Origin of the sequence: Pseudomonas bubulae (genome assembly GCF_900618535.1) — a bacterium.
Classification (GTDB): domain Bacteria; phylum Pseudomonadota; class Gammaproteobacteria; order Pseudomonadales; family Pseudomonadaceae; genus Aquipseudomonas; species Aquipseudomonas bubulae.
In genome coordinates this window covers 1-57,671 of record NZ_UYJA01000001.1, presented here as the reverse complement: position 1 = coordinate 57,671, position 57,671 = coordinate 1, and the positions used below count along the sequence as shown (strand labels likewise).

Sequence of the window (57,671 nt, the reverse complement as noted above, 5' to 3'; positions counted from 1 at the left end):
AGCCTGACACGCAAATGCGGCCTGCTAACGGTCGCGCTGTTGATAATGGGAGCGGTGATGGCAAGCGACAAGACACTCCTCAATGCCGTCAGCGACGGCGAACTGGACAGGGTCCAGCAACTGATCAGTGAAGGCACGGACCTCAACGTACAGGCGCTGGATGGCAGCAGCGCGCTGCTGCTGGCAACCCGATCGAACCAGATCGAAATCGCCCGGGCCTTGATCCAGGCTGGGGCCGACGTCAACCAGAAGAACCTGATGCGTGACAGCCCCTATCTGTTGGCAGGCGCCAGTGGGCGTAACGAAATCCTGCAAATGACCCTGGCCCACGGTGCCGATCTGCAGAGTACCAACCGCTATGGCGGCACCGCCCTGATCCCGGCATGCGAGCGCGGACATGTTGAAACGGTACGCCTGCTGATCGCAGCAGGGGTTGATCTGAACCATGTCAATCGCCTGGGCTGGACCTGCCTGATGGAAGCCATCGTGCTCTCCGACGGCGGCCCGGCGCATCAGCAGATCATCACCCAGCTGATCAATGCCGGTGCCGACCTGAACCTGCCGGACAGCGACGGCCACACCCCCCTGCAACAAGCGCAGCAGCGCGGCCAGGGCGTGACCGCACAATTGCTGCGTGATGCCGGCGCGCACTGAATCACACCCTGGAGTTGTTATGCATAGCGATGAGTTTTACCTGCAACGCGCCGTGGCCCTGGCCGCCAACAACGTTGCCGGCGGTGGCCGGCCTTTTGCTGCGCTACTGGTCAAAGACGACCAGGTGATCGTTGAGGCCGTCAACACCCTCCATATCAGCCAGGATCCGACTGCACACGCAGAACTCTTGGCCATACGGGCTGCCAGCCAGCAACTGGGCCCGCGCCTGGAGGGTTGCGTGATCTATGCCAGTGGCCAGCCTTGCCCCATGTGCCTGAGTGCCATGCACCTGTGTGGCGTAACCCGAGTGGTGTATGCCGCCAGCAACCCGCAGGGGGAACCCTTCGGGCTGTCTACGGCAGCGATTTATCAGCAACTGGCGCTGCCGTTGAGCGAACAGACACTGGCGATACAACACATACCCCAACCGGCCATGGTCGAGATCTACAGTGACTGGAAAGCCTGCCATGAGCCTGGATAAACACCCTGCGCGGGTGTTCGCCAATTGGGCATTGCTGGTGGTGCTGGGGCTTAACCTGCGTCCGCTGCTCAGCTCCATCAGCCCGCTGTTGCTTGAGATACGTCATGACACGGGCATGAGTTTCCAGAGCAGTGCCTGGCTGACCAGCCTGCCAGTGATCTGCATGGGTCTGGTGGCCTTGCTCGGCGTACGCCTGCAGGCAGGCCTGGGTGAGCGCCGTGGCGTGGCCCTGGGCTTGTCGATGATCCTGGGCGCCTGCCTGTGGCGCTTGTCTGCCGATCGGGCAGAAACCCTGATGGCCACGGCCTTGTTGGGCGGTGCCGGGGTTGCGCTGATCCAGGTGCTGGTTCCGGCGCTGATCAAGCGCCAGTTTGCGCAGCGGGTTGCGCTGGCTTTAGGGGTGTACTCCGCCTCCCTTATGGCCGGCGGCGGCCTGGCTGCACTCGTCAGCCCGCTGGTGGCCGGCCATTTTGGCCATTGGCAGGCCGGACTGGGGATTTGGCTTGCGCCTGCTCTGGTCGCACTGGTGCTGTGGGGCTTATTGCCCTTTGCCAGCGCTGCCCGAACGGCGGGCGAGCCAGCCATGCGCCCGTGGCGCAACCGGCGCGCGTGGTTACTGGCGCTGTACTTCGGCCTCGTCAACTGTGGCTATATGAGCATGGTGGCGTGGTTGCCCGCCTACTATTTGCAGATGGGCTGGAGTGCAGCACAAAGCGGCTCGCTTCTGGCGTTCATGACCATTTTTCAGGTACTGGCTGCGCTGGTGATGCCTGCGCTGGCCCACCGCAGCACGGACAGGCGCCCGCTCTTGGCGGTCAGCCTGGGAGCGCAGGCACTGGGCTATAGCGGACTGGTCATGTGGCCGCTGGAATCGCCGTATGTGTGGGTGGCCTTGATTGGTTTTGGCCTGGGTGCCTGTTTCGCCCTGAGCCTGATCCTGACCCTGGACCATTGCCGCAAACCCAGCGAAGCCGCTCAGCTTGCAGGGTTCGTGCAAGGCGCGGGATTTCTTGTCAATGCGGTTTCGCCATGGCTGACGGGTTGGCTTCGCGAACTCACGGGGAGTTTTGTTACTGCCTGGTGGGTTCTGGTTGTGGCGGTTGTTGCAATGCTGCTACTGACGCGGATTTTCAGCCCGCAGAGTAATATACGCTGTGGCGGAATCATTCAAGCAGCTGCCTGAAATGCAATCAAAACGAGGATCTGTCGTCACAATAGTTTTTGCTGGATTTCAATTACAGACTGGATAGCATTTTCCGTCCATCCTCGTTTACCCATTTGACCGGCAATTTTTTGACTCGATTGCTATAGATATTCCTTTTGCACCCTCTTAACTATAACTATTTTAAGTTTTTCAACTGCCTGATTCAACAGAAACATAAATTCTTCAAGCTCAAAACTCCAAGTCCCGTCTTTAGCAGACGGTTATATTTCTATCTCAACTGATCTTCCAGGCTCGTGGGATACTTCAGCTAGTTGATCAGCGTCCATCCAGATTTCGAATACTAAATTTTCTCGATCTGGAGGGCTGCTCATCAAAGAGGATAGATGTGTCATGGCTTCGGTGGTTCCAGCAGACCAATAAATCCCCCACTAGCATCGTAGCGAAGCCCCCTTCCGTCGGGAGCAACTACATCTATAGCTTTCCCAAACCTCCCGGAGTCTTTGTAGGTTACGGTCGACGCGGGATTACTCAGAATATCATCAGCTATTTTTTGACCTTGAGCATTGATTTCGGAAGGACTGCCTTTGACGCTAGCAAGGATACATGCCTCTTTGCCCCCATCAACTCACAGAGATAAGGCTCAGCCCCTCACTGATCACTATTTCCTCTGGGATCTCATCATAGATAAAAAGCTCATCTCCTAAGTTTAAAATGGATAGGCAAAAACCGTTATCAAACGAAAGAGCAACGCCCACCACTATGTCTTCTGCTAAGGACTGCACAAGTGATGCTGACACCAACCTCCTTCCTACAACATCGGAGAAATAAAGCTCACCAGAGATACAAAAAATATCTTGCCTACCGTATTCACCTAAATCGCAGTTTGAAATCGGACTCAAAGAAAAACAGAGAGACGCACCATCAGGCCCTCCATAGAGCTTCCCAAATTCAGACTGTTCGAATAGAAGGCCAACCTCTTGAGGGGCAGAATCCCTCTCGGAACAGAAAACATGGAATAGAGCATTTACTGACAGTAATTTCTTCCCGAGCACTGTTAACAGCCAGGTAATCATAAGCTCAGGAGAGTTCATTACCTGACGCCCTCCTTCAATGCACTCTGTACAGATGGATTCAGAGCTACCCCATCCTTCAGTATAGTAACGAACGTTCCATCAGGCTTGGTAACAACCACATCATTACCCTTAACTCTGAAAAACACATCACCTCGTGCGCCATTTACACCTTGCCCAGCAAAAGTCCCGGGGATTACCTTTTCAGGATTACCTCCAACGTCATAAATTTTATCGAGTACCATTTTACGATCTCTTGGGCTAGCCGCGTTGCCGCCAAAATCCTCAACGTGCTTACCGGGTTTTGCACCAACTAAACTATTAGTTTATGCAGTGAAATTTTACTATCTGAAAATTTAACCACACCTTTTGTAACTGACAGACACTCATCAGACTCAGTCACGCTAAGACCGCAGCCTCCGAAACCCAAATAAACGCCAACACGGACTTCGCCTACATCACTTATCCTATACTCATATACCGGCAATAATTTCAACCCCGGGTATTTATCGACCCCACTTAGTGACTTGATTGGATACGCAAACTCATCATTTATCTCAGACAGCTTCAGCAATTCCAGATCTGAATCCAGCTTTAAAAAACTTTGACACTCCCTCGCTAACTGTTAATGAGACCCAGCCTGAATCACACAACTTAAAAAATATCAAGAACTCACAAAACAGATCACCAACCATAAAAAATGAGCGGACTCTGACATCGTGCAACACCTCATTGATCAGCACCGTCTTTATGCCCTCCACACCAAGCATGCTTTGTTAGCGCTCTAGCAGCTTTAGTCAAGCCTTCTTTGTTGATAGGTTCACCCGTCGTAGCGATCAGTACGTTACTAGTGCGTCCACCGAAATTCTGGAGAGCAATTGCCGATCCTTTTGCACCAAAAAAATCTTATAGCATTAAGTATTACCTAAATAAACGGCCCCGTCCGAGAACTCCATCAGCCAAGGCTCAGTTGATAACGAACAAAATGCATTCAAGATGCGGCCATCAGACAATTTGAAAAATGGATCGATTGGCTGAGAATCAATAAGCCAACCCACCTCAATAATAGACAAACCTAAAAGATCAGAAACATGGTCAAGGGCGTCGTCATCCCAACAACCGAAAAGCAGTTCCCGCCCCTTAGAAACGCGCCACGCACTCTCAGTCCGAAAGCTCCAGTCCGCCGAAAAAAGCATCAAAGTATCGCCATCCCAAAATACTCTTTCAATTTTAATAGGCAACAAAAGAGCCACGGCTTGCAACAATTCACTCATCTTTTAGTCCACTTGCTCAATATGCGTACGCTTTCTAATCCACTGCTTCCGCTCAGCCTTCGATAAACCTTGCGGGGGCTGCGGCGGATTTCCAGTAGTAGGGTCAACAGGTCCGCCATTAGCGTTCTCGAATGACGCGCGCCGAGGACTCCGACCATCCGCCTGCATCACCCGAACTCGCGAACCATCAGGCAAGATGTATTGAGTTCCGACCACATTTCCGCTGGTCGGAGAAACTACTGGTTTTGTTGGGTACCCTGCTGTTTCAAAATTAGCAATCATCTTAGACTGACTTTTAGGAAGATTCACTCCAGAGATATGACTAATTGACCCCACATTTGCTTTTGCACCAACACCCGCAGCAGCCTTACCAGCCGCCAATTTGGCAAGAACCGCCTCAACAACAACCTTGGCGCACTTACCTGCCGGCATCAACAGCATAGCAGCATCAAACTCGGGCGCTATGGTTGTAATCCCTTTGCCTGCCAAATCTGACAAACGCTGGGTAGCCGATTTTATAGCTGACTCAGTACTGGACAACGCACCCATTTCTTTCGAATGCGCGCTGGTTTGCTCCTGGCCGTATTGCCGCCATTGCTCATACACCACGCCTTGACCATGCAAGACTGACGCATTGAACAGGGTTGAGTCATTGAACTGATTTTCGGTTGCTCTGAACGCGAAGACTTTCTCGCCATTGGCAACAACTTGGCTTCCATCGCCCCACTTCAGAGGGATTTTCTCTGCCGCCAGTTGCCCAATAATCCCTTTGGCAATATTCAGGTCATCGATAAAATTTCGGGACTGCGGATCATTGCCTGTGGATTGCGCAACCAAACCGCTCAAACGGGCTTCATCAGCAGCATCCAGGGCGCCACCCGCAGCAATCATCAACAAATCCAGCCAAAGGGCACTGGATCTTGGCGCTCCCAGGGTTTTGTAAAGCTCTTCGGCCTTTTTCTCCAGAACCGGAATTTCTTGTTGCTTATGCAGCTGCCTATTGAAGGCTTCCACACCAAACCCTGCCCCACCTGCCACCACAGCCTCGCCGGGCCCACTTCCAGCCCCCGCAGAGGCTCCAACGCCTGTCGCAATCAATGCAGCTATAGCATCTTGTTCCTGACGAGACAGCCCACTGTCTTTCAGCGCCTGACCCACCGATGGCATCAACGCCGCAGAGGCTCCAGCTCCCAGAGCACCCGCCTGCGCATTGCCGCTGGACAAACCTATTGCCGCACCCGCCAACGCATGCAGCAAGACACGAGCTGCACCGCCTTCATCCCAGGCTGCCTTTACTGCACTGTCCGTAGATTTATCTCTTTGCGCGGTAGCGAAATCACCGATTTTTTTAAAAATCTCACTGGATGATACGTTCGCAACAACACTCACAGCCGTACTGCCCGTTGCCCCTCCCAGGCCCGCCGCGATCAGGCCCGATGCAATATTGGCCATCAGCCGTTTATCGCCCCCGACCTGCCAGCTCCTGGCGTCATCCAGCGCAAGCGCAGCCGCTTGTTGTTGCTCTGGGGTAGTTGCCTCATTGGCCTGTTTGGTTGCCGCATCAGCCTTGGCTTTGGCCACGCTATTAATTACGCTGCTGGACAGCTGCGCCGAGCTTTGAATCAGGTCGATGCGTGCTTGCATGGCCTTTTCATCAGGCCGATCCAGATGCTGATTGGCGTTCACGGTGTCGCGGTTCAACCCCACCAGGTCATTGCCGCCATCGGCGTTGCGCACGGTGATGGTGCCTTCACTGATGGCGCTTTGGGTTTTACTCTTCTCAGAGTCCTTGAGAAACACCGGCAGCGTGCCGCCAGCGACCGAGCGGGCATCCACCCCGCCCCCTGCCAAGGCCCCGGAATAGCTCAAACTCCCGGCCTGACTTGTTATGGCGCTTTTATTTTTGATGTCACTGACCAACAGGCGATCAGTGCTGAGATGGTTTTTGTCAGCCGGCGCATCGCTGGCAATCACGGCGCCTAGAAGCGCGGTGGTTTTTCCGACGTTGATGTCGTAACCACCTGTGCCCGCAGACAGGCCCGTCTGATCGGTCACAGCCTGATAATCGCTGTTCATTTTGCTGCCAGCGATATTGGCCGAAGCGGATACCGGAGCGCCCACACAAAACGGGGGCACACAAATACTGCCGCCCACGCCAGCGCTGGTTTGCCTGTTCTTCTGGCGGGCTTCATCCTGACGTGAAGCCATGCTCAGATTGCCACTGATATCAGCCTTGATGGCATCCGCCCGCACTTGAGCACCGGCCAACGCAGTGTCCTGGCCGCTTTTGAGCACCAGCAGTCCAGTGTCTAACGTGCTGTTGACCTGGCTGACTTCCCGCCCTTTACCCATGCCCTTGGCCAGTTGTGCGCCAAGGTCGAGGGTGAAACCCGTTTGTTCACCCACATTGAAGCTGACACCCATACTGGTTTTGTCGTTTTTACTTTGGTTGTCCCAGCTTTTCCGGTCTTGGGCGCTTTCCAGGGTGATGTCATGCTCTGCCCGCAACAGGGTGTCTCTAGCCTTGAGGCTGCTGCCAATGACATGAATATCGCCCTGGGTGTCGGGGGCATTGCCTGTTGCCACAATGGCCAGATTGCCGCCACTGTTGAGGGTGGATTGCCTGGCTGTTTCAGCGTTGTACTCACTGCTGCTTTTCTTGTTAGTGGAGCCCAGTTCGGTACCGATTTTTATCAGCGCGCCACCGCTATTGGCTGGCTTACCTTCTGACACATTCGCGGCACTGGCATCCATATTGCCTGCGGCGTTGTAAGCAGACAGCAACGCCTGCGCGCCCTTGACTGCCTTGAGACGGCTGTCGTCAGCCTGCTGCGAAGCCCGCACGTCGTTACGAATGCTGGTGACCGTATCGACCACCATGCCACCCACTACCCGCCCCACGCCCATACTCCTGGAGCTGTCTCGAGTGGTCTGGTACGCGGTTTCAGTACCCGCGGCGATGGTGACATTGGAACCGCTCAGGCCCATGTCCTGGGTACTGACCAAGTCACTGGCTATCACCTTCAACTCACGACCCGCAGTCAGGATCACGTGACCGACGCTGGAGCCCAGGGTGCTGCCCTGCAAGGTGCTCTCCTGTGCAGTGCCGTTGTGCTTTTGGCCACTGTTGGAAAGATGCAGGTTGCCGCTAATATCGTCCAACCCAAGGTTGTTCCCGGTCAGCACACCTGTGAGGTCGCGCTTTTTCTCCTTGCGCATCTCAGTTCGCGAAAACGTGTTGATTGCAGCATCAACAGTCAGGTCACGCCCGGCTTGAACAGTAAGGTCATCGGTGCTGACCAGCGCCGAACCCGTGACTTTTACGTCTCGCCTGGCAGCCACATTGACCGTGTCACCCGAGACAGTGCTTCCTACAGCTGTCGTGCTGGCTTCACTGACCTGACGCTTGGCCTTGCTCGAGTTCAGGCCACCCCAACTGCTTTTACTTTGACTGTTCTCGTGGCGCACACTGCTGGAATCACTGGCGGCGAGGATCTGAATATTGTTGCCCGCAAGCAGCTTGGCAGCACCTTGCTTTGCATTGACCGCACTGACTTGCAAGAGCAGGTCATCACCCGCCACCAAGGTGCTGTTACCCCCCGAGGTGACCAGACTGCCAACGTTAGTGAGGGTGTCGGTTTCGTTCAGGCGGAAGGATTTTCCGGACGAGCTTTTTTTGCTCTTGCTATAGAAGCTGTAATCCAGTTCCTCTGCGGACTTGAGCTCAAGGCTTGCGCCAGCCACCAGGTATGCTTCACCGCCCGCCTCCACCCGACTGCCAATTACCGCCATATCCTGCCCGGCACTCAGCGTCACATCGCCACCGGCCTTGACCACGCTCGAGACCTGGCTGACGCGATCGTCCCGGGTTTTGACTTTATTGGTGTTGAGCGCGCTGTGCTGCTCGTTTGCAGCCGAGGCCAGGGTCAGGTCGCCCGATGCGGCCATGGCCAGGTCGCGGGTGGCTGCAATCTGGCTGGCGATAGCGCTGATATCCCGCCCGGCAACAATCTGGAAGTCGCGACCCGCTTCAATGACAGAGCCATATTGGGTCACGCTCTCGCCACGCGACAGTGTGCCGGCAACCTGGCTGTTGCGTTGTTCTGTGGCAATAAGGTTGACGTCACGACCTGCCTTGATGGTGGTGTCTGCGCCGCTTTTGATTACGCTACCAACACTGTGGACGTCGCGGCCCGCGTGCAGAGACAGGTTGTTCGCCGCTTCAATGCGAGCGGCGCTGTCCATGAAGTCGGTGCGTTCGCTGCGATAGCCGTTGCTGCTGTTATGACGGATAACGGTGCGCTCATTGAGTAGATCACCCTTGCTGGCCGTTAGGCTGATATCGCGCCCGGCAAGGATGCCGCCCGCCTTGTTGCTCAGGTTATTGCCCGTCAGCAGGTCGAGGCGGTTGCCGGCGTCGATCAGGCCGCTGTTGATCAGGTGGTTACCTGCGTTGGCTGACAGGTTTTCTGTGGCCCGCAAGGTGCCGACGTTTTTGAGGTCTTGACCTGTGATCAGGTTGACGTTGTTTCCGGCAATCAATGCGCCATTAGGGGCCAGGCGTTTGTTCGCCTGGGCCATGTACAACACCGGAACCAGCACTTGCTGGTTGTTGATCGTGGTGCTTTCCAACCAGACGATATCGTGGGTCAGGGCCGCTATCTGTTCGCTTGTCAGGGTGATACCCACCGAGAGGTTGAGCGCCTGCTTGCTGGCGACAGCATTGTCCATCAGGTATTTAAACGTCGCCGCATCGCTGGTTCGGCCGTCGATAAAACGCTGGCCAGTACGGGCGGTGAGGGCTTGCTGAATCAGGCGCTGTTCATAAAAGCCGTCACCCAGGCGCTTCTGGCTTTGGTCCGGGTCGTAACCCAACTTCGCCAGCAGGTAGTCCGAGCCCATAAATTGTTTGAGGTGGGTCAGAGCCGGGTTGGTTTCGATCAGGTATTTGTGCGGGCTGGTTACAACGTTTGTGTCAGGCAAGCCCTGAACACGGTTGATGGTCAGGCCGTCAATCGCTGTTGCAGAACCTGCTGCACCTGAGAGGTCGACCGGTAGGGAGGGAGAGTGAACGGCCGACACAGTGCTGCTGCCCTGCCCGCTCAGGCGAAACAGGCCGTTCTGGCCCTCAGGCAAGCTGAAGCCGGGCAGCTCTACCGGGTTCACTTGTTGCTGGGCCACATCCGCTGGCAATTGGGCGTTGATGTGGATCGGTGTGGAGTAGCCACTTCCCGCGCCCGTGTCGGTTGGCGTACGGCCGGCAGCGACATAACCGTAGTACGGCCGGATCACGCTGTTGTTAAGGCTTTGCCCGGCACTGAGGTTGACGTCGCCCCCGGCTTGGATCACAGCGTCATGGGCCTGCCCGTCGATGTTTTGGGTGCGGGTGGTGTGCGATAGCTTGCCACCGCCCAGCAGGCCAATAAAGTAACTCAGGTCAGACTCAACGGTGGCCGAGGGTGTGGGGCTGTTTTTGGCATTGAAATTGGCAGCCGCCGGGATGGCCGCAAAAATCTGTGTGACATAGTTCCAGTACGTGCGGGTGGTGGTGATCTCCTGCCCTTGCACGCCCAGGTTGTTAAGGGTCTCTGCGGTGGCCGTCACGTTGCCTGTGGCGGCAATGGTGCTGCTGTGGTTATTGAGCGTCCCGGCGTGGATCTGGAGGTCCGCGCCACTGCCCAAGAGCGAAGCCGCTGTGCTTCGGGTAACGTTCAGGCGATCGGTTTCATCGATTTGCCACAGGCCGTTTCGCCGCCCTTTACGACGAAAGTCACACCCGGCACCAGGTATCAAGTTGCAATCGAGCTCAGTGATGGTCACCGAGCTTTTTTCCTGGGCCGTGTATTCCAGCACATCCCGCACGTTATTCACGGTCATGGCGCGGATGCTCAGGTTCTGCGCGCTTTCCACCGTGCCGGAGCGGTTGTCCAGCAAATCGGCCTGGTTGTGATCTGTATCTTTGGCGATCAGCACATCGCCCAGGCCATAGACCGTCGCATAGGCATTGGTGAAGGTGGTGGTCAGCAGCTGCATGTCACCGCCGCTGAAAATCAGACCATCGCGATTGAGTGCTGTGTCGGCAGTGAGCATAAGGTTCGCGCCAGCCCCCAGTGTGCCGGTGTTGGACACCTCATTGGCAATGAGGTTGAGGTCGGTCGCAGACGTCATCCGCCCGGCGTTGTTCAACTGTCCTGCCACTGTGACCCGGGTGCCGTCACCACCGACCAGGGTGGCGGTTTCGCTGAAGTGCAGTTGCGCGGCGCGCAGATCCAGGGATCCGAGGCTGCTCAGCCGACCACTGGCCGAATAAGTACCCTCCAGGTTGATACTCAGAGTGCCGTCACTGGCGAGCAAACCGTTGTTGGACCAGTTCCCGCCTGCGCCAACAAAACTGTTGGATGCCAGTAACTGGCCGCCCGCAACTTGATTGAGGCTGTTGACGTTGACTGTCAGGCGCGCGGCCTGAATCACGCTGCTGTTGGTCCAGCTGTCCTGGTTGAGGGTCAGGCCACCTCGACTCTCCAGACTGCCGCCAACGTTGTCGAGGATCGACGGATCAATGGCGAAAGTGCCGCTGCCGGAATGCAGTACCTTGCCACCCGCGTTCTGGAAGCTGCCCGCGAGTAACGTCAACTCAGTATTGGCGCTTTCCAGGGTGCCGTTGCGGTTGTCCAGCAGCCCGCCAATCTGGAACAAGGTATCGCCGCTGGTACCCAGCGTACGCAACTGCCCCGTCCGGTTATCCACGCTGGCGGCGCTGACACTCAGGGTTCCTGTGCTTTCGATAAGGCCTTTATGGTTATTCAGGGCGTTGCTCAGATCGAGGCTGACGTGCTCTGCTGCCACACGCCCACCTGTTTCGCCGCTGTTGTCGAAGGCGTTGCCGGTTATTGTCAGCAGACGCTTGACGTAGAGATTGCCGTCGCGATTGTCAAAAGCGTCGGTGGTCACGAGGGCATCGCCCACTTGCGCTGAGATTTTCCCGCCGACGTTATCGATACTGCCCGCGATCAGATTCAGACGCAGGCCCTGGATGATCCCTGCCACACCGTTGCGCAGTACACCGACTACGCGAGCATTGAGGGCTTGCTTGAGGCTGCCAAGCTCACCACCACGGTTATCCAGGTTGGCGGCCTTGATCGCCAAATCACCGTTTTGGGCAATCAGTTTGCCACCCTGATTGTCGATATTTTCAGTAATGTCCAGTTCTAAGCCGGTCTTGCCTTGCACCTTGCCCTTGGCGTTGTCCAGGCGGCTAGCGGTAAGTTTGAGCTCGCCGTCCTGGCTGTAGATCAGGCCGTCATTGCTGTTTTGCACCAGGCCACTGACGCTAATGTCCAACTTGCCATCTGCCGCGACTGTGCCGCGATTGCGGTTGTCCAGGCCAGCGGTCATCAGGCTCAGCACGCTTCTGCTGACCAGCTCACCGCCCTGGTTGTCGATCTGCGCCGCCCGCTGGATCAATAGCGGGCCACCGCTGGACAGCTTGCCGCGGGTGTTGGTCAAGGTGCCAGGCAGGTCGAGGGTTGTGGCGGCGGCACCTTTGATACTGCCAGCACTGTTGTCGAGATCACGCGCACTCAGATAGAGAGCCGCACCACTGTCAATCACCCCGCCCTCGGCGTTGTTCAGCCAACCACTGACATCAAGGCTTTGGGCGCCAGCACTGGTTATATTGCCCTGACCGCTGTTGTCCAGGTTGGCCGCTGTGACGGTCAGGTTTTTTTGGCTGACCAGAATACCTGTACCGCTATTGAGAAGGCTGGAGCTGAGATGGGCATCAAGGTTGCCGTAAAGGCTGGACAGTTTGCCGCTGTTGCGATTGTCGAGCGTTGTACCGGTGGCATTCAAACCCTGCCAGCCGGAGATCAGCCCGCCCTGATTGAGCAGGTTGTCACCATTGATGACCAACAGGTTGTTGCTGATCAGCTTGCCGCCCGTATTATCAAGGTTGCGGACACTCAGGCTAAGGGTTTGCGTAGTGGAAATCTCGCCGCCACGGTTGTTCAGGTCACGCAGGTGCTTGAGGGTCAAAGGGCCTGCTGTGGTGATCAGGCCGCCCATATTGTTGAGATCGCCTGTGGCAGTACCCAAGTCGAGCGTGATGGCCTTGCCCTGCAGCGAACCCTTTTCGTTGTTCAACCCACCACTGCTGATAGCAAGTTGGCCTGCGCTGGAAATGCTGCCCAGGTGGTTGGACAACTCAGTCGCAGAGAGGCTTAACCCGCCGTCACTGCTGATCAGGCCCAAGGTGTTTGCCACGCCGGCACTAAGCTCAAGACGGCTGTGTTTTTCGCTGGTAAGCCTGCCGCCCGTGTTGTCCAGGCGAAAACCCGTCAACGACAAACCAGCCTGGCTCGACACTTCGCCTTCACGGTTATCGATATCGGCCACATCAAGCGTCAGCCCTTGAGCGCCGCCGACCAGGCCTTTATGACGGTTGTCCAGGATATTACTGCTCAGTTGGACGGCACCTTGGCCGATCAGTTGACCTTGCTGGTTGTTTAGATCCTGCACTTGAACCTTGAGGTTCTGCTTGCCGGAAATCCGGCCGCTGCTGTTATCGAGGCGGGTTGCAGTTACGCTTGCGTTGCCGTCGGCTATCACTACGCCACTGTAGTTATGCAATGTGCCATCAACGGCCAGGCGCATCTCACCCTGACTGCTGAGCATGCCAGTGCGGTTGTCCAGGCTGCCGATCCGGGCGTCGATGCTGCTGGCTGAAACCAGACCTTGGCTGTTAAGAAACCGATCAGTTTTGAGGTCGAGACTGGCGCTACTCAGAATCCGCCCTTTGTTCTGGTTATCCAGAGTGTCTGCACGGATGCTGGCGGCCTGTTTGGCGCTCAGCGTGCCACCCTGATTGCTCAGGATTTGGGCGCTAGCTGTCAGGTGACGACTGGCAATGATGCTGGCGTTTGTGTTCGCAAGCGTTTTTGCGTCGATGTACACATCGCCATGACTGTTGCGGGAATGGTCGGCATTGACCCCGGCCTCGATAATGCCGCGATTGGTCAACTGCGCGCCGCTGGAGAGCTTGATGCTGTCACGTGCGATAAGGTTTTTACGGCTGCTCAGGTCGCCTTGAGCCTGCATATCCAGTGTGCTGCCAGCATAGATCGCCTCTTGGGCATCGAGACTTCCAGCCTTGCCTGTGATCGCACTGCTGGCCGTGACTTGAGCCATACGCAAATGCCCATTGGCATCGAGCTGTATATCCCCGCCACTGGCCGCCAGCGTGCCATCCAGCTTGACCCCGACACCGGCCTCGGTACCCACCAGCCTGATGGCGCCCGCATACATTCCGCCCAAGGCGCTGGAGTCAATTGCCAACTGCGGCTTGGCGCTGCCGTCATCCGCGCGCGCAGTGGCGTGCAGGGTCCGGGCATTGACGTCGTTGCGACCGGCAATCACCGTCAAGTGACGCGCATTGATCTGGGCGTTGATCTTCGCCGAGCGGGTGATGATGTCGAAGCGATCGATATTACTGGCGTTCAAACCCTGACCGTCAATGGTCACCGTACCGCCATCAACCTGATAACGATCCAGACGACCATTATCAAACAGGGGTTTGCCCGTGCTAAGCGTGACACTGGGAGTATTGATAAAACCGCAGCCATTACAGGTAATACCGTAGGGGTTGGCCACGATCACCTTGGCCGACTGCCCCGCCACTTCGGTATAACCGCGCAACTGGCTGGGACTGACGCCGTTGACTTCGTTGAGGATGATATGGGCGGCGTTGCCCTGCAGGTTCGGGTTGCCTAGGATGATGCCGCCCAGTTGGGTCGACTGGGTACGGTCAATGCCGTTGTTGAGGATCAGGCCATTGGCACCGACGTTGTAGTCATTGAACTGGTTATGCGACAGACCGCTGCCATTGGGTGCAGCAATATTGACGATCGGAACGCCATTACCCGCCGCTCCCAGGCTGGTGCCTGGCCCGCTGACAACGATGCCTTCGGCCTGCACCAGCAGTGGTTGCCAGAACAGCGCATTGGCCAAAATAAAGGCCAGGCCACGTTTAGGCATGCCCAGGAAAGATTCCCGGGCATGGAGTGCTGCTGAAGACTGGCGGGCCAAGAAGGCTGAATGCCGATCATCCCTGTCGGTTTCTGGGGATAACAAACCCAGCTTGGCCAGGCTGCCCGGTACAACCGGAATTAATGACCTCATCCCGAGATAACATCCAAACATGCTTACTCCATCCGTGATTCGCCAAACTTGATGAGTGAGGCAAAGTCTTTTCAACGAGACAATTCGCAGGCAAAAGCCTTGGCGCGTCTCCGGGTGGGGTAAGTCTTGGATATGTTTGAATGAAAAGAGTTAGGACGCTTCCGATATCAATAGCGAAACGTCTCTTCAGAGCAACTGACTGTCACTGCCATAAATTTGATCTGTCGTAGCACGCCCTAGGGTTTGAGCCAGATATGCGCCGCAATAAATGCGAAACATATCTGGCCCTACTCTGCTTCAGATCACTGCAGTGATATTGCGTAAACCCGCAGATCAGAAACGATAGGTGATCGAAGTACCAAAACCGCTCGCGCTGTTTTTGTAGGTAGAGCTGTACGCGCCCTTGGAAGCCGAACTGTCGTTGACCTTGGTACTGTCTTCCCACAGGTAGGAGTACGCCAGGTCGATCGTCATGTTACTCACCGGCGTCCAGCCAGCGCCGAAGCTGATGGCGGTACGGTCACCGGTGGGGATACGCGGCGAACGGTTGCTGTTGTTGGTCGGCGACTCATCGACTGACAAGCCCGTGCGCAACACCCATTGCGGATTCAACTGATACGCGACGCCAATGGCGTGGGCCCAGGTGTCGTGCCAGTTCTGCTCCTCGGTAATGGTGCTCAACGAGCCGCCAAGACGCGGGCTGACATCACTGTTCTGAGCGGTAATGTCCTTGAGGCGGCTCCAGCGGGTCCAGGTGCTCCCCGCATACAGAGTCCAGTCATCATTGAGCTGGTGAGTGACCGAGAAGTCCACGGACTCCGGCGTGTCCAGGTCCAGCTTGGCATCGTAGCTCTGGCCGCTGAGGCCCAGCAGGCTGAAGGTACCGCCAGTGACCTTGGTAGTGCCCTTGAGGTTGTAACTGACCTTGGAGTGATACGTCAGGCCCACACGGGTGCTGTCAGTGGCCTGTACCAGGATACCGGCGTTGAAACCGATGGCCGTGTCATCGCCGCTGATCTTCACCTTGCCGTCGTTACTGCCCGGGGTAAGGGCATTTGGCACTTGTGAAGTCAGTTCACCGTCAATGCGGTTGATGGTCGGACCAAACCCGATCGAGACCTTGTCATTGAAGGCATAGCTGACCGTAGGCTGGAACGTCATGACTTGAATCTTGCTTTTATTGGCGAAGTAGCGGCCGGCGAAACCACTGCCATAGTCCGTAATCAAACCAAACGGCACATAGAAACCGACACCGAAAGCCCAGTGTTCATCAATCGGCTTGACGTAATAACCCATTGGCACCGCAGTCAACGGCACCATATCGCCGTCTTCCTTGCCGCCAAAGGTACTGCGGGTATGGCTGATATCGGTTTTCGCCACGAGCAAGGCAGCACCTGCACTCACCTGCTCCTGTTTCAGGCGCGCCATGCCGGCAGGGTTGCCGTAAACGGTACTGGCATCATCCGCGGAGGACGATCGACCGGCGAAACCGGTGCCCATACCGCTGATACTTTGTTCATTGATTGCAAGACCGCTGGCAAGTAGCTGAGACGACGCAAGTGCAACGGCAAGACCGAGGGTGGTCTTGAAGAATAGTTTTTTCATTATTAGAGGTCCAGTGATCAACGGGGCGCAAACTACCAATATTCCTGATCCGTTGCCAGAGCCTGTTATATAGAAATCAATTGCCTTGTAGGACAATACAACAAGAGCGCGCCGTTATTCAGCGGGCGAATACCCGCTGATGGGCAGAGCTGATCAACTGATTGATTTCGCTAACATATTAAAGCGCTAAAGATCATTAAACATGATGCACTAAACATGAAATCGCAATCTGCTGTCCGGGAGCTGATGGCGCCGGACTTGAGTGAAGTGGGTCGCTGGCGGGGCAAGTGCGCTTTTCTTGAAAGAGCTGCGAACTTTAAATAAACCCATATTCAACGTCTCAATCAAACAGGCCAGGGAATAGCAAACGGTTGGGCATTTAATAGATCAATACGCTGTGTCGGGCGCACATCATTTTCAGCCCGCGGCTTCAGAAGAGCGATTCAGCATCCCCGAATAAAACGCCAGAAACGAAAAAAGGACCCGAAGGTCCTTTGTTCTGCCCTTGCGAATCCGATTGAATTCACTGGGCCATGTTTGGAGCGGGAAACGAGACTCGAACTCGCGACCCCGACCTTGGCAAGGTCGTGCTCTACCAACTGAGCTATTCCCGCTTGGTGATGCGCATTCTATAGAAATCTAATAACGCGTCAAGCCTTTGTTTTAAAAGTTTTATTTATTTTACCGAGGTGGTCTTCAGATGCGGCCAGGCAGCCCGCAAATACTGGAGCATCGACCACAGGGTCAAGCCGGCAGCTACCAACAGCAACCCGTACCCTACCAATACCCAGAAGCTGAAGTCCGACGGATTGGCCAGCAGTATGACCAGAGCGAGCATTTGCGCTGCGGTTTTCCATTTGCCCATGTTCGAGACCGCTACCTGGGCCCGTGCCCCCAGCTCCGCCATCCACTCGCGCAACGCGGAGATGACGATCTCACGGCCAATAATCACCGCCGCCGGCAAGGTCAGCCACACGTTGTGATGCTCTTGCACCAGCAACACCAAAGCCACAGCCACCATCAACTTGTCGGCCACCGGATCCAGAAAGGCACCAAAAGGCGTGCTCTGCTCCAGCCGGCGGGCCAGGTAGCCGTCAAGCCAGTCGGTCGCCGCCGCAAAGGCGAAGACTGAGCTGGCGGCTGCATAACTCCAGCTGTAAGGCAGGTAAAACAACAAAATGAAGAAAGGAATAAGTAGAACGCGTAGTACGGTGATCAAATTAGGGATATTCATCGGCACAACTGGCTACGAGGTGAGGTGGCATTCTACTCGCTGTGCAGGTTTGCATAAATCAACTCAGCGAGCTTTTTACTGATCCCGGGTGCTTTGGCGATCTCCTCGATGCTTGCACGAGATAGCTCCTGTAAGCCACCAAAATGTTTCAATAAATCTCGGCGGCGGGTCGGCCCTACCCCTGCAATGCCTTCCAGCGTTGAGGTTCGACGGGTTTTTCCGCGTCGCGCCCGGTGCCCGGTAATTGCAAAGCGGTGGGCCTCGTCACGGATTTGCTGGATCAGATGCAAGGCCGGCGAGTCACCCTTGAGGGTGAATTCATGGGCCGCATCATTCAGGTAAAGCGTTTCAAAACCGGCCTTGCGCGTCGTACCTTTGGCCACGCCAAGCAAAATCAGGTCGGGTACTGCCAATTCATTCAGCACATCACGGGCCATCGACATCTGCCCCTTGCCACCGTCGACCAGAAGAATGTCCGGCAGTTTACCCTCTCCCTCCTTGAGTCGACTGAAGCGCCGCATCAGTGCCTGGTGCATGGCGGCATAGTCGTCGCCTGGCGTGACACCTTCAATGTTAAAGCGCCGGTAGTCGGACTTGATCGGCCCCTCGGGGCCAAACACCACGCAGGACGCCACAGTGGCCTCGCCGCTGGAGTGGCTGATGTCATAGCACTCCAGGCGCTGCGGAATCTCGTCGAGTTTCAATACCTGGGCCAAGGCTTCAAAACGCGCCGCCACATGCAGGCGATTGGTCAGGCGGGCCATCAGCGCTTGCTCGGCATTGGTGACCGCCAACTGCTGCCAGCGCGCCCGGGTGCCGCGCACACGATAGCTGATCGCCAGCTCTCGGCCACGCAGCTCGGCGATTGCATCGATAATCGCGCCGAAGCTCTCATGCTCCACGTTGACGATCAACTCGCTGGGCAGGTCGCGCTCGGGGCTGCTGATGTAGTACTGGCCAAGAAAGGCCGCCATGACTTCGGCGACATCTTCCTCAATACCTACCTGAGGGAAAAAATTCTTGCTGCCCAGCACACGCCCGCCGCGCACGTTGATCAGGTGCACACAGGCGCCGCCCGGGTTGACGAAAGCGGCAATCACGTCCACGTCGCCGTTACCGCCCTCCATGCTTTGCTGGTCCTGAACCCGGCGCAGCAAGGAAATCTGGTCACGCACCTCAGCAGCACGCTCGAAGTCCAGCGTGCTGGCAGCCTGTTCCATGGCTGCGTTCAACTCATCGGTCAGGGCACTGCTACGCCCTTCAAGGAACATGATCGAATGGCGTACGTCCTCGGCATATTCCTGCGGGTCAACCAGGCCGACGCAAGGCGCCTTGCAACGCTTGATCTGGTACTGCAAGCAAGGTCGCGTTCTGTTTTTGAAGTAGCTGTCGTCGCACTGACGCACCAGAAAAGTCTTCTGCAGGATACTCAGACTTTCACGGATGGCGCCGGCGCTGGGGTAAGGCCCGAAATACTTGCCTTTCAGTTTTTTGGCACCGCGGTGAATACTCAGCCGCGGGTATTGACCATCCGACAAAAACACATAGGGGTAGGACTTGTCGTCGCGCAACAGGATGTTGTACGGCGGACGCCACTCTTTGATAAGCGTCTGCTCAAGCAACAGCGCTTCGGTTTCGTTGGCGGTAATAGTGGTTTCAATTTGCGCGATACGCGCAACCAGTGCAGCCGTCTTGGGCGCCAGGCCGGTTTTGCGAAAATAGCTGGCCAGGCGTTTTTTCAGGTGCTTGGCCTTGCCCACATAGAGAAGCCGCGCATCGCTGTCGAACATGCGATACACGCCGGGTCGACCACTGCAGGTCGAAAGAAATGCACTTGCATCAAACACGTCTGTCATCTCTAACCAGCATCAACCATGCCGTGACGAACGGCCAGCAAGGCCAGCTCAACATCGCTCTTGACCGAGAGCTTCTCGTAAATATGGTAGCGATAGGTGTTTACCGTCTTGGGCGACAAACAAAGCTTGTCAGAAATAACCTGAACCTTCTGACAGCCAACAATCATCAGGGTGATCTGGATTTCGCGCTCGGACAAGGCATCGAAGGGAGAGTCGCTGGCAGGCTGAAAAGATTTGAGCGCCAGTTGCTGTGCCACTTGCGGACTGATATAGCGCTGGCCTGCGAACACCTGGCGAATTGCCTGAACCATTTCAGCCAGACCGGCACCTTTGGTCATGTAACCCGCCGCGCCTGCTTGCAGCAAGCGCGTAGGAAAAGGGTCTTCTTCACACACGGTCACAGCGACAACCTTGATATCCGGGTGGCTGCGCATCATCTTGCGAGTAGCCTCAAGACCACCAATGCCAGGCATTTTGACATCCATCAGGACCACATCCGGCTTCAATTCACGAGCCTTGAGCAACGACTCTTCGCCGGACTCGGCCTGACCGACCACCTGCAGACCTTCGATATCGGCCAGCATTCGTGTGATCCCTGTACGCACAAGATCGTGGTCATCGACCACTAGAACCCGAATCAAGTCGACACCTCGCAAATTGGTCTTGGTTGATTGCCGACACCTTAGCAAAAACTAAAGCACCAACCTATCGACTTGCGTCAACTATCCCTGCCAAAGCATTAAATCCTTTTAAACATTCATTCCTTGACGGGATCTACCTCCTTAGGATCACGGCGTTCCTTTGCCGCTTGAGGTGCCGATAATTCTGCCAGGGTAGTGGTGAGGCGGCGAATGGCGTCCTGATCCTCCTTGTGCAGCACCCTGTAACTGATCAGCACCTTCTCTTCAAGATGACTCAAATTATCGAGCAGGGTCGGGGTTGGACTGCCGGTCAACACGTAAAGCACGTCTACACCCCGGGCAGCAACGCGCGACAAGTAATCTGCCTTGGGTGCGCGGTCACCATTTTCATATTTGCCCTGGGCATTAGCCTCGACACCACCGATTTCGCCAAAAGTTTTTTGCGACAAACCTAGCCGCTCTCGCTCCTGCCGCAAGCGCAAACCAATTCCACTCATTTGGATGTAGGATCCCATTTTAAACACCCACAAGGATGGTATAATCGATAAATATTAAACAACTTTGAACGGTTTTGAACTATGACCGGAATTCGTACCGCTGCACAAGCCAAGGCATGGCTGGAACACCAGGGAAAGTCCGTTCAAGAGTTCGCTCGGGAACATGGCATAGACCCGGCTACCACTTATCAAGTGCTCGCCGGGCGCAAAAAGGGGAAACGTGGTGAAGCCCACAAGGTAGCGGTTCTTCTGGGCATGAAGGACGGGATCATTCCGTCCCAGGGCACGCATCTGACAGAAGCTAAGGATGATGAGTTAGCTTGAGTATGCGCCTAATCGGGCGACAGGCCCGATTTAGTGTTCATACTGGCTCAGGGGCCCGATTACAGGGCTCTGCGCCCTGCCCCGGCATTGCACACGTACAGGTCAATAGTGATCGTGGGAGTTCCAGATAGTATTTTCTTATTGAATCTGCCCGTTCGCCTCGCGTAAGCTGCAAACCATCAATCGGAGACCACCCATGTTGCATCACGCCACCACCGCCATCTGCATGACCACACGCCAATCGCGTCTGGCTGCTGCTGTGTGCGCGAACAACATGCACTCCACAGCACGATTTTATTTTGGGTATTGGTTTAGCCACTGGCGCGCCTGATACCCACACGGCGCCCACTACTTAGGGGTCGCCTGACAGAGAATTCTCACCCCCGGTCGGCTTCCCGACCGGGGGTTTTGTTTTTTTGGCCCCTGACATTTTCTTGAATTGAGGATTTACCCCATGAACTACGCCACTTATTACCGTTTCGACCTTTGCACTGCATGGCGATTTATCAGCCGCCGTTCGGGACAGCCTGCCGCCTCCGAACGGACCCACATTGGTGGCACGCACGTACTTACAGCCAGTCTGGCCAATTGTCGAACACCCCACTAGGGCTGAGCGCGCGGGACAACCCGCCGCCTGCCCAGGAAGCCCGAACCATGAACGCATCCGTATCCGCCCTGCCAACCGTACACGCCGTATCTGCCCCGGTGACGACCCGTCGCCTGCCCACGGCAGCACAACTCAAACAGCAACTGCCCCTCAGCGATGCCCTGCGCGTCCAGATCAGCAGCCAGCGCCAGGCCATTCGCGCCATCCTTGACGGTGAAGACTCCCGTTTACTGGTGGTGGTCGGCCCCTGCTCCATCCACGATCCCGTCGCCGCCCTGGAATACGCCAGCAACCTGGCTGCCCTCGCCCATGATGTGCGCGACGACATGCTGCTGGTAATGCGTGCTTACATTGAAAAACCGCGCACCACCGTGGGCTGGAAAGGCCTGGCCTACGACCCGCACCTGGACGGCAGCGATGACATGGCCCACGGCCTGACCCTTTCGCGCGAATTGATGCTGGAGATGCTGCGCATGGGCCTGCCGGTCGCCACCGAGCTATTGCAACCCATCGCCGCCGGCTACTTCGACGACTTGCTGGGCTGGGTAGCTATTGGCGCCCGCACCACGGAATCGCAAATCCACCGCGAAATGGCCAGCGGGCTTGATTTGCCGGTGGGCTTCAAGAACGGCACCGACGGCGGCGTGGCCATTGCCTGCGACGCCATGCGTTCCGCCGCCCACAGCCATCGTCACTTCGGCATCGACAGCCAGGGCCACCCGGCAATCGTCGAGACCCGTGGCAATCCCGACACCCATCTGGTGTTGCGCGGCGGCCACAGCGGTCCCAACTACGACCGCGCCAACGTCGCCAAGGCTCGTGCAGGGCTTGAGAAGTCCGCCATCCCGGCCCGCATGATGGTCGATTGCAGCCACGCCAACAGTGGCAAAGACCCGCTGCGCCAGCCGCAAGTCTTCAATGATGTGCTTGAACAACGTCTTGCCGGCGATCACTCGCTGATCGGCATGATGCTCGAAAGCCATCTGTTCGAAGGCTGCCAGTCCCTGGGTGCAAACATGCGCTACGGGGTCTCGGTGACCGATGGCTGCCTGGGCTGGGACGCGACCGAGCAACTGCTGCGTAACGCCGCACATCAGTTGCAAACACAGCGCCACACCGCCAAGGCCATCGCCTGACAGACGCGTTCGGCAAACCGCAGCGCAACCAGGGACAATGCCTACGGTTGCGCGAAGCCGGTATCGACTAAGGTGTTTTTATGGTTCAAAAACACCTGGAAAATAGCCCATGGACGACTCAGCCAATACCAAGTATCCGATATTACTGGTACACGGCCTCTTCGGTTTCGGCCGCATAGGCCCATTCAACTACTTCAAAGGCATCAAGCAAGCGCTCGGCGGATCGGGCGCCCGGGTTTTCGTACCGATCATCTCGGCCGCCAACAACAACGAGACCCGGGGCGAGCAGCTGCTTGAATACATACGCGGGGTTTGCTCGCGCACCGGGGCAACACGGGTCAACCTGATCGGCCACAGCCAGGGTGCCCTGACAGCCCGCTATGCGGCAGCCGTGGCCCCCCTTCTGATCGCCTCCGTCACCTCCGTCAGCGGACCGAATCATGGCTCCGAAGCAGCAGACCGCTTGCGCCAGGCCTTCGTGCCCGGATCGCTCCCCGAAACCGTCGCCGCCGCCCTGACCACCTCGTTTTCCAGTTTCCTGTCCGCGATCACCGGCCACCGGCAATTACCGCAACACGCCCTTGAAGCCCTCAACGCGCTGACCACCGAAGGCGTTGCCGCCTTCAACCTGAAATACCCCCAGGGCCTGCCCGCCACATGGGGCGGCATGGGCCCCGAGCAGGTCAATGACGTTCTTTATTACTCATGGAGCGGCATCATCAAGGGCTCACGGTTGTCGGAGTCGCTAAATCTGCTCGACCCTCTACACAATGCCTGCCGCATCTTTGGCAGTTTCTTTACCCGCGAGAGCAAACAGAACGACGGGCTGGTCGGACGTTTCAGCTCGCATCTGGGCCATGTGATCGGCTCGGACTATGCAATGGACCACTTGGACACCATCAATCACCTGGCCAGAATGAACCGCACACGCATTGACCCTGTCGCCCATTACCTCGATCACGCCAGACGACTAAAGGCAGCGGGAGCATAAGCCCACCGGCAAACCCGCAACGAAATATAGCTAAGCGCACTTTTTGCCGAGAAAAACCCTACTGAATCCGGTAGGCTCGGCACTTTCTTGAAAGGAGTACACCCTCATGGCCAAAGCCACTGCCCGTCATATCCTGGTTGCCACCGAAGACAAGTGCAACGAACTGAAAGCCCAAATCGAAGGCGGCGCTGATTTCGCCGAAGTTGCCAAGGCCAATTCTTCTTGCCCGTCCAGCCGTCAGGGCGGCGATCTGGGCTCTTTCGGCCCGGGCCAAATGGTTAAAGAATTCGACACTGTCGTGTTCAGCGCGCCAATCAACGTGGTGCAAGGCCCGGTTAAAACCCAGTTTGGCTACCACCTGCTGGAAGTCACCAGCCGCCAGGACTGATCCTCTGCGCGCTGCGTGAAGACGGCCCGCCTTTTGGCGGGTCGTTTCGTTTGGGCAACGGCAAATCCCCGTGCTACGTTTCCTCATTCACGAATCCGTCGTGACTCATCCGAGGAATTGATCATGAGCCTTACAGGTAAAACTGCATTGGTTACCGGCTCCACCAGCGGCATCGGCCTGGGTATCGCATTGAGCCTGGCCAAGGCCGGAGCCAACCTGATCCTCAACGGTTTTGGCGATCCGGCCAAAGTGATTGCCGAAGTCGAACAGTTCGGCGTCAGGGTAGGTCACCACCCCGCAGATGTCAGCGACCCGGCGCAGATCGCCGACATGATCGATTATGCCGAGCGCGAATTCGGCGGCGTCGACATCCTGGTCAACAATGCAGGCATTCAGCATGTAGCCAGCGTCGAAGAGTTCCCGGTAGAGCGCTGGGATTCGATCATCGCCATTAACCTGTCCAGCGTGTTCCACAGCACCCGCCTCACCCTGCCCGGCATGCGCAAGCGCGGCTGGGGGCGCATCGTCAATATTGCCTCGGTTCATGGCCTGGTGGGCTCGGTCGGCAAGGCCGCCTATGTCGCCGCCAAGCACGGGGTAATCGGCCTGAGCAAAGTGGTGGGCCTGGAAACCGCCACCAGCAATATCACCTGCAACGCCATTTGCCCGGGCTGGGTGCTGACGCCGCTGGTGCAAAAACAGATTGATCAGCGCATCAGCCAGGGCATTGACCCCTATCAGGCGCAGCACGACCTGTTGGCCGAAAAACAACCTTCGCTGGAATTCGTCACCCCGCCGCAACTGGGCGAGCTGGTGCTGTTTTTATGCAGTGAGGCTGGCAGTCAGGTACGGGGCGCGGCATGGAATGTCGATGGTGGCTGGCTGGCGCAATAAGATCGCGCATTGCTGCACGCCCAATATGCAAAAATGCACAGCAACCCTGCACTTATCAGGGTTGTAATGGGCAAATTTGCACTGTTAGCATCGGTTATCGTTCACCCGTGAACCCCCTTAAAAATAATATAAAGCAGGGAGTTAGTGATGACTGCTCAGGTTTCCTCCTCACCGACACCGGATATCGCGCAGCTGCAAAGCACCGTTCTGGCCGAGGTCCGCAACCATATTGGCCACCTGACCTTGAACCGCCCAGGCGGACTCAATGCCATCAATCTTGAAATGGTCCGCAGCCTCCAGCAGCAACTCGATGCCTGGGTCGAAGACCCGCAAGTCAAGGCCGTGGTACTGCGTGGCGCGGGCGAAAAAGCCTTCTGCGCGGGCGGAGATATACGCTCGCTGTACGACAGCTATCAAAACAACGACACCCTGCATACCCTGTTCTTTGAAGAGGAATATGCCCTCGACCTGACCCTGCACCGCTACCCCAAACCCGTTGTGGCCTTGATGGACGGCTTCGTTCTCGGCGGCGGCATGGGCCTGGTGCAAGGCGCGGATCTGCGCCTGGTTACCGAGCGCAGCAAATTGGCGATGCCGGAAGTGGGCATCGGTTATTTTCCTGACGTTGGCGGTAGCTACTTCCTGACCCGAACGCCAGGTCAGTTGGGCACTTACCTGGGCGTCAGCGGGGTCCAAATCCGCGCTGCCGATGCCTTGTACTGCGGGCTTGCTGACGGCTATCTGGAAAGCACCGCACTGCCTGAACTGGACAAGGGCCTCGACAGCCTCAACTGGCAAAAATCCCCTATCGATGACCTGACCGCGCTGGTAGCCCGATTCGCCGTAACCGTATTGCCCGACCCACCGCTGGCCAGGTTGCGCCCGCTGATTGACAGCGTTTTCGCCCAGGTCGACATGCCACGGATTATCGCTCATCTGCGCGCTGTCATAGCCCCGGAAACTCGCGACTGGGCCAATGAAAACGCCGACTTGTTGCAAACCCGCTCGCCGCTGGCGATGGCCGTGACCCTAGAAATGCTGCGCCGTGGCCGAGCGCTGCCCCTTGAGCAATGCTTCGCCCTGGAACTGCACCTGGATCGCCAGTGGTTTGATCGCGGCGACCTGATGGAAGGCGTGCGTGCATTGATTATCGACAAGGACAAGAAACCGCAGTGGAACCCGCCCAGCCTGGATGCACTGGATCCAGCCCATGTCGCCAGTTTCTTCACCGCATTCAACGCCAAGGGAGCCTGAGCCATGCAAGACATCGAACTGAGCGAAGAACAAGTGATGATCCGCGACATGGCTCGCGACTTTGCCCGGCGTGAAATCGCCCCCCATGCCCAGGCCTGGGAAAAAGCCGGCTGGATCGACGACGCGCTGGTGGCCAAGCTTGGCGAACTGGGGTTGCTGGGCATGGTGGTGCCGGAGGAATGGGGCGGCACCTATGTCGACTACGTCGCCTACGCCCTGGCCGTGGAAGAAATCTCAGCGGGCGATGCCGCTACCGGCGCCCTGATGAGCATCCACAATTCGGTGGGCTGCGGGCCGATACTGAAATACGGCAGCGAGGAGCAAAAACAGACCTGGCTGGCGGAGCTGGCCAGCGGCCAGACCATCGCCTGCTTTTGTCTGACCGAGCCCCAGGCCGGCTCCGAGGCCCATAACCTGCGCACCCGCGCCGAGTTGCGTGACGGTCAATGGGTGATTACCGGTGCCAAGCAGTTTGTCAGCAATGGCAAGCGCGCCAAACTGGCCATTGTCTTTGCGGTAACCGACCCTGATCTGGGCAAAAAAGGCATTTCGGCGTTTTTGGTACCCACCGCCACCCCCGGTTTTATTGTCGACCGCACCGAACACAAAATGGGCATCCGCGCCTCGGACACCTGCGCGGTAACCCTCAACAGCTGCAGCGTGCCTGAAGCCAATATGCTCGGCGAGCGCGGCAAGGGGCTGGCCATTGCCCTGGCCAACCTGGAAGGCGGGCGAATCGGCATTGGCGCCCAGGCATTGGGCATCGCCCGTGCGGCCTTCGAGGCAGCACTGGGTTACGCCCGTGACCGGGTGCAATTTGACAAGGCGATCATTGAGCACCAGAGCGTGGCCAATATGCTCGCCGACATGCAAACCCGCATCAATGCGGCACGCCTGCTGATCCTGCATGCGGCGCGCCTGCGCAGCGCGGGCAAGCCCTGTCTGTCAGAAGCTTCGCAAGCCAAACTGTTTGCTTCGGAAATGGCCGAGTATGTGTGTTCCAAAGCCATCCAGATCCACGGTGGCTATGGCTACCTTGAAGACTATCCGGTGGAGCGCTACTACCGCGATGCGCGGATTACCCAGATTTATGAAGGGTCGAGCGAGATTCAGCGCATGGTGATTGCGCGGGAGTTGAAGAATTACCTGCTTTAGAAACTGGCTCAAAACCAGTGGGAGCGGGCTTGCTCGCGATGCAGGCGGCTCGGTGCTTCTCACACACCGAGTTGAGGCTATCGCGAGCAAGCCCGCTCCCACATAGAGGCATGTGCAGTTATTGGTTCTTGAACTGCGCCTCGCGTTTTTCAACAAACGCCGCCATGCCTTCCTTCTGGTCCTGTGTGGCGAACAAGGCGTGGAATACCCGACGCTCGAAACGCACACCTTCAGCCAGGTTCACCTCAAAGGCACGGTTGACGCATTCCTTGGTCTGCATCAGCACCGGCAGGGACTTTTTGGCAATGGTGGCCGCTACCTTCAGCGCTTCGTCGAGCAATTCATCCACCGGCACCACACGGGCCACCAACCCCGAACGTTCCGCCTCTTCTGCGCCTATCAAACGCCCGCTCAGGCACATTTCCATGGCCTTGGCCTTGCCCACCGCACGGGTAAGGCGCTGTGTGCCGCCCATGCCCGGCAACACCCCCAGGTTGATTTCAGGCTGGCCGAATTTGGCGTTGTCCCCGGCCAGAATAAAGTCACACATCATTGCCAGTTCACAACCGCCACCCAGGGCAAAACCCGCGACTGCAGCAATAATCGGCTTGCGCCTGGCCGCCACACGGTCGCTGTCGGAAAACAGGTCATCAAGATAAATTTGCGGGTAGCTCAGGTCGGCCATCTCCTTGATGTCCGCACCGGCAGCAAAGGATTTCTTCGAGCCGGTGATAACGATACAGCCAATCCCGTTATCGGCTTCCAGGCTGTCCAGCGCGTGGTTTACTTCGCGGATCAATTGCGCATTCAGAGCATTCAGCGCCTGGGGCCGGTTCAGGGTAATCAGGCCCACTTGCCCATGGATGTCCAACAGAATGGTTTCGTAGCTCATCGCTAATGTCCTCGATTCAAAGATTGCGCGAAATGACCATGCGCTGAATATCACTGGTGCCTTCATAGATCTGGCACACCCGCACATCGCGGTAGATCCTTTCCAGCGGGAAGTCGCTCAAATAGCCATAACCGCCCAGGGTTTGCAACGCCTTGGAGCACACGCGCTCGGCCATTTCCGATGCAAACAGCTTGGCTTGCGAGGCCTCGACCAGCGCCGATTGCCCACTGTCACGCAGTGCCGCAGCGTAATGGACCATCTGCCGGGCGACGGCGATTTCCGTCGACATATCGGCCAGGCGAAACGCCACCGCCTGATGCTCCACCAGGGGCTGGCCAAAGGTCACGCGTTCGCGGGCATAGTCGCGGGCCGCTTCAAAGGCTGCACGGGCCATGCCTACGGCTTGTGCGGCAATACCGATGCGCCCGCCTTCCAGGTTGCCCAGGGCAATCTTGTAGCCTTGCCCCTCTTCGCCCAGGCGGTTGGCCACCGGTATCTTCAGGTCAGTAAACAGAATCTGGCAGGTGTCCGATGCATGCTGCCCCAGTTTGTCTTCAACCCGGGCCACGCTGTAACCCGGAGTATCCGTGGGTACGATAAATGCGGTAATGCCACGCTTGCCCGCCGCCGGATCCGTCACCGCAAACACGATCGCCACTCCGGCGTTTTGCCCTGAGGTAATGAACTGCTTGCAGCCATTGAGAATGTAATGATCGCCTTCGCGGCGGGCTCGGGTTTTCAGGTCACTGGCATCGGAGCCGGCCTGCGGCTCGGTGAGGGCAAACGCGCCGAGCATTTCACCGCTGGCCAGGGGGATCAGAAATTGCTGTTTTTGCGCCTCGCTGCCGTATTTGAGAATCGGCACGCAACCCACCGAGTTATGCACGCTCATGATCGTGGAGCACGAGCCGTCACCGGCGGCGACTTCTTCAAGGGCCATGGCATAGGCCTGATAACCCGTGTCACAACCGCCCCACTCCTCGGGCACCAGCATGCCGAAAAATCCCAATTGAGCCATCTCGGCAATTGCCTCACGAGGAAACCGATGCTGCTTGTCCCACTCGGCGGCAAAGGGTTTGAGGCGTTCCTGGGCAAACTCTCGGGCTGCTTCGCGTATTTGTAATTGTTCGGGTGTAGGCAGCATACAAAATCCTTAATACAGACATTCCACGGCAATTGCCGTGGCTTCACCGCCGCCGATGCAGATGGCGGCAACACCGCGTGTAGCCTTTTGCTGGCGCAATGCCGAGAGCAAAGTCACCAATATTCGCGCACCCGAAGCCCCAATCGGATGCCCCAGCGCACAGGCGCCGCCGTAGATATTGACCTTGCTGTGGGGGATATCCAGCTCAGTCATGGTTACCAGGCTGACCACAGCGAAGGCTTCGTTGATTTCAAACAGATCGACCTGATTCAGATCCCAGCCAGTGCTGCTCATCAGGCGCTTGATTGCCCCCACCGGTGCAGTCGGAAACAACCCCGGCTCATCGGCAAAGGCGGCGTGGCCGTGGATAACCGCCAACGGCTTGAGGCCACGTCTTTGCGCTTCGCTGCGACGCATCAGTACCAGCGCCGCCGCACCGTCGGAAATCGAGCTGGAGTTGGCCGCCGTCACCGTACCGCCCTCGCGGAACGCCGGTTTCAGGGTTGGAATTTTTGCCAGATTGGCCTTGGGCGGCTGCTCGTCATCACTGATCAGGCGCTGCTCTTTACCCACGGTCACCTGCACCGGGACGATCTCGCTGCTAAAACTGCCGTCCTTGATGGCCTGCTGCGCACGGGTCAGGGAGGCCACGGCAAATGCATCCTGAGCTTCACGGGTAAAACCGTGATTCTGGGCGCAGTCTTCGGCAAAAGTCCCCATCAGGCGGCCACGGTCATAGGCGTCTTCCAGGCCGTCGAGGAACATGTGATCCAGCACCCGGCCATGGCCCATGCGGTAACCGCTGCGGGCGCGATCAAGCAGGTATGGCGCATTGGACATGCTCTCCATGCCCCCTGCCACCACCACATCGGCACTGCCGGCCAGCAGCCTGTCGTGCCCAAGAATGGCCGCTTCCATGCCCGAGCCGCACATCTTGTTCAGTGTGGTGCAACGGGTACCCTTGTCCAGCCCGGCCCCCAGGGCGGCCTGACGGGCAGGTGCCTGGCCGATGCCTGCCGACAGCACACAGCCAAACAACACTTCTTGCACACCATCGGCAGCAACACCCGCGCGTTCAACCGCTGCACGGATCGCCGCAGCGCCCAGTTGCGGCGCGGTCAGGCCCTTGAAGTCCCCCTGAAAGCCGCCCATGGGCGTACGCGCAGCACTTACGATTACAACCGGATCATTGCTGATTGTCATATCTCACCTCTTATTTCGCGGCCATGCGCAAGGCACCGTCGAGTCGGATCACCTCACCATTGAGCATGCTGTTTTCAATAATCTGACGCACCAGCGAGGCGTACTCGTCAGGCTTGCCCAAGCGTGGTGGAAATGGCACACCGGCGGCCAGCGATGCACGCACTTCAGGCGTCATGCCAGCCATCATCGGGGTTTCAAAAATACCCGGGGCGATGGTCATTACCCGAATGCCGAAGCGTGCCAGTTCACGGGCTGCAGGCAAGGTCAGACTGGCAATCGCGCCCTTGGATGCGGCATAAGCTGCCTGACCGATCTGACCGTCGAATGCCGCGACCGAAGCCGTGTTGATGATCACCCCGCGCTCGCCCTCGGCATCGGCAGTGGTTTCGGCAATCGCCGCTGCAGCCAGACGCAACATGTTGAAGCTGCCAATCAGGTTGACGTTGATCACCTGGCTGAATGTGTCCAGCCCATGGGGGCCGTTTTTACCGAGGATCTTTTCACCGCGCACAATGCCGGCACAGTTGACCAGCCCGTTGACCGCGCCAAAGGCGGCCACTGTAGCGGCCACGGCCGCCTGGGCGGCATCTGCCTGGCTGATGTCCGCCACAGCGCTGCGCGCCTGCTCGCCCAACGCCAGGGCCTGGGCGGCCACTGCTTCGGCGTTCAGGTCCACCAGCATCACTTTGGCACCTGCCTTGACCAGCATGTGCGCCGTGGCGGCACCCAGCCCCGATGCACCACCGGTGACGATAAAAACCTTGTTTTCGATTTGCATGATGATTCCTGAAAGTTAGACGCTGGCGCTTGCGGCCAGCTCAGCCTTGGCGATTTCCTGATTGCGCAAAATAAAGCGCTGCAACTTGCCGCTGGGTGTCTTCGGCAATTCGCTGACAAATTCGATTTCACGGGGGTAAGCGTGGGCAGCCAGCCGTTGACGCACGTGCAGGCGCAGGGTTTCAGCCAGTTGTGCATCCCCCAGATACTGAGGGTTCAACACCACAAAGGCTTTGACCAGCTCGGTGCGCTCACGGTCCGGCTTGCCCACCACGGCGGCCTCTACCACCGCCGGGTGTTCGATCATGGCGCTTTCCACATCAAAAGGCCCGACGCGGTAACCGGACGTGGTGATCACGTCATCACTGCGCCCGACAAAACTGATGCTGCCGTCCGGGTTCAGCTCCACGGTATCGCCACTCAGGTAATAGTTGCCGACAAAAGCCTTGGTCTTGAAGCCTTCGTAGCCACCAAACCAGCACATCGGCGACTGGCTGCGATCAACCGCCAGAATCCCCGGCTGGCCAACGGGCAGCTCCTGATGATTGTCATCGAGCACCACGATGCGGTGGCCCGGCGAGGCAAAACCGGCGGCGCCCATATGCACCGGATGATCGAGCCCGTGATGGTTGCACAGCACCATGCCGACTTCGGTCTGGCCATAGTGGTCGTGGATGGTGACGTTGAGTTCATCGGCAAACCAGCGGATGACTTCGGGGTTGAGCGGCTCCCCGGCACTGCTGACCACGCGCAACTGGCCCTTGATCTTGCTGGCGAAGGCGTCACCGGCCGCAATCAACAGGCGATAGGCGGTGGGCGAACCGGTCAGGTTGGTAATACCGTACTTCCTGATGACCCGGCAGGTACTTTCGACCGTAAACGGACCGTCGTACAGGGTGATCGGGTGGCCCATCGACAGTGGCCCGGTGATGCCGAAATAAATGCCATAGGCCCAGCCCGGATCTGCCAGGTTCCAGAACGAATCCTCGGGGCGCAGCCCCACTGCATCACGGGTGTAGCTCTGGAATGCAACGATGGCCTTGAGCGGTACCAGCAGCGGCTTGGCTGGCCCGGTAGTGCCTGAGGTAAACATCAGCAGGAACGGATCTTCGCCGCTCAGCATCACCGGCTCACAGGTAGCCGGGTAGTTGTCCAGCTCTGCCCAGAAACTGAAGTCGCCACGTACCAGGCCCTGCCCCTTGGCTCCCGCCACCGTGACAATGGCCGGACAGTCGTTGACCTCGTCCAACTTGACGCGGTTGACCGCATCGGTGACCACCAGCACGGCCCCCGAGCTGTTAAGCCGGTGTTCAATGGCCTTTGGCCCGAATGCAGTGAACAGGGGCTGGTAGATGGCACCAATGCGCCAGGCGGCGAATGCGACGATCAACAACTCGACATTGCGTGGCAGCAAACCTGCCACCTTGTCGCCCTGCTTGACACCCTGGGCGAGGAGAAAATTGGCAAAGCGCGCGGCCTGCTCCTGCAACTGAGTGAAGGTATAAGTCGCGCTGCTGGCATCGCGCCCCTCCCAGAACAACGCAATGCGGCCCGGCAAGGCATGACGGTCGCAGCACTCGACACAGGCATTGATCGCTGCCAGATGGCCATCCAGCGCACCGGCTACCGTGCGTTGGTAGTCAAAATCAGTCATCGAACTCAGATAGTCGCGCATCAGCAGAATCCCTCGGTCTTTATTTTTAGGATGGGAACCGTGAAAAATCCTGCTGATAATCGCCCTGCGAAGGCTCTGCAACAATGGTCAAAACACTCAAGCTGGGTGACTGCTTTGGCCAATGGCTACGAGCTTCCTGTGCTGATAAGAACCGGATGGCATTCAGCCAGTCACTTATCTATATTTGAGCCTCATAAGGAGATGCCCGTGACCACTGACAACCGCCACAATAGAATCGACAACATCGAATTCAACGTCCATGACATCGCGCGCAGCAAAGTCTTTTATGGCGCCGTGTTCGGCTGGACCTTCACCGACTTTGGCCCCACCTACAGCGAATTCAGCGATGGGCGCCTGAGCGGCGGCTTCACCACTGGCGAACCTGTACGCCCCGGTGGCCCGCTGATCATTCTGTACGCCGACGACCTGGCCCAGGCTCAGCAAGCCATCAGCGCTGCCGGAGGTCTCATCAGCCGACCTGAATTCAAGTTTCCCGGCGGCAGCCGCTTCCACTTCACCGACCTGGATGGCTACGAATTGGCCGTGTGGTCGCAGGCATAATTAATCACTCCCCTTCGACACAACCCTCCCCCTCCCCCGGCAATGACGTGTTGCATTACCGGGGTCTGCCGCTGCGCCGCAAATGCGCCTATGTAATAAAACCTGCACAACCTTGCGATCCATCCTAATTGCCCTCGCTACACCGCAGCCCTAGCTTTGCCACGGCCACCTTCAATCACATTGAATGTGGGTCTGCACTGACGAACAGCCGTGCTTGGCGGTTAAAAATAATTGACCAAAGGGTAGCTTCAAAGCTACATTTCAAATGCTAGAGATAAGACACTACCTCAGCGAAACAGGTAACGACCCCTACCAGCAGTGGCTGGACCACTTAAAGGATCGCACGGCCAAGGCACGCATCACCGTGCGGGTCAACCGGCTTTCAGCGGGCGCTTTTGGTGATTGCAAAGCCCTGTGCCAGGGCGTATGGGAATTGCGTATAGATCACGGACCAGGCTATCGGCTGTATTACGCTCGGGACGGCAAAAAACTGGTGTTGCTGCTGCTGGGTGGCGACAAGCGCCAGCAACAGGCCGATATCGAAAAAGCCGTGCGCTGCTGGAACGAGTATCAGAAGAGGAAGCCATGAACAAAACCAAGAATCACGACGAATCCGTTATCGAGATGATCCGCCAGGATCCCGAATTTGCCATTGAATACCTGCGTATCGCCATTGATGAGCTCGATGAAGAAGGTGGCCAGGCCAGCTTTCTGACCGCGTTGCGCCATGTTGTCGAAGCACGGGGCGGCATGGCACAAATAGCCGAAAAGGCCGGGCTTTCCCGCGAAAGCCTGTACCGCGCCCTTTCGCCCAAGGGCAACCCGACACTGCGCACCATGCGTCAGGTCGTCCATGCCACCGGAATGACGTTTGCCTCACTGACCTGAGCCCATGAAAAAGCCCCGCAGGCGTTACACCGACGGGGCTTTTACCTGCAACCCTGCGGTTTACCTCCCCATCGCCCGCGCCGCATCAGCGGTGTACTGGTCAGGGGTGAACTTGCCTTCGTTGAGGATCGGGCCTTTCTTGGCTTCGTTGGTCATGCCGTAGCCGGTGTACTGCCCCGAGTTCAAGTCCATGAAGAACTGTGAACCGGCCTGCCAGCCACTCATGTCCGGGTGGTAGTAGTAGTTGATCATGGCGTGTTTCCACAACTGGCCACGCGCGTCGTAGTTGTCCGCCAGCACCGAGTTCCAGGTGTCCTCGTCGAGGAACAGTACACGCTTGCCGTATACGTGGCGGTAGCCTTCCTTGAGGTCGGCTTCAACCACCCACACCCGGCGCAGCTCATAACGCATCAAGTCCGGATTGGGGTGATTGGGCGTCAGCATGTCAGCGTATTTCACCGTACCTGCGTTGGGCTTGTAGGCGTTGGCCGGAATGTAGATTTCGCGCTTGCCCAGCAGCTTCCAGTTGTAGCGCTCCGGCGAGCCGTTATACAAACGGTCTTCGTCCACGGTCATGGTGCCATTGGTACCGATCATCGGCTGGTCGTAGCCGTAGCCCGGCAACAGTCGCACACGACGGGTCGAAGGGCTGTAGCTCCAGGCCTGGCGCGGGTCGGTGGCGAAGTTGTAGGGTTCGTGGGAGATGCTCAGCGTGCCGTTGTCACGGGTCGGCTTGAGGGTCATGTTGTTGCTCATGGCCTGGAGCTTGTTTTCAGTCCTGGGTTCTACCGTAGGCGAGTTGGCCATGGCCAGGTTGCGGGCATAGGCACGGCCCCAGCCAATGCTGCCGTTGGGCAGCACGGAGGCCAGGTCACTGGTTTTTTCTTCGGTCCAGGCACGGGCCGGCAGCTGGTGGTTCCACAGCGCTTCCATGCCGTTTTTAGGAATCGGGAACGGCACTTGTCCCAGCCCTTCAAAGCCCATGCCATCATTGACCAGCTTGGCGTTCAAGGCGTTGTTCATGACCCGCTGGCACACGTAATCCGGGTAGCGGTAGTCACGGTGACCGGTGTAGATGTTCATCTTGTAGGTGGTCGGATAACGCTTGAGCAGCGCCTTCTGGCCTTCGGTCAGTTTGTCTTCGTACTGGGCCATGTTCTGCGCGGTAATCACCAGAATCGGCTTCTCCGCAGCGTAGGGGTCAACCGGCTGGTCGCCGGAAAACTTCACATGGTTCCAACCCGGCACTTCGCCCAGGTACTTGCCGGTATACGCAGGGATGGTGCCCGCGGCGTTACCCGCCTGCTCTGCCCCTACACAGGTCAGCTCCTTGCCCAGTTTGGCCGCTTCTGCGGGCGATACCTGAGCAGATGCCGTGCCGATGGCGACCACGTTGACGGCCATGGCGGCTGCGAGCATTACGCCTGTTCTTGTTATTTTCATGTATTGCCTCCTACGCGAATAAGGCTTGCTGGGGGTGTGCATCCATTCTTCGCCAATCAGCGGCGAGCACATCGTCCACAGAGACTACTCAAGCCGTTACCAGCAGTTCCTTGAGCACACTTTTTAGCGTCTTGCCCGAGGCATTGCGGGCAAAGGGTGTGTGCTGCACATGGATCTGCGCCGGCACCTTGTAGCTGGCCAGGCGCTGGGCGATAAAACTGCGCACGGCTTCGCTGCCTGGGGTTGCATCCGGCTCGCCCCGCACCACCAGAAACACCACTTCACCCAGCACATCATCAGGTACGGCAAATGCTGCCGCTTCAATCACCCCGGGCATTTCACAGGCACAGGACTCAACTTCGGCAGCAGCTATTTTCTCGCCGCCGCGATTGATCAGATCCTTGGCGCGATCCGTGATGTAGAGGAAGCCTTCGTCATCCAGCAAGCCGATATCGCCGGTGTCGAGCCAGCCATCGCACAGGGTCCGCGCACTGGCTTCGGGCAGGTTCCAGTATTCGCTCATCAGGGTTGGCGAGCGCATCCAGATCAGCCCGCTGACCCCGGCCGGCACGGGGCGATCCGGGCTGTCACCGATACGCACATCGACAATCGGCAAGGGCCACCCGGCCGATGCCGGTTTGTAGACGAACTGGTCGCCACCATGGGCCGCACAGATGCCATTACTTTCGGTCAGGCCATAGCCGCTGCCACCGATTGCTTCGGGCTTGCGCCGGGTCAGGTTGTCCAGCAGGCTGCTGGAGGGTGCCGCACCGCCCAGGCCCAGCCCGAACAGGCTCGCAGTGTCGGAGCTGCCAAAACGTGGCGAAGCCAGCAGTTGCTGCATCATCACCGGCGCACCGTTGAACTGGGTGCATTGTTCGTCACGGATCAGGTCGAGGGCTTTTTCCACGTCCCACTTGTACATCAGCAGCAAGCGCCGCCCACTGCGCAAGGCCAGCAGAAACTGGGCATGCAGGCCACTGACATGGAACAGCGGCACCGCCATCAGGGTGGCGGGAGCATAGCCGCTATTGATTACCACACTGATGCGTTCCGGCGAACTGACCGCACAGAATGCCCCCTGAAACTCCAGGGCGACCAGCGCCTGGCAGACTGCGCCATGGGTCGACAACACGCCCTTGGCCAGGCTGGTGGTGCCCGAGGTGTAGAGGATCATCGCCGGATCACTGGCACTGACCGACTGTACCGGCACGCTCAGCGCCGGGGCTGCCAGCAGGTCCTCCAGCCGATGGCAATGCTCCTCCAGCGGCACGCCTGCGCGCAGCCCCGCCACCACGGTTGCCAGCCCCTGCTGGCGCAGGTCATTGGCGAGCAACTGCAAGCGTGGCTCGTCGCACAGCAACAGGGATGCGCCGCTGTCCTGCAGACCGTGGAACAGTTCGTCACGCAGCCCCCAGCTGTTGAGCGGTACACACACCGCACCGCAACGCTGGATGGCGGCAAACGCCACCAGCCAGGCGGGCTGATTGCGCATGGCAATGGCCACGCGATCACCCTTGCGCAAGCCAAAGGTCTCGACCAGTTGCCCCGCCAGGCGATCCACCTGATCGAAAAACTGGCTGAATGTCAGGCGCTGCTGCTCCCACACCAGAAATTCACGGTCACCGTGGATGCGCCCGCTATCAATCGCGGCCCAGACGCTGGCGGCGGTATGACGAAAAAATTTCGGCCCGCCATCGGCGGGTGTCTGTACTTCAAAAGGCGAGCCGGCACCAATCAGTTGCTGCCAGGCGCTCTGCCATTGTTCAAGTTTCATCTTGTTATTCTCCTGACTCGAACTGCCCGCTACAGGCTCAAGCGTGCGCCAGCTCCAGAGCTCCATAGCGCTCGCAGTGATAATCGGCATCGCCAAGGGTTGCCTGGGCCACCCGGATACGCTTGAGAAACAGGCCCACATCCAGCTCGTCGGTGACACCGATGCCGCCGTGCATCTGCACCGCCTCGTTGGCCACCTTGATCGCCGTCTGCCCGGCCTTCCACTTGGCCAGGCTGGCCAGGCGCTGACGCTCGGCCTCGCTCAGGCTGCTGTCGTCCAGCGCCGCCAGACCGGCCATCACGGCGCTGCGTGCCAGCGCCAGATCCACATACAACTGCGCCGCGCGATGTTGCAGGGACTGGAAGGTGCCTATCGCCACATCAAACTGCACACGGGTCTTGAGGTAGTCGAGGGTCAGTTCAAACAGCTTTTCAGACATGCCCAGCATCTCGGCAGCCAGACACACGCGGCCGCGATCCAGGGCGATATTCAAGGCCGGCATGGCAGACCCGGCGGCACCCAGCAAGGCATCAGCCCCGACCTGTACCTGATCCAGCTGCAAGCGCGCATGGTTGCGCGAGTCAATCAGCGGCAACGGGCTGACGGTCAGGCCCGGGGCATCTGCCGGCAGCAGAAACAGACTGATGCCTGCCGTGCCGGTGCGTGCCGCCACCAGATAAGCGTCGGCCCCCACCCCGTCGATAACGAAATATTTATCTCCGCTCAGGCTGTAGCCGTCGCCATTGGCCACAGCTTGCAACGCCACTTTCGCCGGGTTGTGCCGTGGCTGTTCGTCCAGCGCCAGCGCCACCCGCTGCCCCCCGCTGATGGTCGCCGACAGCCAGCGGTCCTGCTGCTGTGCATTGCCTTGCAGGTGCAGCAGCGATCCGCTGAGCACCACACTCGAAAGCAACGGCGTGGCACTGAGATTACAACCGATGGCTTCAAAAATCGGCCCCAGGCCCATGCAGCCAAAATCCAGCCCGCCGAGGTTTTCCGGGAAAGGAATTGCACTCCAGCCCAACGCCACCGCGTCTTGCCACAGTAGCGGGTCAAAGCCGTCCACCTGCGCTTCATCCCGCAAGGCGCGCTGACGGGACACCGGGCTGCGCGCGGCGAGAAATTCGCCGGCGCTGTCGGCCAGCAGTCGTTGATCTTCGTTGTAAAGCAGGTTCATGGTGAGTTTCCTTACTTCACGTCAGGCAGGCCCAGGACCCGCTTGGCAATAACGTTGAGCTGCACTTCCGACGAGCCGCCAGAGATGGTCAGGGCGAAGCTGTTCAACCAGCCGCGGGTGATTGCCTGTTGCTGGGGGCTGAAAGCATCCGGCTCCCAGCCCAGTCCCTGATAGCCCATGACATCGAGCAGCACTTCGAACTTGTCGCGCTCCTGTTCGGTGTGCACCAGCTTCATGATCGACATCAGCCCGCTGACGTCCTGCCCGACGCGGCCGGCTTCGCCCATGCGCTGCACGGTCAGGTTGTAGCTGTGCTCGTTCATGGCCGTGGCCACCGCTCGTGCAACCAGTGCCGACTCGCTCTGGCCGGTGGCCTCGGGCAAGTACTGTTTGACCAGGGGCAACAAATGAAAATGGGTCGGCAAGCTGAACTCGCCAAACTTGGACATGGCCTTGCGTTCGTGTTGCAACAGACGCTTGGCCAGGTTCCAGCCGCCGTGCAGCGGGCCGATCAACTGGCTTTTCGGAACTTTGACGCCATCGAAAAACACCTGACAGAACGCCGACTTGCCGCTGATCAAATCAATCGGCGCAACGCTGACTCCGGGGCTCTTCATGTCCAGTACGATCAGGCTGATGCCCGTGTGCTTGCTGGCCTTGGCATCGGTGCGCACCAGAGCGTACATCCAGTCCGACTTGTCGCCGTAGGAGGTCCAGATTTTGCTGCCATCGACCACAAAGTGATCGCCGGCATCCCGGGCCGATGTTTTCAGGCTGGCCAGATCAGAACCGGCATTGGGCTCGGAGAAGCCCTGGCACCAGCGCACCTCTCCACGGGTCATGGGTGTAAGCAGCTGTTTTTTCTGCTCTTCGGTACCGAACTCCAGCAGCACCGGGCCCAGCATCCAGATGCCCAGGTTGATTTGCGGCGGGCGGCATTTGAGGCGGCGCAGCTCGCTTTCGAGCACGGCGTTGTACTCCGCACTCAGCCCGGCGCCACCGTATTCAACGGGCCACTCGGGGCAGAACCAGCCTTTGTCGCGCATGCGCTCGAACCACAATTGCGCATCTTCACTGGGGAACTCCATCTTGCGGGCCCCCCACACCATTTCGCCTTCAGGGATGGCCTTGCGTTGCGATGGCGGGCAATTGGCCTCAAGCCAGCTGCGGGTCTGTTCTCTGAACTGGTCAATCGCGTTCATGTTGTTTCACCTTTCGGTTCTTGTAGCCGCTGACGAGGTACGAGGCTGCGACGGGATGAGCAGCAGCCCCGGTGATCTGCAGGGCCTGCGCCCCTTGTCGCAGCCTCGTACCTCGCCAGCGGCTACAGGTTTTCGGCATTGTTTAACGCTGGGTACGCGGCATGCCCAAACCGAACTGGGCGATCAGCTCGCGCTGGATTTCATTGGTGCCACCGCCAAAGGTCAGGGTCACTGAAGCACGCACTTCGTACTCCAGTTCGCCGTGCAGCAGCGCCGCCGGTGAACCGCTGCGTATCAAGCCCGCGGCACCGACCATGTTGCTCAGGACTCGCAATATCTCGATCCCCGACTCCGAGCCGTAGACCTTGGTGGTCGACGCCAGCGCCACGTCCATGCGGTCGCGCTCGAGGTCGGCGGCAATGCGCAGGTTGATCAGGCGCATGGCTTCCAGCCGCGCGTAGCACTGCGCCAGTCCCGCACGCACCAAGGCCTTGTCGGTGGCACGCACGCCACGTTCATCGGCTGCATTGGCCCACTTCAAGACCCGGCCAAACAGCCCCACGACCTTGTCCGACCAGGCGCCCAGGCCCAGACGCTCGTGGTTAAGTTGTGCCGTGATGAGTTTCCAGCCGCCATTCAACTCGCCCACCAGCATGTCGGTGGGCACCCGCACGTTGTCGTAGTAGGTGGCCGCCGTCGGGATGCTGGTGGTCGGGATCACCGTGCTGGCAAAGCCCGGCGCGCGGGTGTCGAGAATCAGGATCGACACGCCTTTGTGCCGCGGCCGCTCGGCATCGGTGCGCGCCGCCAGCCAGATGTAGTCAGCCGACTCCGCACCCGAGGTCCAGAGCTTGTTGCCGTTGACCACGAACGCGTCGCCTTCGAGGCGCGCCGTGGTTTTCAGCGCAGCCAGATCGCTGCCTGCATCCGGCTCGGAGTAGCCGATGGCGAAGATGATTTCCCCTGCCGCGATACCCGGCAAAAACCGCGCCTTTTGCTGCTCGGTACCGTGGGCCATCAACGCCGGCCCCACGGTGCTGATGGTTACGAACGGCAACGGCGCACCGGCGATATTGGCCTCTTCAAAGAAAATAAACTGCTCGGTAGGGCCATAGCCCTGGCCGCCGTGTTCCTTGGGCCAACCCACCGCCAGCCAGCCGTCACGGCCCATCTGGCGGATGGTGTCGCGGTACAGCTGGCCGCCCTCTTTGCCGCGCAATTGCTCACGCAACTGCGGGGTCATCAGGTTCTGGAAGTAGTCCCGCACCTTCAAACGCAGGGCATGTTGTTCTGGCGTCAGGTCGACGAACATTCAGGCTGCTCCCAGAATCAGGCCGCTGGTTGGCACACCGGTGCCGGCCGTCACCAATACGTTCTCGACATTGTCGACCTGGTTGACCGAGCTGCCGCGAACCTGCCGCACCGCTTCGGCCACGCCGTTCATGCCGTGGATATAAGCCTCGCCCAGTTGCCCACCATGGGTATTGATAGGGAATTTGCCGCCACGGGCATGGTGCCCGGCGCGAATAAACTCCTTGGCCTCGCCGCGTTCGCACAGGCCGAATTCTTCCAGTTGCGGCAGTACAAACGGGGTGAAGTGGTCATAAATGATCGCCGTTTGCAGCGCCTCGGGGCCAAGTCCCGACTGGCGATACAGCTCTTTGGCGACAACGCCCATTTCCGGCAGTCCGGTGATGTCGTCGCGGTAGAACGAGGTCATGATCTGCTGGCCCGAGGTAATGCCCTGGGAACCGGCCTTGATCATCACCGGCTTCTGGCGCAAGTCCCTGGCACGTTCGGCCGAGGTGATCACCATCGCCACGGCACCGTCGGATTCCTGGCAGCAATCGAGCAGGTGCAGCGGCTCGCAGATCCAGCGCGAAGCCTGGTGTTCTTCCAGGGTGATCGGCTTGCCGTAGAAAAACGCCTGGGGGTTGGTGGCGGCAAAATCCCGTACGGCTACCGCTACGCGGCCAAAGTCTTCGGAGGTGGCCCCGTAGGTATGCATGTAACGCTGGGCAAACATCCCGACCCAGGATGCTGGCGTGTGCAGGCCGTGGGGCATATACCAGCCGTAGTTGACGTTCTCGAACGTCGGGGTCGAGGCAAAGCCGTAGCTGCCGCTGCCGAAGCGATACCACGAGCGCTCGTTCATGGCACGGTACACCACCACCACTTTGGCCACACCGGTGGCCACGGCCATGGCTGCGTGCATGATCGGCCCGCAGGCAGCACCGCCGCCGTGGGGCACCTGGGAGAAGAACTTGACGTCCTTGCACCCCAGTAACCGGGCGATTTCATATTCCGGCACTTTATCCACCGAGTACGAGCTGAAGCCCTCGACCTCGGAAGGTTCAATACCGGCGTCTTTCAACGCAGCCAGAGTGGCCTCCAGCGCCAGACGCAGTTCGGTGCGCCCGGAGTTTTTCGAAAATTCGGTCGCGCCCAGGCCAACAATAGCCGCGCTGCCGGAAAGTGACGATTGCGTCATGAGTACTGTCTCCGCGATCAGGGCAGAACCAGCGCGACCGTACCGGTCACGTGGTTACCCATGGAATTTTTGCCGCTGAGGGTGATTTCCACCGTGCGGGTAGTGGCATCCTGACGGGTGACCGCGCCATTGAAGGTCATGCTGTCGCCGGGATAATTCGGCGCGCCAAGCTTGATCTTCAGCGAGGCAAAACGCGCCTCGGGGCCGGCCCAGTCTTCGATATAGCGTTGCACCAGGCCGTTGGTGGTGAGGATATTCATGAAGATATGTGGCGAGCCCAACTCCCGCGCCGCCTCTACATCATGATGGCCGGGGAAGTAGTCGCGGGTGGCGATGGCACCACCGGCGATCAGGCCCACGGTGATCGGGATCGCCAGTTCCGGCAGGGTTTCGCCGGGGCGCACATCGTCAAAGCGCTTGGTGTTCTGCAAGGTCATATTTCCATCCCAGCTTGTCGTTATGGCTCAGCCAGTCGCCGAGGCGTTCAAGGCATGCTGCCGATCCACCCAGGGCACAACCCAGGGCGCGGCTCCAGTAGAGGAAGCGGTGTATCGGGTAGGTCAGGTCGACACCTATGCCGCCATGTACGTGCTGGGCGTTGTGCCCAATCAGATGCCCCGCTTCACAGGCTTGCCAGGCTGTGGCCAGTGCTTCGCTGGGCGCCGGCAAACCGGCGTCCAGGCGGTAGCACAACTGCCACAGGGTGCTGCGCAGCGCTTCGAGGGCGATATGGGCGTTGGCCATGCTCATTTGCACCGCCTGAAAACTGCCAATGCTGCGTTCGAACTGGCGCCGCTCGGTGACGTATTCCACGGTGCGGCGGATCTGCTCGGCACTGACGCCCAGCTGCAGCGCCGCCAGTGCCGCGATGCTGCGCGGCTCCAGCCAGTCCAGCGCGGCTGGCGGGAGCAGGCACTCGGCGCGGATCAGCAGCCCGTCGATATGTACATCGGCAATGGCCTCACCATGGGTCATGCGCCCGGGCACGTGAGTGATCGCCTTGTCGCCCAGCTCGACCAGCGCCAACCGCGGCTGCCCGTCAACACTGACCAGCAGCAACGCCGCCTGCGATTGCTCGGCCAGCGCCAGAGCGCCCACCCGGCCTTTGACACGCCAGCCACCGTCAGTCTCTACCCCGTGCAATTGAATGCCATGGGCGTTGAACAGGCCGCTCAAATCCAGGGTCAGCAATGCCCTGCCCGCGGCGGCCTCCTCAGCCCACGCCTGCAATGACGGATCGGCAAACTGCGCGACAGTGGCAGCCGCCAGTTGATGGCGCCACAGCGGCACCTGCCCCAACGCACGGCCCTGAGCCTGTAACACCAGCATCAATTCGGTCATGCCCAGGCCGCTGCCACCCTGTGCTTCAGGGATGGCCAGGGCTTGCAGGCCGGTTTCCACGCACAGTTCCCACAGCGGCTGCATATAGGCCTGCTCACTGGTATCGAACTGGCGCAGGCGGTCATCGGTGCAATAGTCGGCAAACACGCTGCCGGCCATTTCGGCGATGGCGCCCTGGTCTTCGCTAATGTCGAAATCCATGCTGGCTCCCTTACTCGACCACAGGTCGGAATAGCGGCAAGGTCAACTCGCCATCGAAGGTCTGGAACTCAAGCTGCAAGGGCTGGCCAATACGCAGGTCCTCGCGCTTGGCGCCCGCGAGCCCCGCCACCAGACGCACGCCCTCCTCCAGCTCGATCAGGCCGATCGGGTTGGGATGGTCGAACGGGGCAACTTCGGGGTAATGCATGATCACAAACGAATACAGGCTGGCGCGGCCGCTGGCCTGCACACTGTCCCAATCAAACGAGTGGCATTCGATGCACACCGGCGCCGGCGGATGACGCAAGGTCTGGCACTGGGTGCAGCGCTGGATCAGCAGCTTGCCGGCGTCACAGCCTTCCCAGAAAAACCGCGTGTCATCGCTCATGCCCGGCTTCGGCCGTTTGACCACCGCAGCCGCTTCGGCCTTGGCCGGAGCGGCCTCGACCGCATGGTTGTTGGCCGGGCGAAACTTGAATACGCGAAACAGCAACTGGCCAACGGCCTCGTCGCCACTTTTGTGTTCAACGAAGTAGTCCATCACCAGGGTGACAAAGAAGCCGGTGCCCAGACCGGTGGTTTTTTCGTCGCCCACCGAGTCAAGCCGCGTGGTGTAGTAGAGCTTTTCACCCGGACGCAGGTTGCGCTCGAAGGTCAGTTCGGAGTTGACCGCGACCACCGACGGATAACCGTAGGACTCAATCAGCTTGAGCACTTCATAGGGGTTTTCGGTGGTCGAGCCGGGCGCATAGTTGTTTATGTGAAAACCTTCCATGCACCACACCTGCAACATCGCAGGCGGCGCCACCAGCCCGTCCTGGGCGCTGTTGGCGGCAAAGGCCGGGTCGGTGTAAAGCGGGTTGTCGACGCCCATGATCTCGCACCACTGGCGGATCATCGGGGCGTTGACTTCGTCCCAGGCGTAGACGCGACCATATTCACGCCCCACCAGGGCGCGCACGTCGGTTAGCAATTGAGAATCAGCCAAGTTCGTCTCCTGCGTGTCAAGTGCAGCAACCGGGTGGTCGCCGCTGAAGGTCGTCAGTGCGCAGCGCTCAAAAAAGCCGGGCGTTCGCCGCCGCCGTGCAACAACAGGTTGCAGCCGCTGGCATAGCCGGCCAGGGGTGATGCGATAAACAGGCAGGCGTTGCCGATGTCTTCGGGCAGCGCCATGCGCCCGGCCGGGATCCCGGCGCTGACCGCTGCGATGCCTTGTTCGTTGCCAAAATGCAGGTGAGCCTGCTCGGTGCGTACCAGCCCCGGACTGACCGCCACTACCCGCACCCTGGGTGCCCACTCCACGGCCAACGACTGCACCAAAGCCAGCACCCCGGCCTTCGCCGCGCCATACGCGGCGGTGCCCGGCGATGCGCGCAAGGCACTGATACTGCCGATAAACACGATGCAACCACCCTCGTCCTGTTGCTGCATCAGGGCATTGGCCTGCTGGGCAACGTTCAGCGGGGCGATCAGGTTGAGACGGATAATGCTTTCGTGAAAACGCGGCGAGACGCTGGCCGCATCGGCCGGCGGGCTGCCGCCGGCATTGTTGATGAGCACATCGAGGCGGCCGAAATCGGCGCGAATGCCTTCGAACAGTGCCTGGAGCGAGTCCGGGTCGCGCACATCGCAGGCCATGAACACCGCCTGTGCCGACCCCGCCCGGGGCAACACCTCGGGGGTTGTCCTGCCACACACGATCACCCGTGCCCCGGCTTGCAGAAAGCTGCGGGCGATTCCGGCGCCGATGCCTTTGGTGCCGCCGGTGACCAGCACCACCTTGGCGCTGTAATCCAGCCCTGAGAGTTGACCCATGACATGCTCCTTTTCTACTGATGGAGCCACTCTAGGGGCAATCCGGGGGCTGCTCGTCGTCTGAACGGACGATGAATCACGACCGGGTGAACGCAACAATCCAGCGCATGCTGTGGTGACAGCCCCCGTCAATGAGGAACCCCATGACAGATCCATCTGCCGCGCCGGTACTACTTGAATTCCCGAGCCCGGGCGTGGCCCTGCTGCGTCTGAACCGCCCCCAGGCCACCAACGCCCTGAGCCTTGAGCTGCAAGCGCTGCTGTCGCGTCACTTCACCGAGCTGGCCGAGAACCCGAACGTGCGCTGCATCCTGTTGACCGGTGGCGACAAAGTGTTTGCCGCCGGTGGCGATATCAACAGCATGGCCGGAGTCGGCCCGATCGATATTTACCAGCGTCATACCGAACGGCTGTGGGCACCCATCCAGCATTGCCCCAAGCCGGTGATTGCGGCGGTGTGCGGCTATGCCTATGGCGGTGGCTGCGAACTGGCGATGCTGGCGGACATCATCGTGGCCGGGCGCAGCGCCAAATTTTGCCAGCCGGAAATTCGCATCGGCATCATGCCGGGTATCGGCGGCACTCAACGGCTGGTGCGGGCGGTCGGCAAGGCCAAGGCGATGCGCATGGCCCTCACCGGGCAGCCGATTACCGCTGAAGAGGCCTGGATTTCGGGACTGGTGAGCAACGTTGTGGACGATGCCGAGGTCCAGGCCTATGCCCTGGAGATGGCGCAGCTGATCGCCGCCATGCCGCCGCTGGCAGCAGAACAGATCAAAGAAGTGATTTTGGCCGGGGTTGACGGGCCACTGGAAACGGGCCTGGCGCTGGAGCGCAAAGCCAATGCACTGCTGTTTGCCTCCAGAGATCAAAAAGAAGGCATGCAGGCGTTTATCGAAAAACGGGCGGCTCGCTTTGAGGGCAATTAAGTCATTTCAAACAAAAGCCCCCCCAACCCCCTGACTGCGGGAGAGGGTCGGGGGGGGTATTACAGCGACGCCAATCGCTCAGCCAATGCCTTGGCCTGCAAGGCAACATCGGTTACCGCGGTACTTTCCCACCACATGCCGCGCAATGGCGGGCCCATCGCAAACAACCGCTGTGCGGGCTCGGCCTGCGCATTCAAAACCGCCCCGCCCGCATCGGCGGCAATGCCCAGCCCCAGATTGCCGGGCCGTATCAACCCGCGCTGCAACAGCTGGCGTGGCAAGGGTTTATCCACCCGGCGCCAGTCGTACTCGATGCCGGTGGAGTTGATCAGGCCATCACCCTCAATCCATACCGCTTCGGATTGCCCGCGATAACGCAGCCGGATCCGTGGCCCTGAGCTATCAACCCCTTGCAGCGACGCCGCATGGATGGTCAGCCGCCCTTCCTCGAGCAGACGCTGCAACAAGGCATCACCCTGAGGCGGCGAACGGTGATGATGGCTCTCCCACCAGGGCCGCACATGGCGTACAAACTGACGGCGCTGGGTATCATCGGCCTGACTCCAGAGCCTGGCGATATGCACGCGCACGGTGTCCAGCGGTGCCTGCCAGTCGATCCCGAGGGACTGGGCCAGGGCACATTGGCGGCGCAGTTCACGCAGCAGCTGCAAAGGACTGCGAAGGTCCGGGGCCTGGCTGAGAAAATCTTCCCATACCGGCGGCTGGCGTCGCACATGGGGCAACAGGCCATGCCGGGAAAAAACCTCGATCGGCCCTCGGTGTCCCGCCTGGTTCAGGGACTCAAGGGCATCCACCATGGTCAGCCCCGAGCCGATAATCAGTACCCGGGCATCCACCGGCAGCGCACGCAAAGCCTGGACATCCCAAGGGTCCAGCGCTGCCGCGTTGAGGCCACTGGACTGGCGCTGCGCCGTGCGGGCCGCCGGGAACATGCCGGTGGCCAGGACCGCAACACCGGCCTGCCACTGGCTACCGTCCTTGAGTGTGGCGATAACACCCTGCCCCGGGGTTTGCAGATCGATCACTTCATCACGCACATGGCTCAGGCTTGAGCCCTGCGCTGCGCCGATGGCCTGTGCTTCGGCCAGACGCTGGCGGGCATACACACCAAACAGCCCTCGCGGCGGGAACAGCTCGGCAACCGGCACCTGCTGCACCCCGGACTCGGGCCAGCCACCCCCGGCGATATGAGCCTGCAGCCAGCGGGTCAGGTCGTCGGCATCATCCGGTTCGACGCTCATGCGCGCGGCATTGCCGTTAAGGGTATGGCCCAGCTCGGTGGCGCTGTAGGCCTCGCCCCGGCCCAGTTCGGCCCGGGGTTCCAGCACCACGATATGCCGGGCACCCGGCAAGCGCAGCAGTTGCATGGCCAGCAAGGTACCGCTCAGGCCACCGCCAACAATCAGAATATCGGCCGTGCGGATGGCAGGGGTTGCCTGTCCGCTTGGCACATCACTTGAGGTCATTCACTCGTTCCTGGATTTATTGAGCGCTGAACGCAGAGTCAGTCACTGACCCTGCCTGTGTCCAGCCCCTGGTTTCAAGCAGGCTCTGTTGCGCGGCTGCGGTTGAGTTCGCCCAGGTTGCGGTAGCCCGCCCCCGGATGCCCGTGTGCCAGACGCGGACCTTCGCCAAACAGCTTCTCGCGCAGGGTGCCCGGCGCGTAGTCCTTCTTGTACACGCCGCGCTTTTGCAGTTCCGGCACCAACAGCTCGACGGCATCGATAAAGGTCTCGTGGGTGATGGCGTAAGCCAGGTTGAAACCGTCCACATCGGTCTCGGCCACCCATTCTTCGAGCAGGTCAGCCACGGTTTCCGGGCTGCCGACAAACAGCGGGCCAAAGCCGCCGATGCCCACCCAGTCGGCCAGGGCATTGGGGGTCCAGACAGTGTTGGGGTCCGCCGTGGAAAAGGTCTCGACCGCCGACTGAATGGCATTGGTGTGCACATGTTTGAGCGGCTCGTCAGGCTTGAACTGACTGAAATCAATGCCGGTCCAGCCGCTGATCAGGGCCATTGCGCCTTCGTAGCTGACGTAGCTTTTGTATTCTTCGAACTTGGCCTTGGCCAGGGCATCGGTCTCGCCGAGGATCACTGTCTGCAGATTGAAAATCAGGATTTTGGCAGGGTCTCGCCCGGCTTCGGCCGCACGGCGGCGGATATCGGCGACGGTTTTTTTCAACAGCACCTTGGACGGCGCCGCGACAAACACGCACTCGGCCTGTTCAGCGGCAAACTGCTTGCCCCGGCCGGACGCCCCTGCCTGATAGAGCACCGGAGTGCGCTGCGGCGAGGGTTCACAGAGGTGAATGCCCGGCACCTGGAAATGTTTGCCGTAGTGGTGGATTTCATGAATTTTGCCCGGGTCGCTGAACACCCGTCGCTCGCGGTCGCGCAGGATGGCGCCCTCTTCCCAGCTGCCTTCCCAGAGTTTGTAGCAAACTTCCAGATATTCCTGGGCATAGTCATAGCGCGCATCGTGCTCGGTCAGCGCTTGCTGCCCGATGTTCCTGGCGCCGCTTTCCAGATACGAAGTGACAATATTCCACCCTGCACGGCCTTTGGTCAGATGGTCAAGGGTCGACAGCCGACGGGCGAACGGATACGGATGCTCAAACGACAATGAGGCGGTCAGGCCAAACCCCAGGTGCTCGGTCACCAGCGCCATCGGCGGGATCAGTTGCAGCGGGTCATTGACCGGCACCTGCACGCCCTGGCGGATCGCCGCATCGCCATTGCCGCGATACACGTCATAGATTCCCAGCACATCGGCGATAAACAGTCCGTCGAACTTGCCACGCTCAAGGATCCTGGCCAGGTCTGTCCAGTATTCAAGGTCCTTGTACTGCCACGAGCGATCACGGGGGTGGGCCCACAAGCCCGGGGATTGATGACCGACACAGTTCATATCGAAGGCATTGAGACGGATTTCACGGGACATTCAATTACTCCACGGCAAGGCTTTTGAAAGCGCTATTGCACAGGCCGTGCCGGACATGCCCCTGCCTTGCGAGTACGAGCCTGCTTGCCCGCGCAAGGATTCTTGGTGCTCATTGCTGTGCGATTTGCGTACAACCTGATTGTTAACTGTTGCTCAGCAGTCAGTTGCCAAGGCCTGACTCCCGGTTTTGCGGGCTCGTCGCCTGCGGCACAAACCCTGCAACCCCCCACGACAGGAACCTTCCATTTCAGGAGAACTGCCATGACCGCATCACCTCTGTCCGTGGGCACCGACTACGAGACCCTGGCGAATCGTTTTCGCCCGTTGTTTCGCAAAATCGCCGCCGGCACGCTTGAACGCGAACAGGCCCGCGAGTTGCCCCATGAACCTATCCGCTGGCTCAAGCAGGCAGGTTTTGGTGCAGTGCGGGTGCCGGTTGAATACGGCGGCTCCGGAGCGTCCATCGGCCAATTGTTCCAGTTGCTGATCGAGCTGGCCGAGGCCGACTCCAATATCCCGCAAGCCCTGCGCGGCCATTTTGCCTTTGTCGAAGACCGTCTCAACGCTTCGCCAAGCCCGGAACGCGGGGCATGGTTCGCACGTTTTGTGGCGGGCGAGCTGGTGGGCAATGGCTGGACTGAAGTGGGCGCGGTAAAACTGGGGGAAATCCTCACCAGGATCACCCCCCACGGCGACAAGTACCTCCTCAACGGCGCCAAGTACTACAGTACCGGCAGCCTCTTTGCCGACTGGATAGATGTCTATGCCCAGCGTTCGGACAACGGCGCCGATGTGATTGCCCTGGTGCATGCCCATCACCCCGGCGTCACCCAGAGCGATGACTGGGACGGCTTTGGCCAGCGCACCACGGGCAGCGGCACCTCGGTGTATGTTGACGTGCCGCTGAGCGCCGAACACGTAATCCCCTTCGAAACACGTTTCAAATACCAGACCGCTTTTTACCAACTGGTGCTGCTGGCCGTACTCGCGGGTATTGGTCGTGCGGTGGAGCGCGATATTGCGCAAGAAGTGCGTGAACGCAAGCGGGTGTTCAGCCACGGCAATGCCGAGACCGCCAGTGGCGATGCGCAAATCCTGCAAGTGGTCGGGCAGATATCGGCTCAGGTCTACGCAGCCGAGGCGCTGACCCTACGCTCGGCCGTACCGCTGCAGAGGGCCTATGTCGCACGCCTGGCCGAGGACATTGAGGCCGAGCGCCTGGCCAATATCGACGCCGAAATCGAGACTTCCAAAGCCCAGGTAGTGGTGTCGGAATTGATTCTGCGGGCCACCAGCGATCTGTTCAATGCGCTGGGAGCCTCCGGGGTCAGCGTCAGCAAGGCGCTGGATCGCCACTGGCGCAATGCTCGCACTGCGGCCTCCCACAACCCGTGGATCTACAAGGCGCGGATTGTCGGGGACTGGGCGGTTAACGGTACTGCGCCGCTGTATGTTTGGCAGATCGGCAATAGCCTCAAAGCAGGCTAGACAGCGGTGTGGCCGCGGGCCTCGCGATGCAGACAGCGCGGGGCATTCGCACCAGCACAGGGCTGCCACCGCAGGCAAACCAGCCCCTTCAGGCTTACTGCTGCGCCTGCAATCGCCGACTGCCAAAACTGAACGCCAGCACCAGCAAAATCAGCGCCCCGGTCGCCACCTGTTGCCAATAGAAATTCCAGCCGATCAACAGCAACCCATTGGCAATCACATTGATAAACAACACCCCCAGCAGCGTGCCGGGGATGTTGGCGCGCCCGGTTCGGCTCAAGGTGGTGCCCATAAACACCGCGCCGATGGCATTGATCAAAAACGCATTGCCCGACATCGGTACATAAGCGTTGACCGTGGAACTGAGCACAACCCCGGCCACGGCACAGGCCAGCGCGCTGGCAATAAACACCTTGAGGCTGATCTGACGGATCGACAGGCCCGAATATCGCGCCAGTTGCACCTGAGTGCCAATCGCGAGAATTTCTCGTCCCAACCGCCCTCGGGCCAGAATCACCCCGTATACCGTCGCCACACCCAGCACCAGCCACAAAGGCAAGGGCACACCCAACCATGACATCGCGCTAAGCCCCGGCAACAGGTTCTGCGCGATATAGATCGGCTGCCCACCCTCGGACAGCAACTGCTGAATACTGGTGCCGATAAACAATGTGCCCAGTGTCGCCAGAAATGGCGTGATGCCAAGACCCGCGATCAGCCCCGCATTAAAACCACCCACCAGCGCCCCGGCCAGCAGGGCGCCGGGGATGGCAACGGGCAGGCCATGACCGCCATTTAACAGCACGACAAAGGCCAGGCTGGCGAAATCCACCGCGGTGCCCACCGACAGGTCGATCCCCCCTGCCGCCACAGCCCAGGTCATGCCAATGGCGACAATCGCCAACAGCACGAAGTTGTTCAGCAGCAGGCTGCTCAAATTGCCCAGGGTCAAAAATCCCGGCGCAGCCACAGCGAAAAACACCACGATCACAACGATCAAGAGCGGCAGAATACCGCGCAGCAGGCGGGATATAAGCACCGCGGATACCGGCGTTGCAGCGAGCGTAGTCATTGTCCACCCTCCTCTTTGCGCAAGGCACTGGACATGGCCACCACCAATAGAATCAGCACCCCCTGCACACCGTTGACCCAGAAGCTGGCGATGTTCAGCAGTTGGAAACCGTTAATCAAGAAACCCAGCAGCAACGTTGCCAACAAGGTGCCGGGGATATTCGCCACCAGCCGCCGGGAGAACACCACACCGAGAAAAGCAATGGCCACTACCGACAGCAGCATGTCCCCGGAACCGGTGGTGCTGCCGCTGAAAAATGCCGCCGAACAAAATGCTGCAACCGCTGCACACAGCCCGGCAATCAGGTAGCTGGAAAACACATAGCGGCCTACGCCCAGCCCGGCCGCCCGCGCCGCCTGGGGGTATTCGCCCACCGCATACAGGCGCAAGCCATAAGGGCTGTGCTGAATCAACAAGCCCAGCAGCAAGGCAACCCCCAGCAACACCCAGGCCAGTACGGGTACCCGCAGCCATTCACCAGTGGCCAGGATGTCGAGCAAGGCCGAGTCGGTGGGCAGCACGCTGTTTTGGGTCAGCACCAGCTCCAGCCCGGCAATCAGGTTCATGCTCGCCAGGGTGGCGAGCAGCGGCGGCAGACGCAGCACCACTACGGTAAAACCGTTCAGGGCACCCACCGCCAGCCCGCAGAGCAAGGTCAGGCCAATTGCTTGCGCGGCGTTCAGCCCCGCATTGTTCAGGCTGCTGTAGACCGCTGCACAGAGGCCCAGATTGGCCGCCAGCGACAGGTCAAGGCCACCCGAAACCACATTGGAACCACCACCAATCACCACACAGGTAAGGCCGAAGGCGAGAATGCCGAGGATCGCCGACTGGGCAAACACGTTGGCGATATTGCCCGGGCTGAGGAAGTTTGGCGCACTCACGGCGAACACCGCCAGGATCAGCAAAAGCGCCAGCAGTGAGCCGCGCCTCAGAAGTAGCAAGCCAAGCCGTCGGGACAGCGGTTGGACGAGGATTTCAGACGAAGGCATGTGCAGGCTCCCGCTCGCATTCAAGGGCCACAGTGGCTAATTCCCGCGCCCCCGTGGCACAGGCCAGCAAACGATCGCTGTCGACCTCACGGGCATCGAATTCACCGGCCAGCGCACCACGGTGCATCACCAGAATCCGGTCACTAATGCCAATCAGCTCCGGTAAATCAGAAGACAGCACCAGCACCGCCGCACCTTGCTTGGCCAAGCGGCCGATCAGGCGATAGATCTCGACCTTGGCGCCGATATCGATGCCGACACTGGGTTCGTCGAGCAGATACACCGCACAGCCCTTCCCTAGCCATTTACCCAGCGCGACTTTTTGCTGATTGCCGCCACTCAACTGCGAGACCCTGGCGTCATGTCCGGCGGTCTTGATCCCCAGTTCGGCAATCAGCCGATCGCTTTCCCGAACCTGTGCCGCAGAACTCAACAGCCCCCAGCGACTAAAGCGCGACAACCCGGCCAGGGTCAGGTTTTCCATGACCGAAAGCAGTGGTGCAACCCCGTGGCTGCGGCGTTCTTCGGGCACCAGCGCGATACCTTTGCGCACCGCATCGCGGGGCGACTTGAGGCGCGTAAGGCGTCCCTGCAAATGCACGCTGCCCTGCTCGGGCTGCACCAGACCAAACAAAGTCTTGAGCAGTTCCTTGGCACCAGAACCCACCAGCCCGGTCAGCCCCAACACTTCACCTTTGCGCAGGCTCAAGTGGATATCGCGATACGCCAGACCAGCACTGAGCCCCTTCAGTTCGAGCACCACCTCACCCGGCGTTACCACGGCCTTGGGGTACATCTCGCCGACCTCGCGATTGACCATCAACCGGGCAATCTGCGCGGTTGAAGTGCTGCGTGGATCGACCACGGCCACGGCACGACCATTGCGCAACACGGTGACCCGGTCGCACAGGCTTTGGATTTCTTGCAGATAATGGGAGATATACACAATCGTCAGACCCTGATCGCGCAGACGGCGGATAATGGCCAGCAACTGGTCAACCTCGCGCTTGACCAGTGACACGCTGGGCTCGTCGAACACCAGGACTTTCGGCTTGGCCAGCAAGGCCCGGGTAATTTGCAGAATCTGTCGCCGGGCGCTGTCCAGCTCGCTGACCAGCGCCCCGGCGGGGAACTCCAGGTCGAAATACTCACGCAACAACCGTGCGGCCTCGCGGTCCTGGGCACGCCGGCGGATAAAAGGCCCGCACCGGAGTTCGCGGCCGAAGAACAGCGCTTCACCTACGGTAAAACTGGCGGGCAACAAGCGTTCCTGGTGAATGAAATGCACGCCCAGCGCCTCAATCTGCCGCGGGCTCAACGCCGCAAAAGACTGCCCGTCCACTGCCAGGGTACCGCTGTCGGCCCGATGGATACCTGCCAGCACTTTGATCAGGGTTGATTTACCGGCGCCGTTTTCACCGACCAACCCGTGAATGGAGCCTTGCTCGACGCGCAGATCAACGCCATCCAGCGCCCGGGTGGCCCCAAAAGACTTGGTGATGCCCTGCAAATGCAGGGCGGGAGACGTCACTGATCGCCTCGCAGCTTTTGCACCTGCTCAAGGTTCGCAGCAGTGGTCAGCAGGGTCGACACCTGGGTTTCCCTGGGCAGGTCATGTTGCCCGGCCAGATAGCGCGCCACGTTTTGCACAGCGGTTTTGCCGATCAAAGCCGGTTGCTGGGCTATCACCGCACCGACCGGCGAGTCGCTGCGTTTGAGCAACTCCAGCACTTCGGGCGTGCCATCGACGCCATAGGTCTTGATCTCCGTACGCCCGGCATCCACCAACGCCTTGCTCGCGCCCAATTGCGGAATATCCCAGGCAGACCAGATCGCGGTTACGCTGCCCTTGGGGTATTTGTTGAGCAGTGCACTGACCTGACTGTAGGCGTCCTGCACGGTATTGGGGATCACATCACGCAGTTCGGGATCAATGATTTTCAGCTCGGGATGATCCTTGAGCGCCAGTTTGAGCTGGTCATAGCGGATCGCACACACCGGCACCCCGTAAAAGCCGTTGAACACCAGAATATTGCCCTTGGCGCCACTGTCGGCTACCAACTGGTCGGCCAGATGCTTGCCGGTGGCGACGTTGTCCGATGTGGTGTTATTGAGGCTGTATTGCGACGGCGCATCAATCGTAAACAGAGGAATGCCGGCCTTGCTGATACGCTTGAGCCAGGGATCGATCACGCTCAGGGTGCCCAGGGTCTGGATCACCGCATCGGGTTTCTGGGTGACCACGGTTTGCAGTTGGGTCACCAGGTTTTTATCGTTGCGCCCGGCATCCAGGGTGATCGGTGTGCCGCCCAGGCGCCTGACTTCGGCAACCTGGGCGTCGAAGGCTTTGACATCAAAGTAGTGACTGGTGCCGGTCATGCTGATGGCAATGCGTTTGCCGGCCAGGGAAGGCACATCGTTGTCGTCGGCATGGGCCAGTGTGCCCAGCCCGACGCTGACCACCGCCAGCGCCATGGCCTGCCAGAAGCGTGTAGGGAAAAAGTGCGGTTTGCGCGAGGTGGCTGCAGGCATGACAGTGTTCCTGAAGGGTATTTCCAGGAGCTTTGCACAGACCATGCCGCAGCCCTTTGAGCCAGTGGCGCCGGCGGGCAGCGCTGTGGCACGGTTCCCAGAGCTGCCTGTTTGCCAACAGTCTGTCGGACCACTGTTGCCGGGCAAACACTTGCAGACCGACGGGTTCTCAGGCCTCGCTGCAGCCTGCTGTCAAACCTGCTGCAAGGCCCGCGGGCGATGGCTGCGCTGTTCGGCAGCAGGCGCAACGGCCTGTTGCAACTGGAAGTCAAACCTCAACTCGGCATAACGCCCGGCAATACCACGGGCACCGTCGTCGCGAAACTGCACTTCACCCACCAGGCCGTCGCGGGTGGCATAGGCAAAGTCGTCCCACAGGTACTTGTCCCCGGACAGGTTGATCTGGGTGGTCAGGTGACGGTGACCGGGAGCCGAGATAAAGAAGTGCACATGGGCCGGACGCTGGCCGTGACGGCCCAGTTGGTCAAGGCATTCCTGGGTCGGCCCCTGCGGGTCGCAGCCATAGCCCGAGGGCACGATGCTGCGGGCACGGTAGCGGCCCTGGGCATCGGTGATGATACGTCGGCGCAGATTGTACTCGGACTGGCTCTGGTCAAAGAACGAGTAGGTACCCTTGGTGTTGGCGTGCCATAGATCAACCGTGGCACCGGCCAGCGGTTGGCCCGAAAGATCGAACACCTGCCCTTCGAGGAACATCACGGTGGCAACACCCTCCTCGCTGCCGTCGTCCATCCGTGCCAACCCTTCGTACACCGGGGCACCGGCCACATACAGCGGGCCTTCGATGGTACGCGGGGTGCCGCCAGTCTGACCGGCCTGCTCGTCCTTGGCGTCCTGCAACAGGTCGATAAAATGCTCGATGCCCAGCCCGGCCACCAGCAGCCCGGCTTCCGAGCGGCCGCCCAGGCGGTTGAGATAGTCCACGGACTTCCAGAATTCATCTTCAGTGATGTCCAGGTCTTCGATGATTCTGGCGCTGTCCTGCAAGATGCGCAGGATGATGCTTTTCAGGCGCGGGTTGCCGTTATCGCTGGAAAAACCTGCGGCTTCCTTGAAGAAGCGCTGGATGACTTCGGTGTGGGAAATTTTCACGGTCATGGGGCTCACCTCATCTTGTTCTTGTGCAAGGGATAGAAAGCGTTAGCGGTCGTCGCTGTGGATCGAGGACGGGTGGCGGCACAGCCCTTCAATCTCGATATCCATGTAGGGAAAGAGCGGCAATTGCAGCAGGGTGTCATGCAGTTCTTCGACACTGACCACGTCGAACACGCTGTAGTTGGCGTAGTGCCCGGCGATGCGCCACAGATGGCGCCAGGTGCCTTCCTGCTGCAGCCGTTGAGCCAGTTGCTTTTCGTCGGCTTTGAGTTTTGCGGCCTTGGTCGGGTCCATGTCCAGGGGCAGATTTACGGTCATTTTTACGTGGAAAAGCATGGGGCTCTCCTTGAAGAAATAGGGGAAGTGGCTGTGGCAGCGGGCTTGCTCGCGATAGCATCAGCGCGGATGCACCGAGTCGTCTGCATCGCGAGCAAGCCCGCTGCCACAGGGGTTTTTCAGAGTGTCAGCGGCTAAAACGGGCCAGGCGCTCTTCGTCCAGCGTCAGGCCCAGGCCTGGAGTGCGCGGGATATGCAGCTCAAAATCACGGTACTGCGGCGCCTCGGTGACGATGTCTTCGGTCAGCAGCAGTG

The 57,671-nt window shown here is 59.3% G+C and carries 46 protein-coding genes, 1 tRNA gene and 2 pseudogenes (1 of these 49 running past the window's edge); 15 read left to right on the top strand and 34 right to left on the bottom strand.

The window, feature by feature from the left end:
- The 3 genes in view from PPTH39_RS00250 to PPTH39_RS00240 are tightly spaced (at most 19 nt apart) and all read left to right on the top strand, a layout consistent with a single transcriptional unit that may run on beyond the window.
- Positions 1-654: the 3' portion of an ankyrin repeat domain-containing protein gene (locus PPTH39_RS00250; RefSeq protein WP_095000032.1), read on the top strand. Its footprint begins 6 nt before the window's first position; only the last 654 of its 660 coding nucleotides appear in the window; the start codon falls outside the window, past its left edge; its stop codon occupies positions 652-654.
- Positions 655-673: 19 nt separating this feature from the next.
- Entirely contained in the window at positions 674-1,135 is a 462-nt protein-coding gene (locus PPTH39_RS00245; RefSeq protein WP_130871356.1) for a nucleoside deaminase, read from the top strand.
- Positions 1,122-2,318, top strand: coding sequence for a CynX/NimT family MFS transporter (locus tag PPTH39_RS00240; protein WP_095021141.1), 1,197 nt, complete (start codon positions 1,122-1,124; stop codon positions 2,316-2,318). The genes PPTH39_RS00245 and PPTH39_RS00240 overlap by 14 nt, the downstream gene beginning before the upstream one ends.
- A gap of 26 nt (positions 2,319-2,344) precedes the next feature.
- Here PPTH39_RS00240 and PPTH39_RS00235 read toward each other — a convergent pair.
- From PPTH39_RS00235 to PPTH39_RS00190, 10 genes and pseudogenes are all read right to left on the bottom strand, one after another.
- A pseudogene (locus PPTH39_RS00235) lies at positions 2,345-2,428 on the bottom strand (colicin E5-related ribonuclease); the annotation flags it as partial.
- A gap of 492 nt (positions 2,429-2,920) precedes the next feature.
- Positions 2,921-3,391 carry a hypothetical protein gene (locus PPTH39_RS00230; RefSeq protein ID WP_130871355.1) on the bottom strand — a complete coding sequence of 157 codons (471 nt, stop codon included), beginning with the start codon at positions 3,389-3,391 and terminating at the stop codon, positions 2,921-2,923.
- An 893-nt stretch (positions 3,392-4,284) separates the two neighbouring features.
- Positions 4,285-4,644, bottom strand: a complete 360-nt coding sequence (locus tag PPTH39_RS00225) for a hypothetical protein (protein ID WP_095024597.1) — start codon at positions 4,642-4,644, stop codon at positions 4,285-4,287.
- A gap of 3 nt (positions 4,645-4,647) precedes the next feature.
- Entirely contained in the window at positions 4,648-14,676 is a 10,029-nt protein-coding gene (locus PPTH39_RS00220; protein ID WP_463366339.1) for a hemagglutinin repeat-containing protein, read from the bottom strand.
- A gap of 477 nt (positions 14,677-15,153) precedes the next feature.
- Positions 15,154-16,425 carry an OmpP1/FadL family transporter gene (locus PPTH39_RS00215; RefSeq protein WP_095018457.1) on the bottom strand — a complete coding sequence of 424 codons (1,272 nt, stop codon included), beginning with the start codon at positions 16,423-16,425 and terminating at the stop codon, positions 15,154-15,156.
- Positions 16,426-16,963: 538 nt separating this feature from the next.
- Positions 16,964-17,039 (bottom strand) — tRNA-Gly (locus tag PPTH39_RS00210).
- A 62-nt stretch (positions 17,040-17,101) separates the two neighbouring features.
- Complete coding sequence (gene pgsA, locus PPTH39_RS00205; protein ID WP_016781234.1) at positions 17,102-17,659, bottom strand: CDP-diacylglycerol--glycerol-3-phosphate 3-phosphatidyltransferase; 558 nt, start codon at positions 17,657-17,659, stop codon at positions 17,102-17,104.
- Between the two features lie 32 nt (positions 17,660-17,691).
- Positions 17,692-19,515 carry an excinuclease ABC subunit UvrC gene (gene uvrC / locus PPTH39_RS00200; RefSeq protein WP_095000028.1) on the bottom strand — a complete coding sequence of 608 codons (1,824 nt, stop codon included), beginning with the start codon at positions 19,513-19,515 and terminating at the stop codon, positions 17,692-17,694.
- 2 nt (positions 19,516-19,517) lie between these two features.
- On the bottom strand, positions 19,518-20,156 hold the full coding sequence (gene gacA, locus PPTH39_RS00195; RefSeq protein WP_130871353.1) for a response regulator transcription factor GacA: 639 nt from the start codon (positions 20,154-20,156) through the stop codon (positions 19,518-19,520).
- 116 nt (positions 20,157-20,272) lie between these two features.
- Positions 20,273-20,653, bottom strand: a complete 381-nt coding sequence (locus PPTH39_RS00190) for a helix-turn-helix domain-containing protein (RefSeq protein ID WP_095000026.1) — start codon at positions 20,651-20,653, stop codon at positions 20,273-20,275.
- A gap of 81 nt (positions 20,654-20,734) precedes the next feature.
- Here PPTH39_RS00190 and PPTH39_RS00185 point away from each other — a divergent pair, with 81 nt between their 5' ends.
- The 7 genes from PPTH39_RS00185 to PPTH39_RS00155 all read left to right on the top strand — a co-directional run bounded on the left by PPTH39_RS00185 (position 20,735) and on the right by PPTH39_RS00155 (position 27,402).
- Complete coding sequence (locus PPTH39_RS00185) at positions 20,735-20,977, top strand: DNA-binding protein (RefSeq protein WP_095018455.1); 243 nt, start codon at positions 20,735-20,737, stop codon at positions 20,975-20,977.
- Positions 20,978-21,631: 654 nt separating this feature from the next.
- Positions 21,632-22,720: a 3-deoxy-7-phosphoheptulonate synthase gene (locus tag PPTH39_RS00180; protein ID WP_095000025.1), complete on the top strand. Its 1,089-nt coding sequence runs from the start codon at positions 21,632-21,634 to the stop codon at positions 22,718-22,720.
- A 109-nt stretch (positions 22,721-22,829) separates the two neighbouring features.
- The gene (locus PPTH39_RS00175) at positions 22,830-23,711 is read left to right on the top strand and encodes an esterase/lipase family protein (protein ID WP_095000024.1); all 882 of its coding nucleotides are present in this window, start codon (positions 22,830-22,832) and stop codon (positions 23,709-23,711) included.
- Between the two features lie 106 nt (positions 23,712-23,817).
- Entirely contained in the window at positions 23,818-24,099 is a 282-nt protein-coding gene (locus PPTH39_RS00170; RefSeq protein WP_016781241.1) for a peptidylprolyl isomerase, read from the top strand.
- A gap of 123 nt (positions 24,100-24,222) precedes the next feature.
- Positions 24,223-24,993 carry a 3-hydroxybutyrate dehydrogenase gene (locus PPTH39_RS00165; RefSeq protein ID WP_153326651.1) on the top strand — a complete coding sequence of 257 codons (771 nt, stop codon included), beginning with the start codon at positions 24,223-24,225 and terminating at the stop codon, positions 24,991-24,993.
- A 147-nt stretch (positions 24,994-25,140) separates the two neighbouring features.
- On the top strand, positions 25,141-26,247 hold the full coding sequence (locus tag PPTH39_RS00160) for an enoyl-CoA hydratase/isomerase family protein (protein WP_130871352.1): 1,107 nt from the start codon (positions 25,141-25,143) through the stop codon (positions 26,245-26,247).
- Between the two features lie 3 nt (positions 26,248-26,250).
- The gene (locus tag PPTH39_RS00155) at positions 26,251-27,402 is read left to right on the top strand and encodes an acyl-CoA dehydrogenase family protein (protein ID WP_095021146.1); all 1,152 of its coding nucleotides are present in this window, start codon (positions 26,251-26,253) and stop codon (positions 27,400-27,402) included.
- Positions 27,403-27,520: 118 nt separating this feature from the next.
- On the opposite strand, the gene PPTH39_RS00145 is transcribed toward PPTH39_RS00155, so the two are convergent.
- Genes PPTH39_RS00145 through PPTH39_RS00125 form a run of 5 tightly spaced genes read right to left on the bottom strand, consistent with a single transcriptional unit; the run spans position 27,521 to position 33,093 of the window.
- Entirely contained in the window at positions 27,521-28,294 is a 774-nt protein-coding gene (locus PPTH39_RS00145) for an enoyl-CoA hydratase (RefSeq protein WP_095026169.1), read from the bottom strand.
- Between the two features lie 16 nt (positions 28,295-28,310).
- Positions 28,311-29,438, bottom strand: coding sequence for an acyl-CoA dehydrogenase (locus tag PPTH39_RS00140; protein ID WP_130871350.1), 1,128 nt, complete (start codon positions 29,436-29,438; stop codon positions 28,311-28,313).
- A gap of 9 nt (positions 29,439-29,447) precedes the next feature.
- The gene (locus PPTH39_RS00135) at positions 29,448-30,641 is read right to left on the bottom strand and encodes an acetyl-CoA C-acyltransferase (protein WP_095018451.1); all 1,194 of its coding nucleotides are present in this window, start codon (positions 30,639-30,641) and stop codon (positions 29,448-29,450) included.
- Between the two features lie 10 nt (positions 30,642-30,651).
- Complete coding sequence (locus tag PPTH39_RS00130; RefSeq protein ID WP_095000018.1) at positions 30,652-31,419, bottom strand: SDR family NAD(P)-dependent oxidoreductase; 768 nt, start codon at positions 31,417-31,419, stop codon at positions 30,652-30,654.
- A 15-nt stretch (positions 31,420-31,434) separates the two neighbouring features.
- Complete coding sequence (locus PPTH39_RS00125; RefSeq protein WP_130871349.1) at positions 31,435-33,093, bottom strand: AMP-binding protein; 1,659 nt, start codon at positions 33,091-33,093, stop codon at positions 31,435-31,437.
- Between the two features lie 207 nt (positions 33,094-33,300).
- Here PPTH39_RS00125 and PPTH39_RS00120 point away from each other — a divergent pair, with 207 nt between their 5' ends.
- The 3 genes from PPTH39_RS00120 to PPTH39_RS00110 all read left to right on the top strand — a co-directional run bounded on the left by PPTH39_RS00120 (position 33,301) and on the right by PPTH39_RS00110 (position 34,542).
- Positions 33,301-33,654: a VOC family protein gene (locus tag PPTH39_RS00120; protein ID WP_198417380.1), complete on the top strand. Its 354-nt coding sequence runs from the start codon at positions 33,301-33,303 to the stop codon at positions 33,652-33,654.
- Between the two features lie 265 nt (positions 33,655-33,919).
- A complete protein-coding gene (locus PPTH39_RS00115) occupies positions 33,920-34,243 on the top strand; it encodes a type II toxin-antitoxin system RelE/ParE family toxin (protein ID WP_095023299.1) in 324 nt (107 codons plus the stop codon).
- On the top strand, positions 34,240-34,542 hold the full coding sequence (locus PPTH39_RS00110) for an addiction module antidote protein (RefSeq protein ID WP_095000014.1): 303 nt from the start codon (positions 34,240-34,242) through the stop codon (positions 34,540-34,542). Before PPTH39_RS00115 ends, PPTH39_RS00110 begins: the two co-directional genes overlap by 4 nt.
- Before the next feature lie 60 nt (positions 34,543-34,602).
- Here PPTH39_RS00110 and PPTH39_RS00105 read toward each other — a convergent pair whose 3' ends face one another.
- The 10 genes from PPTH39_RS00105 to PPTH39_RS00060 all read right to left on the bottom strand — a co-directional run bounded on the left by PPTH39_RS00105 (position 34,603) and on the right by PPTH39_RS00060 (position 45,989).
- On the bottom strand, positions 34,603-35,985 hold the full coding sequence (locus tag PPTH39_RS00105) for a DUF1329 domain-containing protein (RefSeq protein ID WP_232527576.1): 1,383 nt from the start codon (positions 35,983-35,985) through the stop codon (positions 34,603-34,605).
- A gap of 88 nt (positions 35,986-36,073) precedes the next feature.
- A complete protein-coding gene (locus PPTH39_RS00100; protein ID WP_130871347.1) occupies positions 36,074-37,762 on the bottom strand; it encodes a class I adenylate-forming enzyme family protein in 1,689 nt (562 codons plus the stop codon).
- A 37-nt stretch (positions 37,763-37,799) separates the two neighbouring features.
- On the bottom strand, positions 37,800-38,939 hold the full coding sequence (locus PPTH39_RS00095) for an acyl-CoA dehydrogenase family protein (RefSeq protein WP_095018447.1): 1,140 nt from the start codon (positions 38,937-38,939) through the stop codon (positions 37,800-37,802).
- 11 nt (positions 38,940-38,950) lie between these two features.
- Positions 38,951-40,141 (bottom strand): acyl-CoA dehydrogenase family protein, encoded by a 1,191-nt coding sequence (locus tag PPTH39_RS00090; protein WP_130871346.1) that lies wholly within the window; start codon positions 40,139-40,141, stop codon positions 38,951-38,953.
- A 142-nt stretch (positions 40,142-40,283) separates the two neighbouring features.
- Complete coding sequence (locus tag PPTH39_RS00085) at positions 40,284-41,453, bottom strand: acyl-CoA dehydrogenase family protein (RefSeq protein WP_130871345.1); 1,170 nt, start codon at positions 41,451-41,453, stop codon at positions 40,284-40,286.
- Positions 41,454-42,632, bottom strand: coding sequence for a lipid-transfer protein (locus PPTH39_RS00080; protein WP_130871344.1), 1,179 nt, complete (start codon positions 42,630-42,632; stop codon positions 41,454-41,456). It lies immediately after the preceding gene.
- Between the two features lie 17 nt (positions 42,633-42,649).
- Positions 42,650-43,069, bottom strand: coding sequence for a MaoC family dehydratase (locus PPTH39_RS00075; protein ID WP_095018444.1), 420 nt, complete (start codon positions 43,067-43,069; stop codon positions 42,650-42,652).
- Positions 43,041-44,174: an acyl-CoA dehydrogenase family protein gene (locus PPTH39_RS00070; RefSeq protein WP_095018443.1), complete on the bottom strand. Its 1,134-nt coding sequence runs from the start codon at positions 44,172-44,174 to the stop codon at positions 43,041-43,043. The genes PPTH39_RS00075 and PPTH39_RS00070 overlap by 29 nt, the downstream gene beginning before the upstream one ends.
- Positions 44,175-44,184: 10 nt before the next feature.
- Positions 44,185-45,162, bottom strand: a complete 978-nt coding sequence (locus PPTH39_RS00065; protein ID WP_095021156.1) for a bifunctional MaoC family dehydratase N-terminal/OB-fold nucleic acid binding domain-containing protein — start codon at positions 45,160-45,162, stop codon at positions 44,185-44,187.
- Between the two features lie 53 nt (positions 45,163-45,215).
- The gene (locus PPTH39_RS00060) at positions 45,216-45,989 is read right to left on the bottom strand and encodes an SDR family oxidoreductase (RefSeq protein WP_095025937.1); all 774 of its coding nucleotides are present in this window, start codon (positions 45,987-45,989) and stop codon (positions 45,216-45,218) included.
- A 143-nt stretch (positions 45,990-46,132) separates the two neighbouring features.
- On the opposite strand from PPTH39_RS00060, the gene PPTH39_RS00055 reads away from it, so the two are divergent.
- Positions 46,133-46,918, top strand: coding sequence for an enoyl-CoA hydratase (locus PPTH39_RS00055; RefSeq protein ID WP_169917220.1), 786 nt, complete (start codon positions 46,133-46,135; stop codon positions 46,916-46,918).
- Between the two features lie 59 nt (positions 46,919-46,977).
- Here PPTH39_RS00055 and PPTH39_RS00050 read toward each other — a convergent pair whose 3' ends face one another.
- Positions 46,978-48,405: an FAD/NAD(P)-binding protein gene (locus PPTH39_RS00050; protein WP_130871343.1), complete on the bottom strand. Its 1,428-nt coding sequence runs from the start codon at positions 48,403-48,405 to the stop codon at positions 46,978-46,980.
- Between the two features lie 74 nt (positions 48,406-48,479).
- Positions 48,480-49,880, bottom strand: coding sequence for an LLM class flavin-dependent oxidoreductase (locus PPTH39_RS00045; RefSeq protein ID WP_095018438.1), 1,401 nt, complete (start codon positions 49,878-49,880; stop codon positions 48,480-48,482).
- A 261-nt stretch (positions 49,881-50,141) separates the two neighbouring features.
- Between PPTH39_RS00045 and PPTH39_RS00040 the strand changes: the two genes are divergently transcribed.
- Complete coding sequence (locus tag PPTH39_RS00040; protein ID WP_130871342.1) at positions 50,142-51,368, top strand: acyl-CoA dehydrogenase family protein; 1,227 nt, start codon at positions 50,142-50,144, stop codon at positions 51,366-51,368.
- A 94-nt stretch (positions 51,369-51,462) separates the two neighbouring features.
- Here the strand turns inward: PPTH39_RS00040 and PPTH39_RS00035 are convergent, their stop codons facing one another.
- The 7 genes and pseudogenes from PPTH39_RS00035 to PPTH39_RS00005 all read right to left on the bottom strand — a co-directional run.
- On the bottom strand, positions 51,463-52,440 hold the full coding sequence (locus tag PPTH39_RS00035; RefSeq protein ID WP_130871341.1) for an ABC transporter permease: 978 nt from the start codon (positions 52,438-52,440) through the stop codon (positions 51,463-51,465).
- A complete protein-coding gene (locus PPTH39_RS00030) occupies positions 52,437-53,432 on the bottom strand; it encodes an ABC transporter permease (RefSeq protein ID WP_095026157.1) in 996 nt (331 codons plus the stop codon). Before PPTH39_RS00030 ends, PPTH39_RS00035 begins: the two co-directional genes overlap by 4 nt.
- The gene (locus PPTH39_RS00025) at positions 53,419-54,963 is read right to left on the bottom strand and encodes a sugar ABC transporter ATP-binding protein (protein WP_095026156.1); all 1,545 of its coding nucleotides are present in this window, start codon (positions 54,961-54,963) and stop codon (positions 53,419-53,421) included. The genes PPTH39_RS00030 and PPTH39_RS00025 overlap by 14 nt, the downstream gene beginning before the upstream one ends.
- Positions 54,960-55,907 (bottom strand): sugar ABC transporter substrate-binding protein, encoded by a 948-nt coding sequence (locus PPTH39_RS00020; protein WP_232527610.1) that lies wholly within the window; start codon positions 55,905-55,907, stop codon positions 54,960-54,962. Before PPTH39_RS00020 ends, PPTH39_RS00025 begins: the two co-directional genes overlap by 4 nt.
- Before the next feature lie 249 nt (positions 55,908-56,156).
- Positions 56,157-57,083 carry a catechol 1,2-dioxygenase gene (gene catA, locus PPTH39_RS00015; RefSeq protein WP_130871339.1) on the bottom strand — a complete coding sequence of 309 codons (927 nt, stop codon included), beginning with the start codon at positions 57,081-57,083 and terminating at the stop codon, positions 56,157-56,159.
- Between the two features lie 42 nt (positions 57,084-57,125).
- The gene (gene catC, locus PPTH39_RS00010) at positions 57,126-57,416 is read right to left on the bottom strand and encodes a muconolactone Delta-isomerase (protein ID WP_095018432.1); all 291 of its coding nucleotides are present in this window, start codon (positions 57,414-57,416) and stop codon (positions 57,126-57,128) included.
- Between the two features lie 127 nt (positions 57,417-57,543).
- A pseudogene (locus PPTH39_RS00005) lies at positions 57,544-57,671 on the bottom strand (muconate cycloisomerase); the annotation flags it as partial.

What these genes read in the sequence shown, in the direction of transcription:
- PPTH39_RS00245 (WP_130871356.1), top strand. Translation starts at nt 674, where the DNA reads ATGCATAGCGATGAGTTTTACCTGCAACGCGCCGTGGCCCTGGCCGCC.
- PPTH39_RS00240 (WP_095021141.1), top strand. Translation starts at nt 1,122, where the DNA reads ATGAGCCTGGATAAACACCCTGCGCGGGTGTTCGCCAATTGGGCATTG.
- PPTH39_RS00230 (WP_130871355.1), bottom strand. Translation starts at nt 3,391, where the DNA reads ATGAACTCTCCTGAGCTTATGATTACCTGGCTGTTAACAGTGCTCGGG.
- PPTH39_RS00225 (WP_095024597.1), bottom strand. Translation starts at nt 4,644, where the DNA reads ATGAGTGAATTGTTGCAAGCCGTGGCTCTTTTGTTGCCTATTAAAATT.
- PPTH39_RS00220 (WP_463366339.1), bottom strand. Translation starts at nt 14,676, where the DNA reads ATGCCTAAACGTGGCCTGGCCTTTATTTTGGCCAATGCGCTGTTCTGG.
- PPTH39_RS00215 (WP_095018457.1), bottom strand. Translation starts at nt 16,425, where the DNA reads ATGAAAAAACTATTCTTCAAGACCACCCTCGGTCTTGCCGTTGCACTT.
- pgsA (WP_016781234.1), bottom strand. Translation starts at nt 17,659, where the DNA reads ATGAATATCCCTAATTTGATCACCGTACTACGCGTTCTACTTATTCCT.
- uvrC (WP_095000028.1), bottom strand. Translation starts at nt 19,515, where the DNA reads ATGACAGACGTGTTTGATGCAAGTGCATTTCTTTCGACCTGCAGTGGT.
- PPTH39_RS00190 (WP_095000026.1), bottom strand. Translation starts at nt 20,653, where the DNA reads ATGAGTGGAATTGGTTTGCGCTTGCGGCAGGAGCGAGAGCGGCTAGGT.
- PPTH39_RS00185 (WP_095018455.1), top strand. Translation starts at nt 20,735, where the DNA reads ATGACCGGAATTCGTACCGCTGCACAAGCCAAGGCATGGCTGGAACAC.
- PPTH39_RS00180 (WP_095000025.1), top strand. Translation starts at nt 21,632, where the DNA reads ATGAACGCATCCGTATCCGCCCTGCCAACCGTACACGCCGTATCTGCC.
- PPTH39_RS00175 (WP_095000024.1), top strand. Translation starts at nt 22,830, where the DNA reads ATGGACGACTCAGCCAATACCAAGTATCCGATATTACTGGTACACGGC.
- PPTH39_RS00170 (WP_016781241.1), top strand. Translation starts at nt 23,818, where the DNA reads ATGGCCAAAGCCACTGCCCGTCATATCCTGGTTGCCACCGAAGACAAG.
- PPTH39_RS00165 (WP_153326651.1), top strand. Translation starts at nt 24,223, where the DNA reads ATGAGCCTTACAGGTAAAACTGCATTGGTTACCGGCTCCACCAGCGGC.
- PPTH39_RS00160 (WP_130871352.1), top strand. Translation starts at nt 25,141, where the DNA reads ATGACTGCTCAGGTTTCCTCCTCACCGACACCGGATATCGCGCAGCTG.
- PPTH39_RS00155 (WP_095021146.1), top strand. Translation starts at nt 26,251, where the DNA reads ATGCAAGACATCGAACTGAGCGAAGAACAAGTGATGATCCGCGACATG.
- PPTH39_RS00145 (WP_095026169.1), bottom strand. Translation starts at nt 28,294, where the DNA reads ATGAGCTACGAAACCATTCTGTTGGACATCCATGGGCAAGTGGGCCTG.
- PPTH39_RS00140 (WP_130871350.1), bottom strand. Translation starts at nt 29,438, where the DNA reads ATGCTGCCTACACCCGAACAATTACAAATACGCGAAGCAGCCCGAGAG.
- PPTH39_RS00135 (WP_095018451.1), bottom strand. Translation starts at nt 30,641, where the DNA reads ATGACAATCAGCAATGATCCGGTTGTAATCGTAAGTGCTGCGCGTACG.
- PPTH39_RS00130 (WP_095000018.1), bottom strand. Translation starts at nt 31,419, where the DNA reads ATGCAAATCGAAAACAAGGTTTTTATCGTCACCGGTGGTGCATCGGGG.
- PPTH39_RS00125 (WP_130871349.1), bottom strand. Translation starts at nt 33,093, where the DNA reads ATGCGCGACTATCTGAGTTCGATGACTGATTTTGACTACCAACGCACG.
- PPTH39_RS00115 (WP_095023299.1), top strand. Translation starts at nt 33,920, where the DNA reads ATGCTAGAGATAAGACACTACCTCAGCGAAACAGGTAACGACCCCTAC.
- PPTH39_RS00110 (WP_095000014.1), top strand. Translation starts at nt 34,240, where the DNA reads ATGAACAAAACCAAGAATCACGACGAATCCGTTATCGAGATGATCCGC.
- PPTH39_RS00105 (WP_232527576.1), bottom strand. Translation starts at nt 35,985, where the DNA reads ATGAAAATAACAAGAACAGGCGTAATGCTCGCAGCCGCCATGGCCGTC.
- PPTH39_RS00100 (WP_130871347.1), bottom strand. Translation starts at nt 37,762, where the DNA reads ATGAAACTTGAACAATGGCAGAGCGCCTGGCAGCAACTGATTGGTGCC.
- PPTH39_RS00095 (WP_095018447.1), bottom strand. Translation starts at nt 38,939, where the DNA reads ATGAACCTGCTTTACAACGAAGATCAACGACTGCTGGCCGACAGCGCC.
- PPTH39_RS00090 (WP_130871346.1), bottom strand. Translation starts at nt 40,141, where the DNA reads ATGAACGCGATTGACCAGTTCAGAGAACAGACCCGCAGCTGGCTTGAG.
- PPTH39_RS00085 (WP_130871345.1), bottom strand. Translation starts at nt 41,453, where the DNA reads ATGTTCGTCGACCTGACGCCAGAACAACATGCCCTGCGTTTGAAGGTG.
- PPTH39_RS00080 (WP_130871344.1), bottom strand. Translation starts at nt 42,632, where the DNA reads ATGACGCAATCGTCACTTTCCGGCAGCGCGGCTATTGTTGGCCTGGGC.
- PPTH39_RS00075 (WP_095018444.1), bottom strand. Translation starts at nt 43,069, where the DNA reads ATGACCTTGCAGAACACCAAGCGCTTTGACGATGTGCGCCCCGGCGAA.
- PPTH39_RS00070 (WP_095018443.1), bottom strand. Translation starts at nt 44,174, where the DNA reads ATGGATTTCGACATTAGCGAAGACCAGGGCGCCATCGCCGAAATGGCC.
- PPTH39_RS00060 (WP_095025937.1), bottom strand. Translation starts at nt 45,989, where the DNA reads ATGGGTCAACTCTCAGGGCTGGATTACAGCGCCAAGGTGGTGCTGGTC.
- PPTH39_RS00055 (WP_169917220.1), top strand. Translation starts at nt 46,133, where the DNA reads ATGACAGATCCATCTGCCGCGCCGGTACTACTTGAATTCCCGAGCCCG.
- PPTH39_RS00050 (WP_130871343.1), bottom strand. Translation starts at nt 48,405, where the DNA reads ATGACCTCAAGTGATGTGCCAAGCGGACAGGCAACCCCTGCCATCCGC.
- PPTH39_RS00045 (WP_095018438.1), bottom strand. Translation starts at nt 49,880, where the DNA reads ATGTCCCGTGAAATCCGTCTCAATGCCTTCGATATGAACTGTGTCGGT.
- PPTH39_RS00040 (WP_130871342.1), top strand. Translation starts at nt 50,142, where the DNA reads ATGACCGCATCACCTCTGTCCGTGGGCACCGACTACGAGACCCTGGCG.
- PPTH39_RS00035 (WP_130871341.1), bottom strand. Translation starts at nt 52,440, where the DNA reads ATGACTACGCTCGCTGCAACGCCGGTATCCGCGGTGCTTATATCCCGC.
- PPTH39_RS00030 (WP_095026157.1), bottom strand. Translation starts at nt 53,432, where the DNA reads ATGCCTTCGTCTGAAATCCTCGTCCAACCGCTGTCCCGACGGCTTGGC.
- PPTH39_RS00020 (WP_232527610.1), bottom strand. Translation starts at nt 55,907, where the DNA reads ATGGCGCTGGCGGTGGTCAGCGTCGGGCTGGGCACACTGGCCCATGCC.
- catA (WP_130871339.1), bottom strand. Translation starts at nt 57,083, where the DNA reads ATGACCGTGAAAATTTCCCACACCGAAGTCATCCAGCGCTTCTTCAAG.
- catC (WP_095018432.1), bottom strand. Translation starts at nt 57,416, where the DNA reads ATGCTTTTCCACGTAAAAATGACCGTAAATCTGCCCCTGGACATGGAC.